The 57,671-nt window shown below is 44.1% G+C and carries 47 protein-coding genes and 1 pseudogene (1 of these 48 only partly in view); 24 read left to right on the top strand and 24 right to left on the bottom strand.

Going from position 1 to position 57,671, the window contains the following annotated elements; translation table 11 throughout:
- The 7 genes and pseudogenes from B7P33_RS19295 to B7P33_RS02320 all read right to left on the bottom strand — a co-directional run.
- A pseudogene (locus tag B7P33_RS19295) lies at positions 1 to 1,623 on the bottom strand (hypothetical protein); the annotation flags it as partial.
- 1,519 nt (positions 1,624 to 3,142) lie between these two features.
- Complete coding sequence (yidC, locus tag B7P33_RS02295) at positions 3,143 to 5,002, bottom strand: membrane protein insertase YidC (protein ID WP_097440334.1); 1,860 nt, start codon at positions 5,000 to 5,002, stop codon at positions 3,143 to 3,145.
- A gap of 86 nt (positions 5,003 to 5,088) precedes the next feature.
- The gene (locus B7P33_RS02300) at positions 5,089 to 6,705 is read right to left on the bottom strand and encodes a CTP synthase (protein ID WP_097440335.1); all 1,617 of its coding nucleotides are present in this window, start codon (positions 6,703 to 6,705) and stop codon (positions 5,089 to 5,091) included.
- A 187-nt stretch (positions 6,706 to 6,892) separates the two neighbouring features.
- On the bottom strand, positions 6,893 to 7,690 hold the full coding sequence (locus B7P33_RS02305; protein ID WP_141402372.1) for a DUF4097 family beta strand repeat-containing protein: 798 nt from the start codon (positions 7,688 to 7,690) through the stop codon (positions 6,893 to 6,895).
- Positions 7,691 to 7,694: 4 nt separating this feature from the next.
- Positions 7,695 to 8,540 carry a DUF4097 family beta strand repeat-containing protein gene (locus B7P33_RS02310; protein WP_097440337.1) on the bottom strand — a complete coding sequence of 282 codons (846 nt, stop codon included), beginning with the start codon at positions 8,538 to 8,540 and terminating at the stop codon, positions 7,695 to 7,697.
- 23 nt (positions 8,541 to 8,563) lie between these two features.
- Positions 8,564 to 9,346 (bottom strand): HEAT repeat domain-containing protein, encoded by a 783-nt coding sequence (locus B7P33_RS02315; RefSeq protein WP_097440338.1) that lies wholly within the window; start codon positions 9,344 to 9,346, stop codon positions 8,564 to 8,566.
- A complete protein-coding gene (locus B7P33_RS02320; RefSeq protein WP_141402373.1) occupies positions 9,343 to 9,900 on the bottom strand; it encodes an RNA polymerase sigma factor in 558 nt (185 codons plus the stop codon). The genes B7P33_RS02315 and B7P33_RS02320 overlap by 4 nt, the downstream gene beginning before the upstream one ends.
- 208 nt (positions 9,901 to 10,108) lie before the next feature.
- On the opposite strand from B7P33_RS02320, the gene B7P33_RS02330 reads away from it, so the two are divergent.
- The 3 genes from B7P33_RS02330 (at position 10,109) to B7P33_RS02340 (ending at position 12,279) form a co-directional block, all read left to right on the top strand.
- Positions 10,109 to 10,873 (top strand): hydroxypyruvate isomerase family protein, encoded by a 765-nt coding sequence (locus B7P33_RS02330; RefSeq protein ID WP_097440341.1) that lies wholly within the window; start codon positions 10,109 to 10,111, stop codon positions 10,871 to 10,873.
- Positions 10,874 to 11,089: 216 nt separating this feature from the next.
- Positions 11,090 to 11,596 carry an ORF6N domain-containing protein gene (locus B7P33_RS02335; protein WP_245871609.1) on the top strand — a complete coding sequence of 169 codons (507 nt, stop codon included), beginning with the start codon at positions 11,090 to 11,092 and terminating at the stop codon, positions 11,594 to 11,596.
- A gap of 17 nt (positions 11,597 to 11,613) precedes the next feature.
- Positions 11,614 to 12,279: a DNA alkylation repair protein gene (locus tag B7P33_RS02340; protein ID WP_097440342.1), complete on the top strand. Its 666-nt coding sequence runs from the start codon at positions 11,614 to 11,616 to the stop codon at positions 12,277 to 12,279.
- A 6-nt stretch (positions 12,280 to 12,285) separates the two neighbouring features.
- Here B7P33_RS02340 and B7P33_RS02345 read toward each other — a convergent pair whose 3' ends face one another.
- The 3 genes from B7P33_RS02345 to guaA all read right to left on the bottom strand — a co-directional run bounded on the left by B7P33_RS02345 (position 12,286) and on the right by guaA (position 16,401).
- Complete coding sequence (locus tag B7P33_RS02345) at positions 12,286 to 12,690, bottom strand: OsmC family protein (RefSeq protein WP_097440343.1); 405 nt, start codon at positions 12,688 to 12,690, stop codon at positions 12,286 to 12,288.
- Positions 12,687 to 14,801, bottom strand: a complete 2,115-nt coding sequence (locus tag B7P33_RS02350; RefSeq protein ID WP_245871611.1) for a PBP1 and LysM peptidoglycan-binding domain-containing protein — start codon at positions 14,799 to 14,801, stop codon at positions 12,687 to 12,689. Before B7P33_RS02350 ends, B7P33_RS02345 begins: the two co-directional genes overlap by 4 nt.
- Positions 14,802 to 14,868: 67 nt before the next feature.
- On the bottom strand, positions 14,869 to 16,401 hold the full coding sequence (guaA, locus tag B7P33_RS02355; protein ID WP_097440345.1) for a glutamine-hydrolyzing GMP synthase: 1,533 nt from the start codon (positions 16,399 to 16,401) through the stop codon (positions 14,869 to 14,871).
- A 210-nt stretch (positions 16,402 to 16,611) separates the two neighbouring features.
- On the opposite strand from guaA, the gene B7P33_RS19300 reads away from it, so the two are divergent.
- Complete coding sequence (locus tag B7P33_RS19300) at positions 16,612 to 16,749, top strand: hypothetical protein (protein WP_172435831.1); 138 nt, start codon at positions 16,612 to 16,614, stop codon at positions 16,747 to 16,749.
- Between the two features lie 28 nt (positions 16,750 to 16,777).
- Here B7P33_RS19300 and B7P33_RS02360 read toward each other — a convergent pair whose 3' ends face one another.
- Positions 16,778 to 18,148 carry a pyridoxal phosphate-dependent decarboxylase family protein gene (locus tag B7P33_RS02360; protein WP_097440346.1) on the bottom strand — a complete coding sequence of 457 codons (1,371 nt, stop codon included), beginning with the start codon at positions 18,146 to 18,148 and terminating at the stop codon, positions 16,778 to 16,780.
- Positions 18,149 to 18,326: 178 nt separating this feature from the next.
- On the opposite strand from B7P33_RS02360, the gene B7P33_RS02365 reads away from it, so the two are divergent.
- Positions 18,327 to 18,869 carry a pyridoxamine 5'-phosphate oxidase family protein gene (locus B7P33_RS02365; protein WP_097440347.1) on the top strand — a complete coding sequence of 181 codons (543 nt, stop codon included), beginning with the start codon at positions 18,327 to 18,329 and terminating at the stop codon, positions 18,867 to 18,869.
- 66 nt (positions 18,870 to 18,935) lie between these two features.
- On the opposite strand, the gene B7P33_RS02370 is transcribed toward B7P33_RS02365, so the two are convergent.
- Both B7P33_RS02370 and bshC read right to left on the bottom strand, forming a co-directional pair.
- Positions 18,936 to 20,309 (bottom strand): glycosyltransferase family 39 protein, encoded by a 1,374-nt coding sequence (locus B7P33_RS02370; protein ID WP_097440348.1) that lies wholly within the window; start codon positions 20,307 to 20,309, stop codon positions 18,936 to 18,938.
- Positions 20,309 to 21,910, bottom strand: a complete 1,602-nt coding sequence (gene bshC / locus B7P33_RS02375; RefSeq protein ID WP_097440349.1) for a bacillithiol biosynthesis cysteine-adding enzyme BshC — start codon at positions 21,908 to 21,910, stop codon at positions 20,309 to 20,311. The genes B7P33_RS02370 and bshC overlap by 1 nt, the downstream gene beginning before the upstream one ends.
- Positions 21,911 to 22,048: 138 nt before the next feature.
- Here bshC and B7P33_RS02380 point away from each other — a divergent pair, with 138 nt between their 5' ends.
- Positions 22,049 to 24,511, top strand: a complete 2,463-nt coding sequence (locus B7P33_RS02380) for a M14 family zinc carboxypeptidase (protein WP_097440350.1) — start codon at positions 22,049 to 22,051, stop codon at positions 24,509 to 24,511.
- Between the two features lie 86 nt (positions 24,512 to 24,597).
- Here B7P33_RS02380 and B7P33_RS02385 read toward each other — a convergent pair whose 3' ends face one another.
- The gene (locus tag B7P33_RS02385; protein WP_216359344.1) at positions 24,598 to 25,092 is read right to left on the bottom strand and encodes an outer membrane beta-barrel protein; all 495 of its coding nucleotides are present in this window, start codon (positions 25,090 to 25,092) and stop codon (positions 24,598 to 24,600) included.
- A 264-nt stretch (positions 25,093 to 25,356) separates the two neighbouring features.
- Between B7P33_RS02385 and B7P33_RS02390 the strand changes: the two genes are divergently transcribed.
- From B7P33_RS02390 to B7P33_RS02405, 4 genes are all read left to right on the top strand, one after another.
- Entirely contained in the window at positions 25,357 to 26,190 is an 834-nt protein-coding gene (locus B7P33_RS02390) for a hypothetical protein (RefSeq protein WP_097440351.1), read from the top strand.
- Positions 26,191 to 26,254: 64 nt separating this feature from the next.
- Positions 26,255 to 27,166 (top strand): LytTR family DNA-binding domain-containing protein, encoded by a 912-nt coding sequence (locus tag B7P33_RS02395; protein ID WP_097440352.1) that lies wholly within the window; start codon positions 26,255 to 26,257, stop codon positions 27,164 to 27,166.
- A gap of 162 nt (positions 27,167 to 27,328) precedes the next feature.
- Positions 27,329 to 29,683, top strand: a complete 2,355-nt coding sequence (locus B7P33_RS02400; protein ID WP_097440353.1) for a TonB-dependent receptor — start codon at positions 27,329 to 27,331, stop codon at positions 29,681 to 29,683.
- Positions 29,684 to 29,686: 3 nt separating this feature from the next.
- Complete coding sequence (locus tag B7P33_RS02405) at positions 29,687 to 30,511, top strand: DUF4249 domain-containing protein (RefSeq protein ID WP_097440354.1); 825 nt, start codon at positions 29,687 to 29,689, stop codon at positions 30,509 to 30,511.
- A 75-nt stretch (positions 30,512 to 30,586) separates the two neighbouring features.
- On the opposite strand, the gene B7P33_RS02410 is transcribed toward B7P33_RS02405, so the two are convergent.
- The gene (locus B7P33_RS02410) at positions 30,587 to 31,630 is read right to left on the bottom strand and encodes a DUF4421 family protein (RefSeq protein WP_216359345.1); all 1,044 of its coding nucleotides are present in this window, start codon (positions 31,628 to 31,630) and stop codon (positions 30,587 to 30,589) included.
- A 137-nt stretch (positions 31,631 to 31,767) separates the two neighbouring features.
- On the opposite strand from B7P33_RS02410, the gene B7P33_RS02415 reads away from it, so the two are divergent.
- The 10 genes from B7P33_RS02415 to B7P33_RS02460 all read left to right on the top strand — a co-directional run bounded on the left by B7P33_RS02415 (position 31,768) and on the right by B7P33_RS02460 (position 43,820).
- Positions 31,768 to 32,262, top strand: a complete 495-nt coding sequence (locus tag B7P33_RS02415) for a DUF2867 domain-containing protein (RefSeq protein WP_097440356.1) — start codon at positions 31,768 to 31,770, stop codon at positions 32,260 to 32,262.
- Positions 32,263 to 32,322: 60 nt separating this feature from the next.
- Entirely contained in the window at positions 32,323 to 32,772 is a 450-nt protein-coding gene (locus tag B7P33_RS02420) for a hypothetical protein (RefSeq protein ID WP_097440357.1), read from the top strand.
- Positions 32,773 to 32,925: 153 nt separating this feature from the next.
- Positions 32,926 to 34,425 carry a sodium/pantothenate symporter gene (locus B7P33_RS02425; RefSeq protein WP_097440358.1) on the top strand — a complete coding sequence of 500 codons (1,500 nt, stop codon included), beginning with the start codon at positions 32,926 to 32,928 and terminating at the stop codon, positions 34,423 to 34,425.
- Positions 34,418 to 35,917 (top strand): class I adenylate-forming enzyme family protein, encoded by a 1,500-nt coding sequence (locus B7P33_RS02430; RefSeq protein ID WP_097440359.1) that lies wholly within the window; start codon positions 34,418 to 34,420, stop codon positions 35,915 to 35,917. The genes B7P33_RS02425 and B7P33_RS02430 overlap by 8 nt, the downstream gene beginning before the upstream one ends.
- A 134-nt stretch (positions 35,918 to 36,051) precedes the next feature.
- The gene (locus B7P33_RS02435) at positions 36,052 to 36,918 is read left to right on the top strand and encodes an alpha/beta fold hydrolase (protein ID WP_097440764.1); all 867 of its coding nucleotides are present in this window, start codon (positions 36,052 to 36,054) and stop codon (positions 36,916 to 36,918) included.
- Positions 36,919 to 37,138: 220 nt separating this feature from the next.
- Positions 37,139 to 38,563, top strand: coding sequence for a hypothetical protein (locus tag B7P33_RS02440; RefSeq protein WP_097440360.1), 1,425 nt, complete (start codon positions 37,139 to 37,141; stop codon positions 38,561 to 38,563).
- A gap of 143 nt (positions 38,564 to 38,706) precedes the next feature.
- Complete coding sequence (locus tag B7P33_RS02445) at positions 38,707 to 41,175, top strand: TonB-dependent receptor (protein ID WP_097440361.1); 2,469 nt, start codon at positions 38,707 to 38,709, stop codon at positions 41,173 to 41,175.
- Positions 41,176 to 41,182: 7 nt separating this feature from the next.
- Positions 41,183 to 41,965, top strand: a complete 783-nt coding sequence (locus B7P33_RS02450) for an alpha/beta fold hydrolase (RefSeq protein WP_097440362.1) — start codon at positions 41,183 to 41,185, stop codon at positions 41,963 to 41,965.
- Positions 41,958 to 42,728, top strand: coding sequence for a 3-hydroxybutyrate dehydrogenase (locus B7P33_RS02455; protein WP_097440363.1), 771 nt, complete (start codon positions 41,958 to 41,960; stop codon positions 42,726 to 42,728). Before B7P33_RS02450 ends, B7P33_RS02455 begins: the two co-directional genes overlap by 8 nt.
- 183 nt (positions 42,729 to 42,911) lie before the next feature.
- Positions 42,912 to 43,820, top strand: coding sequence for a LytTR family DNA-binding domain-containing protein (locus B7P33_RS02460; RefSeq protein ID WP_097440364.1), 909 nt, complete (start codon positions 42,912 to 42,914; stop codon positions 43,818 to 43,820).
- 27 nt (positions 43,821 to 43,847) lie between these two features.
- Here the strand turns inward: B7P33_RS02460 and B7P33_RS02465 are convergent, their stop codons facing one another.
- Together B7P33_RS02465 and B7P33_RS02470 are read right to left on the bottom strand one after the other, a co-directional pair.
- Positions 43,848 to 44,882: a pirin family protein gene (locus B7P33_RS02465; RefSeq protein WP_097440365.1), complete on the bottom strand. Its 1,035-nt coding sequence runs from the start codon at positions 44,880 to 44,882 to the stop codon at positions 43,848 to 43,850.
- A gap of 2 nt (positions 44,883 to 44,884) precedes the next feature.
- Positions 44,885 to 45,316, bottom strand: a complete 432-nt coding sequence (locus B7P33_RS02470) for a MarR family winged helix-turn-helix transcriptional regulator (protein ID WP_097440366.1) — start codon at positions 45,314 to 45,316, stop codon at positions 44,885 to 44,887.
- Between the two features lie 180 nt (positions 45,317 to 45,496).
- On the opposite strand from B7P33_RS02470, the gene B7P33_RS02475 reads away from it, so the two are divergent.
- From B7P33_RS02475 to B7P33_RS02485, 3 genes are all read left to right on the top strand, one after another.
- Positions 45,497 to 46,120 (top strand): class I SAM-dependent methyltransferase, encoded by a 624-nt coding sequence (locus tag B7P33_RS02475; RefSeq protein WP_097440367.1) that lies wholly within the window; start codon positions 45,497 to 45,499, stop codon positions 46,118 to 46,120.
- A 134-nt stretch (positions 46,121 to 46,254) separates the two neighbouring features.
- Positions 46,255 to 46,800: a DUF2975 domain-containing protein gene (locus B7P33_RS02480; protein ID WP_097440368.1), complete on the top strand. Its 546-nt coding sequence runs from the start codon at positions 46,255 to 46,257 to the stop codon at positions 46,798 to 46,800.
- Between the two features lie 2 nt (positions 46,801 to 46,802).
- Positions 46,803 to 47,015 (top strand): helix-turn-helix domain-containing protein, encoded by a 213-nt coding sequence (locus B7P33_RS02485; RefSeq protein ID WP_097440369.1) that lies wholly within the window; start codon positions 46,803 to 46,805, stop codon positions 47,013 to 47,015.
- Between the two features lie 120 nt (positions 47,016 to 47,135).
- Here the strand turns inward: B7P33_RS02485 and B7P33_RS02490 are convergent, their stop codons facing one another.
- The 7 genes from B7P33_RS02490 to B7P33_RS02520 form a co-directional block, all read right to left on the bottom strand.
- Positions 47,136 to 47,627: a GNAT family N-acetyltransferase gene (locus B7P33_RS02490; protein WP_097440370.1), complete on the bottom strand. Its 492-nt coding sequence runs from the start codon at positions 47,625 to 47,627 to the stop codon at positions 47,136 to 47,138.
- A 4-nt stretch (positions 47,628 to 47,631) separates the two neighbouring features.
- Entirely contained in the window at positions 47,632 to 48,114 is a 483-nt protein-coding gene (locus B7P33_RS02495; protein ID WP_097440371.1) for a MarR family winged helix-turn-helix transcriptional regulator, read from the bottom strand.
- A 63-nt stretch (positions 48,115 to 48,177) separates the two neighbouring features.
- On the bottom strand, positions 48,178 to 53,001 hold the full coding sequence (locus B7P33_RS02500; protein WP_097440372.1) for a DNA repair ATPase: 4,824 nt from the start codon (positions 52,999 to 53,001) through the stop codon (positions 48,178 to 48,180).
- Between the two features lie 119 nt (positions 53,002 to 53,120).
- A complete protein-coding gene (locus tag B7P33_RS02505) occupies positions 53,121 to 55,187 on the bottom strand; it encodes a flotillin family protein (RefSeq protein ID WP_097440373.1) in 2,067 nt (688 codons plus the stop codon).
- 5 nt (positions 55,188 to 55,192) lie between these two features.
- Positions 55,193 to 55,936, bottom strand: coding sequence for a hypothetical protein (locus B7P33_RS02510; RefSeq protein ID WP_097440374.1), 744 nt, complete (start codon positions 55,934 to 55,936; stop codon positions 55,193 to 55,195).
- Positions 55,936 to 56,646 (bottom strand): PspA/IM30 family protein, encoded by a 711-nt coding sequence (locus B7P33_RS02515; protein ID WP_097440375.1) that lies wholly within the window; start codon positions 56,644 to 56,646, stop codon positions 55,936 to 55,938. The genes B7P33_RS02510 and B7P33_RS02515 overlap by 1 nt, the downstream gene beginning before the upstream one ends.
- Positions 56,647 to 56,650: 4 nt before the next feature.
- On the bottom strand, positions 56,651 to 57,046 hold the full coding sequence (locus tag B7P33_RS02520; protein ID WP_097440376.1) for a YbjN domain-containing protein: 396 nt from the start codon (positions 57,044 to 57,046) through the stop codon (positions 56,651 to 56,653).
- A gap of 312 nt (positions 57,047 to 57,358) precedes the next feature.
- Between B7P33_RS02520 and B7P33_RS02525 the strand changes: the two genes are divergently transcribed.
- A protein-coding gene (locus tag B7P33_RS02525) for a helix-turn-helix domain-containing protein (protein WP_172435833.1) crosses the window boundary here: on the top strand, positions 57,359 to 57,671 show its start. Its footprint extends 401 nt past the window's final position; only the first 313 of its 714 coding nucleotides appear in the window; it begins with the start codon at positions 57,359 to 57,361; its stop codon lies off the right edge, out of view.

Raw genomic sequence — 57,671 nt, forward strand, 5'->3', positions numbered from 1 at the left:
GTCGAAGGTACCATCGCCTGCCGTGCTCCACATCCCGGGGGATGGGTTGCCCGTTAGGCTAACCATACCTCCCGAACAGATCGTCTGGTCGTCACCGGCCTCGGCAACCAACTCCTCGTTTATCGTTACCGTCATCGTATCGGAGTCCCCAACACAGGGGCCGGAGGGGTTTTCGGTGGTCCAGGTAAGTACCACGGTGCCACCGCTTATATCGTTAGCTCCAGGGGTATAGACCGCTGTAGCGGAACTGGCATTGTCGAAGGTACCATCGCCGGCCGTGCTCCACATCCCGGGGGATGGGTTGCCCGTTAGGCTAACCATACCTCCCGAACAGATCGTCTGGTCCTCACCGGCCTCGGCCACCAATTCCTCGTTTATGATGACGGTCATCGTATCGGAATCACCAACACAGGGGCCGGTAGGATCTTCGGTGGTCCAGGTAAGTACCACGGTGCCACCGCTTATATCGTTCGCACCCGGGGTATAGACCGCTGTAGCGGAACTGGCATTGTCGAAGGTACCATCGCCGGCCGTGCTCCACATCCCGGGGGAAGGATTGCCCGTTAGGCTAACCATACCTCCCGAACAGATCGTCTGGTCATCACCGGCCTCGGCCACCAACTCCTCGTTTATGGTTACGGTCATCGTATCGGAATCCCCAACGCAGGGGCCGGAGGGGTCTTCGGTGGTCCAGGTAAGTACCACGGTGCCACCGCTTATATCGTTAGCTCCAGGGGTATAGACCGCTGTGGCGGAACTGGCATTGTCGAAGGTACCATCGCCGGCCGTGCTCCACATCCCGGGGGATGGGCTGCCCGTTAGGCTAACCGTAGCACCAGAACAGATTGTCTGGTCATCACCGGCCTCGGCCACCAACTCCTCGTTTATGGTTACGGTCATCGTATCGGAGTCCCCAACGCAGGGGCCGGAGGGGTCTTCGGTGGTCCAAGTAAGTACCACGGTGCCACCGCTTATATCGTTAGCTCCCGGGGTATAGACCGCTGTGGCTGAACTGGCATCGTCGAAGGTACCATCGCCGGCCGTGCTCCACATCCCGGGGGATGGGTTGCCCGAAAGGGATACCGTAGCGCCAGAACAGATCGTCTGGTCCTCACCGGCCTCGGCCTCCAGTTCCTGTAAAATAGTATAGGTAACCTCATCACTGCCCACACAGCCATTAGCATCCGTATAGGTATAGGTGAACGGCCCGGTGGTCGGGTCGGCCGCTGTGGCATCGCCAAGATCGCCGTCACCGTTGCTCCACACGCCTCCGGTCTGACCATCGGGTTCCAAAACCGTTAAATTTACGCTTGTTGTGCTATCACATATTTCTTGATTGGGTATATCAATGGATGGTTTTGAATCGATAACAATCAGTATCTCTTCAAACGGTCTACAATTCGAATCGGTTAAATCCGGATCATCTGTATCTAAAATGGCATAAGCATAGTACGTACCGGGAGCCAAACCTGAAATCCCGACGGTTGAAGTAGCGGTTAAAGGTGAACCAGAAGGTGTGACCGCAGACCCTAATGGAGTGCCTCCGGAATAAGGATTTCCAACTTGGGAATTGAACAACCTAAATTCAATATCAATTTCAGAGACATCAGTTTGAACCGACAAAAATTGACCTTGACTATCTTCACAAGTATTAATATTTGGAGAAGCATTGGTTAAAATGGGGCAAACAAAACAAACCGGAGCGGTACCGGAAACATTCAACACACACTCATCCGCACCACCTAAAAGCGTATCTGGATGTTGACAACTTCCACTTGGTGTTACTGGCACTGGTGGTGCCGAATTAGTAGTTTCGAATATGGTTACATTATAATTTACTCCTTGAGGGTATGTCAATTCCAATATTCCTGATGTTACATTGGTTGAACCCGAATTCGTTAAGCAAATAGGAGCTGACAATGAAGGTGTTGCGTTAGGATCATATGCAACGAACTCCCCATTGATTCCATTAACTGGTATTGATAAAGTATATGTACCATCATCTTCATTACATTCTGTTTGAGGTGTTTCTGATTCAATATTACAGACTAAAACACTGGAATCCCCACAACCAAATCTAGCCTTGAAATTATTAACCGATAGATTACCGTCGGCATCTTGGTCCCAAATCGCTAAATAGTAATTTGTAGTTAAGGAAAAATCAGGAACAGGCAAGGTGTTCCAAGTATTCGAGCTTTCCACCCCACAGGCTTGTAATGTCAATTGAGAGCAGTCTCCACTCAATTGTTCACCATTAGAAGCCAAGGAAGTTCCATTTTGATTAGTGCTTGATGCGTATAATGCCCAACCAATAGTATCGCCCGAATTATCATTAATTTGCACTTGAAAAGAGCCTCCATTTGCCCGTACATCAAAATTTAGCCAAATAATAGGTTGACCATTAGTAGGATTGGTCGGAGTAACCGGTAAACCCGAACTGGGGTCAATACAGCTATGACCTGTCACATCCACCAAAAAAGAAGATGAATTATAGATGCTCCCATTAAACGGATCAATGCCAGACTGGGTTTCCGCAGAACTTCCACAACGCACAATTCCATTAGGAGCTGGTGAATTCGGAGCATCGTTAATGGTTTCATTTGCATTCCACGTAGCACCTCCTTCCCATCTTTGTGCACCCTCGCAAGGTGTATCGACCTGGGCTTGAACAACTGGCAAGCCTAGGAAAAAAAACAAAATAAATTTAAAAAATAGTCGAAAAGTAGTTTTCCCCATGGTAGTGTGTTTTAAGGTTAGGTACCATAACACACAAATAGATTTCGAAAAAGGTATAATAAGGGGAAGTGCATAAAAACCTTACTAACGAACAGATTTTACGCACGTTAAAAGTTAATAAATATTTAACAAAGTCACACGCTTTTCGATAAAACGCACATAACCTCCATAAAAAGCAGTACGACACTTTTGTTTTTTATTTGTTTTTATCGTAAAACGTTAACAAATTATATGTTCTTCCAACTTATACCGGGCCCCATAAAAACACAAACTTTTTAAGTGTAGGGATTACTTTTCATTACATCGGCGGTAAAAGCTCTTTGCACGCTACTTAGATTGAGGTAACAAGGGAAAACAAAAAGCCCCACCTAAAAGGCAGGGCTTTAATTTATTTTGAGAAAAAGGATTACTTTTTACCTTGGTTCTTTTGAGCCTCGGCCTGTTCCATCATTTCGCGCATTTTCTTCTGGAACTTGTTTTCCTTTTTCGGTTTCTTTTTGTTCTCTTGGATCTGGGCATGAATCTTATCCTCGTCCAAAATCCAGTTTTTGATGGCCAACATAATAAAGATGGTAATCAGGTTGGAAATGAAGTAGTACAAACTCAATCCACTGGCGTAATTGTTAAAGAACACCAACATAATAAATGGAGATAGGTACATAATGAACTTCATGTTCGGCATACCGGGTTGCTGCTGTGGCATGTTCTGCCCTGTGGTCATCTGCATATAAAAGAAGATGGCCACCGAAGCTAAAATCGGGAACAGACTTACGTGATCGCCATAAAACGGAATATTGAACGGCAATTCAAAAATGGTATCGTAAGACGAAAGATCCTCGGCCCATAAAAAAGATTTCTGTCGCAAGGCCAAGGCCGTTGGAAAGAACATGAATAAGGAATAGAAAATAGGCATTTGGATCAAAGCCGGAATACAACCACTCATCGGACTCACCCCAGCCTTACCATACAACTTCATGGTAGCCTGTTGTTTCTTCATGGCATCGTCCTTATGCTTTTCATTGATCTCATTGATCTCGGGCCTTAGCACCTTCATCTTTACCTGCTGTACATAAGACTTATAGGTAACGGGCGCCATGGCCAAACGCACTAGAATGGTCATGAGTATTATGGCTATTCCCGCAGGTAACATACCTCCCAAAAAGCTAAACAGGGGTGTAAAAACATAGCGGTTTATCCAGCCGATGATACCCCAGCCGAAAGGAATGGAGTCCTCGAGGTTCAATTCTTTATAACGGGCCATGGTCTTGGCATCGGTTGGCCCGTAATACCAATACATATTCTGGGCCAATTCGCCACCTTGTAGGGCTATTGGCATGGTTGCACTATAGGCTTTGGTGAACTCTGCCGTGCGGCTTTCTTCCTCTACCAAATTCTTGGAAACCAAATCGGCCGACGTAAATGGTGTTTTGCTGCCTAAAATAGAGCTAAAGAAGTGTTGTCGGTACGAAATCCACTCTACGTTAACCTCCCCGGTCTCATCGTCGTCACTGGCCTCGGACAGTTTACTATCCTTACCCCCATCATGTTTATAGGTTAGCCGGGTATACCTGTTTTCATAGGTGATACTTTTAGAATGACGGATACCGGTCTGATCCCATTGCAACGCGATCGGTTTCCCGCTGTTGATTACTTGTCCCAATCCTTGGGAACGAATGGTGAAATCGACTAGATATTCTGCCGGTTTCATTTCATAACGATACTCTAAAAACTGATTGGCCGATACCTTGGCCTTCATCGAAAGCACCTGGTTCTCACCGTTTTTGGTCAATTCGGGCTCGAAATACAATTCGCGGGTATCGAGCACCCTATTGTCCTGGGTACTAAAAGTGAGGCCGAATGAGGCATTACCGTCTTTGACCAAATTCACCGGAATCGAATCGTAGGTAATATAGTCTTGCATTCGCGCCACTACGATCTGTCCGCCCTTATTGGCCACTTCCAATCGAAGTACTTCGTTCTCCAATACCGTGGTTCCGTCAGAAAATGTGGTATTGGCAAAGGCACCAATGGTTTTCTGGTATTGGGCTACGGTGGTAGAATCGGATAAGTTCAAGCTAGCCGGTTGGGCGGTCGTAGTGGCTTGCTCCTCAGCCTGTTCGGCTGCTGCCTCCACTTTTGCCTGTTCGGCCTTTTGAGCCTCCAACTCTTCGGCAGTGGGTTGGTTTTGATAGAACATGAGTATCATTAATCCGAAGATCAAGACCATGCCTATAATATAATTCTTGTCGAATTTCTTTTCTTCCATCTATTTTCTAGTGCTAGTTTCCGTCAAACGGGCAAATATAAGTCCAAATTACCAGAGTATGCCATTTTGGCAATTTCCCAAGTTTTTTACTTCTTTTTATGGGTGAGGGCCGCCTTTACCAAACCGACGAACAAAGGGTGCGGATTGGCAACGGTACTTTTATACTCCGGATGGTATTGTACCCCGATAAACCAGGGGTGGGCCGGTAACTCGACTACCTCAACCAAGCCAGTGTCGGCGTTAATCCCTGAGGCCACCATGCCATTTTCTTCCAATTGGGTACGGTACTCACTATTGAACTCGTAGCGATGGCGGTGCCTTTCGGAAATATCGTCGGCCCCATCATATACGGCTTTCACCAAGGTGTCGTCGGATAGTTTACAACCCCAACTACCCAGACGCATGGTACCGCCCATATCGGTAATGTTCTTTTGTTCTTCCATTAAACTAATTACCGGATGCGGTGTATTCTCATCCATTTCCTTGGAGTTGGCCCCATCAAGTTTCAAGACATTTCTGGCATATTCGATAACGGCCATTTGCATGCCCAAGCATATACCCAAAAACGGAATGCAGTTCTCCCGTGCGAATTGTACGGCCGCGATCTTTCCTTCTATACCACGCTCCCCAAATCCGGGAGCTACCAATATACCGTCCAAGCCTTTAAGTTGGTTGGCTACATCGGCTGCTTCCAACGATTCGGAATGTATCGACTTCACTTTAACCTTAACCTCGTTTACGGCCCCGGCATGGATGAAGGCTTCCAAAATGGATTTATAGGAGTCTTGTAGTTCTACGTATTTCCCGATAAGGCCTATGGTGACTTCTTCTTTAGGATTTTTATGTCTGGTAAGGAATTCTTTCCAAAGCGTAAGGTCGGGCGCCGGCATCATGGGCAAATCCAATTTCTTTAAGGCCACCACATCCAAACCTTCTTCCTGCATCAACATGGGTACATCGTAAATGGTCGATGCATCTATGGATTGTATTACCGCATCTCGTTGTACATTGCAGAACAAGGCCAGTTTACGTTTGATATCGTCGGAAATCTGGTGTTCCGTCCTACAAACCAAAATATCGGCTTTAATACCACTTTCCATCAAGGTTTTTACCGAGTGTTGGGTGGGTTTGGTTTTTAGTTCGCCCGCCGCTGATAAATACGGGATCAGGGTTAAATGGATCACAATGGAATTATGTTCCCCAAGCTCCCAGGTCAATTGACGCACGGCCTCTATATAAGGTAAGGACTCAATATCACCCACGGTACCCCCTAATTCGGTAATAACGATATCGTACTCACCAGAATTACCCAATAATTGGATACGCTCTTTGATCTCGTTGGTAATATGGGGTACTACCTGTACGGTCTTCCCTAAAAACTCGCCTCGACGCTCTTTTTCGATTACACTTTGGTAAATGCGTCCGGTAGTGACATTATTGGCTTGGGAAGTAGGCACATTCAAGAAACGCTCGTAATGCCCCAAATCCAAATCGGTTTCGGCCCCATCGTCGGTTACATAACATTCGCCATGTTCGTACGGATTCAATGTACCCGGATCAACGTTAATATAAGGGTCGAATTTTTGAATGGTGGTCCGGAATCCCCTAGCCTGAAGTAATTTGGCCAATGAGGCGGCAATTATCCCTTTTCCCAAGGAAGAAGTTACCCCTCCGGTAACAAAAACATATTTTGTCTGTGACATGTAGCGTTAACTTGAATTTATAACGCATGCAAAGGTACAAATTGCGCCGATACCTCTTGGGTCTTTGAAGTATTATTTTCCACCCTACCCCAAACTTGATGGCAATCCATAAATAGTCAAAAGGCCAAAGTAGAATGAACCTTGGCCTTTTGATCATGATTTAAGTGGAATCAATACGTATTCCTTACTATTTCTTACGGATTAGAATATCGCCATTCAAGGTTTTAAAGCGGATCTCTGGGCCACCGCCATTGATATCGGCATAGATCCAACCTTCGCGCTTTACTTTATAGACCCCATTGGCACTACTGCGTTTTACAGGTTGCTCGGCCACTTTTAACTTCATATCGAAATCGGAAAACACTTCGCCAAACTCGGAATTCGCCTTAATGGTACCCTTAAAATTGGCCGGAAATGTCAGGTCAATATCGCCATTAAGTCCACTAAAGGCCATGGGTTTTCCGTTTACCCCCGTAAAACTTACCGTAATATCTTGGTTAAGCGCATCGGCCACTACGGAACCTGAAATATCAGTCATAATAATTGCACCATTGGTATTACTGGCTTCAATATCGCCTGCAACATTATGCACCTTGATCTTGCCGGAATTTACAGTGCCTAATTTCAAAGAGAATTTTCGGGGCACCTTGATCTTAAAATCGGTGGAACCGGAAGGAAAGGTGGATATGCGTACCGTATTATTGCGCTCTTCTACCGAAATATCGAGATTACCGGAAGACAATCGTTTCAATCCGTTCTTAGTTTTGGGCCTACTTCTTTGCCCGCCTCTTTTATCGGCCTCAATGATTACGGTTTTCCCCGAATACCCCTCTACTTCTATAGAACCACTGATGATACTTATCTTTAATTGACCCGGCTCATCCGGGTTGGACAAGGGTACCTCCAAGGCCTCCATAGATTGGGCATTACCCCAAAAACCGATCAGGGCAAAGACTCCTAATATCCAAAGTTTCTTAACTAACATCTTTTTACTTTTTAAGGGTCACATCGCCATTTAACACATCGAAGGACAATACCGGACCTCCGTTACCTATCCTATAGCGTTCGTTACTACCTACCTTTACCCGGAAACCTTTACCCTTACTACTGGTTTTTTCCAGCTCTGGGGCCATATTACTGGCATCAAAATTGGTATATAGATCCCCATTCAGGCTTTTAAAACGGACCTCGGCATCCAAAGCTCCGTTGCACTCCACATTTATATCGCCATTAAGGGATTTAAAACTACTGTCTTGGGTAGGATTTTGGGCAAAAGACACATTGATATCTTTATTGAGGGCATTTACGGACACCTTTCCGGAAACATTGACCAAATCTATGCCCCCGTTGATATTATTGGCCGAGATCTCATCGGCTTTCAGGTTTCTTAATACCACATTTCCGTTGTTAATGGTGCTCACATCTACACTAACGCCTTGGGGCACTTTTATCTTCATATCGAGAACAAAGCGATATTTATAATTGGAACTATTGTGGTTAAAATGTCCTTTCTCGAAATCGAATCGGCTATACGGGGTATCGCAATAGGCATAAATGGTATTGCCTTCCTTTTCGATCTCAAACCCTATCTCGGATTTCCCTTGCTCTAACTTCGACTGGCTTTTGGCATTAATGTTTTTTTCCACTTCGAAAACTAGCTCCTTACCATTATAAGCTTCCAAGGTCACATTACCATTGATGTTCTTCACCACCAATTCGCTTTGCGATGCTTTGGCCGGAAGTGCCACATTTTTTTTGATGGTTTCTGAATGACTTTGAGCCCGGACGCCCATGGCCAATACCGCTGTTACTACTACTAAAATTCCTTTTTTCATGTTTTCTATTGATTTGATTGATATTACATGACCAACTGGGCCACGGTTTCTTCCATTTTTTCTTTGGCCACCGCATTAATATGATCCGAACGGATAATATCTTGAAGCACGGGCACGGCCTCTTTCGCCTGGATTTGCAACAGGGTCTCGGCCAAGCTAATCTGCACCATGGCATCTTCTTGGCTGGCCATGGCATAGACCAGGCCTTCGCGTACTTCGGGTTTATGTGCAAAGGGCATCAAGGCTTCGAGGGCAGCCAAACGAACATTTGTGTTACTATCGTTGTTTAGGGTAGTGAATAGGGCCTTTACCACTATGGCATCGGCTTTTTGCAAACGCCCGATGGCTTCCAAGGCCGCCAAACGGTTACTGGCCATATCATCTTCCAACAAGGCCAACATTTGGGAATGATCTGCATTTGACTCGGTTTGTTGTTGCACCAAATCAGCTGACGGCATGGTTTCGTATTGTTTCCCCAGCAGAAAGCCTGCTACAAGCACTACCAGACCAAAGGCCAATTGTTTTACCCATGATTGATATACGAATGTTTCCAATCGTTGCCAAATGGACGGTTTAACCTCACTTTGCTCCTTTCTCAAGGCGGCATAGAAACGCTCATCCATTTGCGATGATGGTTCCGGAATTTCCATTTCATTTAAACGATCAAGTAACCTGGCATAACGGTCTACCTCTTCTTGATGCTGCGGATGCCTTTCCAAAAAACTGTTACACGCTTGGTTCTCGGATGCCGACAACTCGCCCAACACATAGGCCTCGCGTACTTCTAAAAATTCTTTTTCAGTCATCTCTCAGATTTTTCCAATTCAAAAAAAATAGTCTTCAATTTCTGTAAGGCCCTATGGGTGCGTGTACGGGCCGCACCTTCGGTACACCCCACTACTTCGGCAATTTCTTTATAGCGCATTTCCTTGAATTTATTCAAAACGATCAATTCTTTGTTCTCTAATGTCAAGCTATTCAAAGCCTTTTCTAGCTGCCTGGTATTGTGTGATCTGTCGAAGGCCAACTCTACCTCAGCCGCCCCGAACTCCATTCGGTTATCGGCCAATTCTACTTGAGGGCCTTGCCTATTCTGTTTGCTATAATGCGTATTGAACACATTACGTCCAATATGGAACAACCAGGCCATAAAATTCTTGTCATTCGTATAGGTTTTCCGATACCGCAACACCCGCATAAAGGTTTCCTGTACCAGGTCTTCACTTTGTTGCCTATCACACCCCAACTGATAGAAAAACCCAAACAAACGACGTTTGTACCTTTCATATAAAAGGCCTAAGGTTTCGGTCTTACCTTCACTTACCTGAAGCATTAATGCGTGGTCGGACAGTGGATCCAAATCTATCTTTTAGGGTGGTTTTCGAAAGGGTAAACCGCAACTTTACGGTTTCGTTACAAATTATTTCAAATTATTTTCTTTTCCCACCCAACCTTCTGAATTTTGGTAGAATACAGATGATTCTACCTTGTATTATACCCCAACAATACCCTACCACTACCCACCAGTTTATTCCGAAACCTTAATTTGGCCCAATTAATTCCAAACTATGGGCAACGTCATCAAACATTCGGTCTGTCATTGGCCCTTTGAACCGTATTCGTTCGAAGATTTTTTATTAGCGGTAAAGGCCATGGGGGTTCAAACCATAGACCTTGCGGGCCCGGACCAATGGCCTTTACTAAAAAAGCATGGCTTTCATTGCGCTATGTGCAATGGGGCCGAAATAAGTTTGGAAGAAGGCTGGAACGACCCCAAACACCATCCGGAACTGATCGCCCGTTATAGTGACATGATACCAAAAGTGGCCGAGGCCGGGTTTAAAAACCTAATCTGTTTCAGTGGTAACCGAAATGGTATGGATGACGAAACCGGAATACAAAACTGTATCGACGGGCTTTCCCAAATACGCTCATTGGCCGAAGAGCATGGGGTAATCATCCAAATGGAGCTTTTTAACCAACAAGACCATCCCGATTATATGTGCGATTCAACGGCATGGGGCGTTCGTCTTTGCCAAGCCTTGGGGCCAAACTTTAAACTGCTATACGACATCTACCATATGCAGATCCAAGAAGGCGATATCATTAAGACTATACGGGATAATATCGCATATATTGGTCATTTTCATACGGCCGGTGTACCGGGCAGATGTGAAATAGATGACCAGCAAGAATTGAATTACCCGGCCATTATGCGGGCCATTGCCAGTACCGGATACCAGGGTTATGTCGCCCAAGAATTCTTGCCCACCGAAAAAGGTTCGTTGGACACTTTGGCCGAGGCTTTTGCCATTTGTAGCGTGACCGTTTAACCCTTCCCTTTCTTACTGGGTACAGTATTGAAACCATCTTTTGGTTTCGGTCTAAAAATCGTATTTTGTAGGAATAACCAACACCTTTTACTTTGATATCATCCAGTTATTTTTAATGATACGAAAGCGCTTTAAATTCCATTTGCATTACGTAAACGGAACTTAACGCCTCTAATTGGATTGACAATAATGGTCTAGGGATAATACATTTTAATCGTGAAAACAACCCACTTACCCAAAGAAAGGATATTACAGAAAATATTGAACCTTCGTAATGAAAAAGTAATGCTCGACTTTCATTTGGCGGAACTATACGAAGTCGAAACCCGAGTACTTAAGCAAGCTGTTAAAAGGAATATGGATCGTTTTCCTGATGATTTTATGTTTGAACTATCCCATCAAGAGATTGATTATTTGGTATCACAAAATGTGATACCTTCCAAAAAACGCTTGGGCGGGGCCCAACCCTACGCCTTTACCGAGGCTGGTGTAGCCATGTTGTCTAGTGTTTTACGAAGCAAAAGGGCAATTGATATGAACGTAGCCATTGTGAGAACATTCATCCAACTTCGTAAAATAGCCAATAACTATGACGAAATACTTAAAAAGGTAGAACAAATGGAAACACGTTATGATCTGCAATTCGCAGAAATATACCAAGCTTTGCTCCATTTAACCGATAAACCTAAACCATCAAGACCAAAAATAGGCTATAAAAAGTAATCCCCAATTTAATCGCTATGGACCATTACCGATTACAACAGCTGTTTCAGGAAGCTGCCAACCCGCTTAGGGCACAAGCCATGTCGGCCTATATGCGGAACCAATTCCCCTATCTGGGGATAAAAAGTCCGGAGCGGAAGACCTTACAAAAACCTTTTCTGATCAAAACCGCCAGGCCAGATATCGCCGAAATAGATACTATACTTCGGGAGTTATGGCTGTGGCCCGAACGGGAATACAAGTATTTCGCCCTAGATCTATTAACCAAATACACCAAACAGTGGCAACCCTCCCATTTGCGCCTTTTCGAATTCATGGTCTTGCAAGAATCGTGGTGGGATACGGTGGACCTTATCGCCTCGAAACTAATGGGCTCGTTTTTTAAACTTTACCCGCAACAAATAGAAGCTAGTACCCAGCAATGGTTGACCTCTGGAAATATGTGGTTACAGCGCTCTTGTCTTTTGTATCAGCTGACCTATAAATCAGAAACTGATACCAAACGTTTGGCCTATTTTATTGCACAACTTCAACCTTCAGACGAATTCTTTCTGAACAAGGCTTCCGGCTGGGCACTTAGGCAATACAGCAAAACCGACCCTGAATGGGTGCGACACTTTGTATCAAACACCACTTTAAGTCCAATGGCCGTAAAAGAAGGTACCCGATTGCTTGGTAAGTAATCTAGCCTATAATTCCCAACGGAATTCGATATGCTTTTCAATATCGGGATGCAGGCTATGGTGCACCGGACAGGTATGGGCCGTATGCTCCAACACCTTTCTTTCCTTTTCCGTAGCTATGGCAGGCAATCGCAGTAACAATTCTATTTTTGAAATACGTCGTGGATTCGAGGCCATATGTTTGGTCACCTCTACCTCCGACCCGGTAAGATCCAGCTCCATATCACGGGCCTTGACACCCATAATGGTCAAAATACAGCTGGCCAGGCCCGTAGCAATGGTATCGGTAGGGGAAAAAGCAGCGCCCAGACCGTTGTTATCGGTTGGGGCATCGGTAATAAAGCTATCACCCGATTTCAGGTGCACACAATGCGTACGCAGGTTACCCGTATAAGTTACTTTGGCCGTCATTCCGCTTCAATCTCTTTTACACGCATTTCGGAAAACTCTAAAATATAGGAGGCCTTGTTGCTATAGCCTTCAAAGCCTTCGCGCCAATAATCGAATTTGTTTCCGTTATAGACTGTTTCGCCCACCATATCGGTTACTTGTCCAAGGGCCGGCTTATAAGCCAATTTCAACAACAGATCATAGGTTAGGTCGAAACCACGAATAGCATAACGATCCGGCTCGGTACCAAAACGTTTCAAATACCTTTGGGTAAAGGCATTGGTACCCACCTGTTTATAGGCCGAAGGATAGGTAAACTGTAATTGGGAGAGGTGCGAGCTATTGATCATAGGATTTTCAAAGCCTTTGCCCCTATGGGTAGTGAACAATTTAACGGCAACCTCTTCGGTACGTACCGAATTTAAAATGGAGACCACACTGGAGACTACCCTAAAATTGTCGGACTCTAAAAACACCCAATTCGGCTTTTTATCGGAAACGGCTGCGGTTAGATCGTCGATATTCAGGGACAGGTTTTCTTTTAATTGCAGCGATTTGGCATTCGGAAACCTTTGATGAATCAAGGAATCGGTCTTTTTGTTAGCGGCATCGGCAATCACGATGACATGGGCATCGGTATAGGCCGCACTCACGTGTTCCAACAAACGCTCGCGCATCATTTCAGGTTTAGGTACCGAATAGAACACATTGGCATGACTGATATCACTACTCGATTGGGCCGGGGCGATTACCGGCACATTGAAGACAGAAGCCCTGGCCGCTACCTCATCCAAAGCTTTTGGGGTCAACGGCCCTACGATAGCATCGTAATTACTTAAAAGCTCAGTAGACAGTTGTTCTTTTACATACCCCTGACTCAAACGGGTATCCAAGGTTTTGACATCTACCGAAATACCCAATCGGTTTACGGAGTCCAAAGCGATCATGGCCCCTGAATACAGTCCGAGACTGGCATGGGCATCGCGCCTACCCTGTAAAGATTTTTTCGCTTTTTCGGTATTGCCCACATCTATCTTATCTAATCGAAAAGGCAACAAGAATAACACCTTCGGTTTACGCATGGGGTTAATACTATCGAGTAAGTTCACCTTGTCCAAGATCAAAGCGTTCTTTACCTCAAAATCCCCCTCAAGATCCTTGGGTAGCTTTAGGATCATTCCGGCTTTTAAACCTTCACTTAAATCTGGGTTCAAGGCCAATAGATCGGTATAGGAAATACCCAATTGACGGGTTAGCGAAAACTCGGTCTGTTTGGGTTTAACCTCATAAAAATTATAGTTTTCGGTATTTACCACCTCGGTTTCAGGCTCTGGTTTAGGCAAACGTATAATCATACCTTCTTGTAAACCACGTTCTACCACTTCCGGATTCAACTCCTTAATCTGCTCTTCAGTAACCCCAAACTCCTGACCCAGACTAAAAAAGGTCATTTTAGCCGGAACGGTATAGGATTGATAAAGGGCAACGGATTGATCTTCGATGGTACTACCCAGCTTCTTTGGCACCTTAAGGGCCTCTCCCATAGGCAGTATATCTTCTAACTGCGGATTAAGTACACGTAGACTATCTACCGTGATTCCGTGAGTATAGGCTATACTCCAAAAGGTTTCCTTAGGCTTTACGATATAGGTATCCCATTCGGTTTCTTCAACCACCAAATCTTCAGGGGCCACACGAAGGTATTTCGGGATTTTTAGTTGCATCCCCTTTTTTAAGGAGTTTGCATACAATTGCGGATTATAGCGCTTTAACTCTACCTCTGTAATCTGATAACGTTTAGTAATGCCGAACAAGGTTTCCCTACGACGCACCCTATGTTTGGTATAACCAATAGGTTCGCGTGCCGCGGTTTTGGTAGAATCTTGGGCTTGGCCAGCCTCCTCTTGAACCCCACCCATCGGTATTACCAATAAGGTATTGGGCTGTAAGGCATCGCCTTCCTTTAATTCTTTATTTTGCTTGAGGATGTTGTATGGGGTAACCCTGTACTTTTTGGCAATCGAATATAATGTTTCGCCTTCCTTTACCGCATGGGTTATAAACTGTTGGGCCGACACGGCCATACCCATAAACAACCCTAAAACAAAAAGTATACGTCTTGTTCCTTTCATATGCATCGTGACCCGTTTTAGTCTTCAACGTTATTATTGGCAATAACGTATCCTTATAGTATACGTATTATTCCCACTCTATGGTTGCCGGCGGCTTGGAACTAATGTCATACACCACACGATTTACCCCCCTAACCTTGTTTATGATATCGTTAGATACCTTTTGAAGGAACTCATAGGGTAAATTGACCCAGTCGGCGGTCATACCATCGGTACTTTCAACTGCGCGTAGGGCCACACATTTTTCATAGGTACGTTCGTCTCCCATAACCCCTACACTATTTACCGGAAGCAACATGGCACCGGCCTGCCATACCTTGTCGTAGAGTCCGTTTTCTTTTAATCCGTTGATAAAAATGGCATCTACCTCTTGGAGCATGGCCACTTTTTCGGCACTGATATCACCCAATATACGAATGGCAAGACCTGGCCCTGGAAAGGGATGACGGCCCAACAAAGCCTTATCCAAGCCCATACTGGCCCCAACACGCCTTACCTCATCTTTAAACAACATTTTTAAAGGTTCTACTACCTTTAACTTCATATAATCGGGCAAGCCGCCTACGTTATGGTGACTTTTTATGGTTGCCGATGGTCCGCCCGTAGCCGAAACCGACTCGATCACATCGGGATAAATGGTACCTTGTGCCAACCATTGGGCACCTTCTACCAAATGCGATTCGTCGTCGAAAACCTCAACGAACACCCGTCCGATAATCTTTCTTTTGGTCTCTGGATCGGCCTCTCCGGCCAATTCATCCAAAAAGCGTGCCGAAGCATCTACCCCTTTAACATTCAAGCCCATACCTTGGTACTGTTCCAACACATCGCTAAACTCGTTTTTGCGTAAGAGTCCGTTGTTCACGAAAATACAATGTAGTTGTTGGCCAATGGCTTTATGTAACAACATGGCGGCCACCGAAGAATCTACCCCTCCAGACAAACCTAAAATCACCTTTTCATCGCCGATTTTGGCTTTGAGTTCGGCCACTGTACTTTCTACAAAAGAATCGGGGGTCCAATCTTGGGCCACTTGGGCTATCTTTACCAAAAAATTCTCCAACAATTGCTTGCCGTGTTCAGAGTGGTATACTTCCGGGTGGAATTGTATCGCATAGGTATCTTCGCCTTCAATGGTATAGGCTGCATTTTCTACATCGTGTGTACTGGCCAATAGCTTTGCCCCTGTAGGCAATTCCTTTATGGTGTCGCTATGGCTCATCCAAACCTGGCTATTCACCGGAATGTCTTGAAAAAACAGATTATCATTTTCAATATGCGACAAACGTGCCCTACCATACTCCCTGGTATTGGAGGGTGCTACATTGCCCCCATGGAAATGGGCCAAGTATTGGGCGCCATAACAAACGGCCAACAATGGTTTTTTACCCTTAATACCACTTAGATCCGGATGCGGGGCTTCGTCGCTACGTACCGAAGATGGCGAACCAGATAAGATTACCGCTTTATAGGGCGACAAGTCTTCCGGAACTTTGTTATAGGGCTTAATTTCACTGAAAATGTTGAGTTCCCGAACGCGTCTAGCGATCAATTGGGTATACTGGGAACCGAAATCTAAAATAAGGACGTGATTCTGCATGCGCAAAATTAGTTTTTTAGGCCGAACCAGAAAGTAACACACCCATATTTTAAACAGAAATAATCAACAGGCCATAAACATTCTTCTACAAGGCAAACGCAAACTATTGAGGGCCAAACCATTTATTCGACGAACGGTAACACATATTTTTCCTACAACATCATAAATTGGATATCTTAGCGTTATCCTTCTAACCAACACACAACCAATATGGAAGACCATAAAAAATTAAGCAAAATCGTTTTTATTATCGCGATGGGCTTATTACTGGTCGGTATACTTTACTTGGGATATACCGATGGCCAAAACAAAAAAGAGACCGCCCAAGAAGAGACGGTCTCCAATTAAAATTTTCTGTTTATACGAACCACTACACTTAACCCATCGAATTTAGAATTACTTCGATATCGGCTTGGGTAGTATCCGGATTAATGAAGCAAAACCTGGACACGGTTTCAAACCCGTCTTGTGTTTTCCACTTGGTCGGGGTAACCAGGGCCAAACCTTCGCCATGGTTTTTGTAGGTCCAATTCCGGTAATCATCGGCGCCCCAACCTTTTCTTCTAAACAACACACAAGACAAACTAGGCTCGCGTACCAATTCTACATCGGGGTGTTCCGTAATCAGTTTCCCGGCCAACTGGGCCAAGGCTATGCCCTGTTCCACAGCCCATTTATAACGATCCGTACCGTGCATGGCCAACGAAAACCATAACGGTAAGCCCCTTACCCTTCGGGTTAATTGAATTTGATAATCCGAGGGATTGAACCCATGGGCACCTTCATCTTTAAAAATCTCTAAATATGAACCTTCTTGCGCATGGGCCTTTTTTGCCAACTCGGGTTCTTTATAGATAACCGCACCACAATCATAGGGCGAGAACAACCATTTATGCGGGTCTATGGTTATACTATCGCAACGTTCTACGCCTTTGAATAAATGCCTTACGGAATCGGCAGCCAAGGCCCCACCCCCATAAGCTCCATCGATATGGAACCATAAATTTTCGGTTTCACATACTTGGGCGATTCCGTCTAAATCGTCTACTATACCTGCATTGGTAGTACCACCGGTAGCCACTACAGCAAAAAGACGTTGTCTTTTATCGGCATCCATGGTCGAAATGGCCATTTTTAGATCGGTCCCACTCATGCGGTCTTCGGTTTCTACCAATACCACTTCGGCATCGATTACCTTGGCCATGGCCTTAATGGACGAGTGTGCCCCAATTGAGGTAACCAAAACCCCCTTTTTATTTTGATTCTTTGGATTTGCCCGCCAGGTCTCCCGTGCCGTAACCATGGCCGATAGATTGGCCGCAGTACCTCCCGAGGTAAACACCCCAAAAGCACCTTCAGGTAAACCCGTTAATGAAACCAACCATTTCATAGCCTCGTTTTCACAATAGATACCGCCAGCCCCTTCCATCCAATAGGCACCGTGTATACTGGAAGCTGAAGTAACCAAATCGAACATAATGGCAGCCCTGGTCGGCGCCGCCGGCACAAAGGCCAAGTGTCTCGGGTGATCGATAGGCACCGTTGCCTTTACCAATACATCTTTAAAGAGGTTAAAGGCCTTTTCGCCCCCTATTCCTTCCGGGGTTACGGTCTCTCCAACCAAAGCCTTAAGTTCTTCGGCCTTTTTAGGCTTTCCCAGTTCGGGACTGGTGGTCGTAATCCTATTAATGGCATATTTCATGACATCCATGGTCATGTCTACCATATCTATATCTATGTCGTGCATGTTTTGGTCTTAAAAACAGGGCAAAGATACGCCTTGTGCACAGTTCTACCATTTTAAAATTAATCATAGACTCCTAACACATTCCGTATCTTTACCGAACAACAGCTACCCGGCCAAGACCCCAATCCGGTGTTGAAATAATTTTACTCGAAATTAACCTGTTCAAATAAAAACCACTATGCTTTTTGAATCCATTTCCCAAATTACCGACCTAATTAAAAGTGCCTTAGACGATAAGCGTCATTCGTTTCGATATGGAAATTTGGCCACAGTAGGTAGCGACCTTGCCCCACGTGTCAGAACGGTTATGGTGCGTAGCATAGACCCCAAGGCCACACTTAGCTTTTATGGTGATGGCCGTGCCCTAAAAATGCAGCATATCTCCCAAAACCCTAAAGTAAGCCTTTCGTTATACGACCCGGCGGAAATGATCCAGTTCCGTTTCGACGGTACCGCGAAAATTTGTACCGACCCTAAACGCACCCAAGAAACTTGGGCCCATGTGCCCCCGATCCTTCAAAGGGATTATACTACCCATAAGGCGCCCGGAGCCATTTTAGATAGTGACGGCTTGGATTATTTGGTAAATGAAAACTTCTTTACCATTGTAGATATCATACCCCATCAAATCGAATGTATGGTATTGGGTAAAAACGGACACCAAAAGACCCTGTTCGTTACCGACGGATTTGAATGGAGCAAGAAAGCCTTGGTGCCTTAGTGGATTAGTGGATTAGTGGATTAGTGGATTAGTGGATTAGTAAAAATACATCTAGGTTTCAGAAAACTATTTTACCTCTGTAGTTTCATCAATCAGATATACCGTTTCCTTAAAACGACCGAATTCCGTGATGGAATCGGTAGGAGCGCCCCACTCAGGCGTATGGGCGTATTTTGTAATCACTTTTACCCTTGGCCACTTCAAATGTTTCTCCGATAGAAGAAAATCGTCATATGTGCCAACCACTTTTTGTTTATCAAGCAATCGAATGTTTCCGGCATAGGTAATATCAAAAAACAACCATGACCTTTCTGGATAGTGTTGCTGAAGATGTTGGTGTAAGGGTTTGAAACTGTAATGTACGGCTGAAGGTATCCCAAAAACCTTTTCTACAGGAGTTCTTAAAAACTGTAACGCTATCACCAATAAAAAAATGAGATAAAACTTTGGAATATACTTTTCGACGGGAATCTTCATTGCTGTTATCAACACAGGCACAAAAGGCAAGAAAAGTGGTAATAACCAACGGGTCTCTACTTTTTGTATGCCCATAAACAGGAAAACTACAAGAACGACAACAGCCTGGACAACAAACAAAATAAACAATGGGTAAGCTATTATAAGGGCCGCCCTTTTCACTGGTCTTTGTCTTTGTTTCCAAAAATACCAGACCAAAAACAATAGCAAGGGCCAAACCATTTTCAAAAAGGCCGAAAGATAAGACAACAGGGTTGAGACCACCGGCCAACCCGAACCCGCCGTTTTTTCCGCAACCCGTTCCCCTATAAGATGCCGATATTCTAAAACCCAATTAAAATGGGGCCAGCACAAGAGTAGAGCTACCGATACACTTAGTAGCATTTTGGGATGGAATATTACTTTGGCTATCCGTTTATCCACTAAAGTACCTATGCCAAAACTGGCTAAGACCAACACATAATTGTATTTGCTCAACATGCCCAAAGCAAGTACCAATCCGAACAGCAAGTAATTTTTCAGGTTTCTTTTCTTCATCAAAAGAAATAGCACCCAATACGTGGCCAGAACACTAAGGTTCATTAAAGAAGTATGGGAAAGGCGTCTAAATGTCCAATCGATGAGGGTGGGCACCAAAACCCATAACAACAGGGCGAAAAGGGCTTTATCAGGATTTGCATCTGCCACCTTTCTATAGAAACCGAAGCCTACCCAAAGGCTTGCACCAAATACTAAAGCACGTAAAAACGCAAAGGAAAAAGCGTTTAGCCCAAAAATTTGGTTAAACCCATATTGCAACCAAGTATACAATGGCGGTTGATCGTTATACCCCCATTGCAACCATTGCGTTAAATAAGCTTGTTCCGAATCTTCAAGTTCTGGTGTAACCTTCATAAAGGCAATGCCCACTATGGCCAAAACCGATATAAGTATTAAAACATTTCGTTTGGCTAAGGCTTGCATTAACGGACCATTACGATAAAGTCACTTTCAAAAGGTTTTTGAACCGATTTTAAAGCAGGTATCAGGTCAGGGCCATATCGCAGGTATTGCTCCGAGAAATTCTGGTTACGTTCTTGTAACGAACCCTCTGGGAACAACACGTTTTGGGCCTCGGCGAGTCTTTGTACCTGATCGGCCAATTTTCTTTTTTGGGCCTTTAACAGCCGTTTCTCCAAATGTTCAAGGCCTTTGATCTGTTTGCGTTCTTGCGCCTGTACCGCCCCTAGAAAGGAGGCATCGGTCTGCTGGGCCAATTCGTGCAAGGCCGCGAACTGTGATTCAATCAATTTCTTTTGCGGACCTAAATCGATCTCTATGTTCGAGATCTCGCGGATCTTCCGGTTTATCAAATGGTTCTTTTTCAAGAACATTTCAGACACCCCTACACCCAATTTCTTCAATTTATCATAGGCTTTGGTATCTGAAACCAAAACCGAATTCCGCAGCATTAACATAGGAAAAGGCACCTGCATGGCCTCGAAAAAGGCCTTCAGCTCGAACCAATAGGCTAATTCGCCACCACCGCCTATATAACAAAGGTTAGGCAAGATCACTTCTTGATACAGCGGCCTACAGATTACATTGGGCGAAAACCGTTCGGGATGGGTATCTATCGCTTCCCAAAGTTCATCCTTGGTCCAAGTGACATCGGTATTATTCACCTTAAAACTATGGCCATCATACAAAATACGTTCCCGCAGCCCATCTTCTATATAAAAGTAATTGATTTCCCTAGGATTTACCTGCACCACATAGTCTGAATCGACCTGCTTTAGTCGAGCGGCGGTTTCACTGACTTGGGTAAACGATATGCGTTTTTCCAGATCTTGTTTTATATAGGGTGCCAATTCGCCTTTTAAAGCTGCATCATCGCCATCAACGATAACCAGACCATAATCGCCAAAAAGTTGGTTGACCAAATAGCGGGTGGCCGAAGTTAAATTATCATGCACTAAATAGGCTTTTCTAAAAAGCTCCTTCAAGGCCTGCGCATGTTTTCCGGGGCCCAATTCCGCTTCCAACACCCCTAATACGGCCTCTAATCCTTCAGTATCGAATCGGCCTACGGGACCACCATCGGCACGGTTCCATTGTATTTTCTTTCCGTTGAGCTTAAAGAAATTGATTTCGTCAAAATCGTGATCTTCGGTCGCCATCCAATACACAGGAACGAAATTGGCCTTGGGATACGCCTTCTTCAAAGCTTCACAACTGTTTAAGGTGTGTATGATCTTGTACAAAAAATACAAAGGTCCGGTAAACAGGTTCAACTGATGTCCGGTTACCACGGTAAAAGTATTGGAGTTCCCCAAAGCCGAAATATTGGCTTTTACCGCATCTGAATGGACGATTTTAGCATATTGTCCTTGTAAAGCCGATACCAAAACCTGACGTTTCTCTTCCGTAAAAAACTCCTGTTTTTCCTGAATCTGCGCTTTAAACCCTTCTATTTCCGGGTAACGGTTATAAAAAGGATCCAATTGGGGCGAACGGTCTATATAGTCGCAAATCAACTTGGAAAAATATCCGGTTTCCGCAATGGGAAGGGTGTACAACTGCATAAAAGGGTATCAAAAAATAGATGGCTAAAGATAGGGGCTTCACCCCGTACCATTTCCTAAAAATACGTTAACATAATGATATATGCCTTGGTATTGCTTAGATTTGGGTTTGACCAATTTCACCGAACTTGTCGCATTATGATCAAGAAAATTACACTTCACCTAAGCCTATTGCTCACCTTAATAGGTACCGCTCAACAAATTAAATCGCCGGCCGAATTCCTAGGTTACGAATTGGGCTCCCAATTTACCCGAAGTTGGGAAGTACGGGAATATTACGAATACTTGGCCGAGACCGTACCCAATAGGGTCAGCCTTCAAGAGTATGGTACTACCAATGAAAGACGCCCGCTTTTATTGGCCTACGTAAGCTCGGCCTCCAATATGGCCCAACTTGATGACATTCGAAAAAAGCATTTGGAGAGTACCCAAGGAAAAGGCCAGGCCGACAAAGCCATTGTTTGGCTGAGCTATAATGTGCACGGGAACGAAAGTGTAAGTACCGAGGCCTCTATGCAGACCATTTACGAATTGCTTACCGTTAAAAAAGACTATTTGGAAAACACAGTGGTTTTGATTGACCCTTGTATCAATCCGGATGGGCGGGATCGGTATGTAAACTGGTACAACCAATATAAAAATGCACCAAACAATGTAGACCCGAATTCCAAAGAACACCACGAAGGTTGGTGGAGTGGCCGTTCTAACCATTATATGTTCGACCTCAATCGCGATTGGGCCTGGCTAACACAAGTAGAGAGCCAACAGCGTATTAAGGTATATAATACCTGGATGCCCCATGTACATGTCGACTTTCACGAGCAAGGGGTAGATTCGCCTTATTATTTTGCACCGGCCGCGGAACCTTATCATGAGGTTATCACCGATTTCCAGCGTAATTTCCAAACCGCAATCGGAAAGAACCATGCCAAGTATTTCGATGAAAAAGGTTGGTTCTATTTTACCAAAGAGTTTTTCGACCTCTTCTATCCTAGTTATGGTGATACGTATCCTACCTATAATGGCGGTATTGGCATGACCTATGAGCAAGGTGGAAGCGGACGTGCCGGATTGGGTATCATTACCTCTATTAAAGATACCCTAACTTTAGGGGATCGTATCGCACACCACCATACTACCGGACTTTCTACGGTAGAAATGGCCTCGAAAAACGCCCAACAGTTAAATGACGAATTCCGTAAATTTTTTAAAGGGCCTAAGAATTACAAATACAAGAATTATGTACTTCAGGGCAACCCAGACCATCTGGAGGCTTTGACCCAACTTTTGGCGAAACATGAGATTTCGTATTTCTCAGGAAGTAATGGGGGCACCGCCAAAGGTTTTGACTATGCCAATGGCAAAGCCGGAAGCATGCGAATAGGTGAAAATAGTTTGGTAGTACCAACCGATCAAACTAAAGGCACCATGGTAAAGGTACTTTTTGAACCCAACGCCAAACTGAGCGACTCACTGACCTATGATATTACGGCCTGGTCTTTACCCTATGCCTACGGACTTAACGCCTTGGCCACTTCGGCCAGTGTTTCCCAAAATGAATATGTAGCTACACCAAAGGCCCAAAATGCTTTAGATGCCAGTGCCTATGGGTATGTCACGGACTGGAACAGCATGAAAGACGCCCGCTTTTTGGCCGATGCCCTAAAAGCCGGTATTCGAGTCCGCTTTTCCGATAGGGCCTTTTATGTGGCCGGCACCTCTTTTGAACGGGGTAGTTTGATTATTACCCGTGGTGACAATAAAAACCTGGACGGTTTCTTGGCCACCTTGGCCGATATCGCGGAAAAACATGGTAAATCGCTGACCAATTCGGCTACCGGATTCGTTGATAAAGGCAAAGACTTTGGCTCGCCCCATGTTTCTATGATTAACGACACCAAAATCGCGGTACTTTCGGGGGAACCAACCAGTACCCTTCGCTTTGGGGAGGTATGGCATTTCTTTGAACAACAATTGCACTACCCTATTACCGTACTCGACGGTTCCTATTTCAAAAAAGTAGATTTAAAAGGTTATGATGTTTTGATCTTACCCAGTGGTTATTATGGCGGCTATTTCTCTGAAAACGACCTAAAGAAATTGAAAGATTGGGTGCGCGGGGGCGGCAAGCTGATTGCCATGGGTGGCGCCCTGAACGCCTTGGCCGGAAAAGATGGTTTCGGATTAAAACGTAAAGACACCAAAGACGAAGACCCTACAGCCAACAAAACACCCCAACCCAATGATACGGCCGAAAGGGAATACATAAAACAATTGATTACAGGGGCCATTTTTAAAACCAAGGTAGACCATACCGATGCCTTGGCTTTTGGCTACCCAAGTAGTTATCATACCCTAAAATTAGGTTCAGATGCCTATGGTTATCTTGAGCGTGGCAACGCGGTTTATTTAGAAGGCAATGAACCGGTATCTGGTTTTGCCGGAAGTGAAGCCAAGAAGAAGATTGGCAAAACCTTGGTATTTGGTTCTGAAAGTATGGGTAGGGGTTCTGTGGTCTATATGGTAGACAACCCCTTATTCCGAGGTTTCTGGGAAAACGGAAAACTGTTTTTCGCCAATGCCCTGTTTATGGTGCAGTAAGCCTACCCCATTGAAATTGACATTATAGAAAACGAAAACGCCCTCCGATTTGGAGGGCGTTTCTTGTAGGTGTTGGTCTTGAATTCTTAGAAGCGATATCCGATTCCTAAGGTAAGGGTCTCGAAACTACCCCCATCCCGACTTATACCAGTGTATGAGAAAGAGGCATCTACTTGATCCGTTAGCCTAAAGCCCAAAACCGGACGATAGTAAAAACCACCTTCATTACCGTCGTTCACACCAATGGCATAACCGATATCGGCCCCGGCAAAAAACTTTTCGGTAGCATTTACCCTACCCGAAGCTGCCACGGGAATAAATTGGATATCATCAATCTCAATTGAAATAATATCACCACCAATCTCATCACCAAAGGCATTGGTAAACCCGGTAGCGAAACCTACTTCTACCATATCGTTTAAGGCATGCATATAAGACGCATCCAAACCTAGGCTAAAAGTGGTAACATCGGCGGCATTACCCACGGGTAAACCGAAATTGATTCCTGCCCTAAAACCACTTTGGGCAAAAAGGGATCCACTGATCAAGGCAAAAGCCAAAACTGCAACTAATTTTCTCATAATTTTTGAATGTTAGGTTTATTTTGATTTGCAATAACGAAATCGACTACAAGATATTGTAAATAACCGTACCTCTGAAAACCAATTCCATCAACTTTCGCTATCATTTTAACCAAAAACCTTGAAGCAACACACTAAGCCCGTCCCAGATACAGAGCTGAATTTAAACACCTTAGAGCCACCACGTCCAAATACCGTCATATTTTGGTTCTAAAACGATTTATTTGGCACAATTTTGGAGAATTCTGGGCAAAACCAAAATACATGACCTCATTGATTATAACTGCCCTAGGTTTATGGGTAAGTTTTAGCCAGCCAAAGTATCTAGAACACTCGGCTAGTCCCAAAACCGAATATCAACAACCGAACTATAAAAAGTATCCATTTAAATCGGCACGGGTTTCTTATACTTTTTCTGGTGACGCCAGCGGTGCTTCTACTTTATTTATTGATGACTTTGGTTATAAAGAAAGCCATGTAGAAAACAGCACCACCACTTTTATGGGAGTGGCTACCCCAAAAAACGAAAGCAGAATTATGGTCGGTAGCGAACAGACCGAAATTGACCATAACAGCGGCACTGCAACCCAAAGCATCAACCCCTTGCATGCCTACTATGCCGTCCGCCCTAACAACGATTACATCGCCCTTGGCGAACAAGCCTTAACCCAAATGGGCTTTACCAAAGTGGGACAAGAAATGGTGTTGGGCAAAAACTGTGACGTTTGGCAAGGCCCTGTACATTTATGGACATGGAAGGGCTTAACCTTAAAGACGGTTACTAAAATGATGGGCATGACACTCATTGAAGAAGCTACCCAATTGGAGTTGGATGTACCAATTGACCCTAAGCATTTTCAAGTTCCAAATGATATTCAGATAACTGGAGGAAACCTCATGCTAGAGGAATTGGGAAAAACCATGGATATCGTTCTCGATCCCGAAACCCGAAACAGCTTATTCAAGATAAAAGACCTCAATTTTGAACAATGGAAGAAACAAGCCCTAAAGGACGATCCTTTTCTAAAGGAATATAACGAGGAAGAACTAAGGGAAGAGTTCCGATTACTTAAAGAAATGGCGCAAGGCATTAAATAGCTATTTAACGTATCAGTACCTTTGTATTCAGGTTACATCTTTTTCAACCCTTCCAAAGCCATACATGACACTCAAGGAATTCGGAAACCTAAAGGCCAACTTTTTACAAACACCAAAACAGAAATGGTATTATGTTTTAAGTGTAGGAGTTTTTTCCGTTTTCTTCATTTTTGTGTATGAACCTTTTGGGGTGTCTTTAGATTATCTAGAATTCAATGCCGGCCCTTGGCAAATTTTCCTATTCTTAGCAAGTCAGGCCCTGAATTTGTCCGTAGCTATAGCTTTTACCCGATTTATCATAGAACCTTTCCTACCCTGGAATATCGATACCATAAAAAAACAAGTCCACTTTTTCCTTTTCGAAATCTTGGTTATAATACTCACCTCTCCCATATTCATTATTCTTTTTTATTGGATTAACGGTCTGTCCCAAGAAAACGTAGTGTTGGATCAACCGCTTTGGCTCGAAATAGTCATGCGTTATTTCTTGTATTTTTTTGTGCTGATGTATCCTTTTTTGGCCAATGCACTTTTGGGCCACATCAAAGGATTACATTCTGAGATAGAAGTTCTTGAAAAACATATTTTCACGGTAGCGGCCCAATATGCAGCAAACCCCATGCAACCCATTCAAATAAGAAATGAAAAGCATACCGAAACCTTGCAAATACTTCCTAAAAACCTACTTTATATAAAAAGTGACAACCAATATATAGAAATCTATTATCTGGAAGAAGGCCAACTACGTACCGCATTGATCAGAAACCGCTTAAAAATAGTACTGGAAGCCCTTCGAGACTACCCTATTAAACAATGCCACAGATCTTATGCGGTAAACCTATTGAACGTGCACCAACTTAAAAAATCAGAAGGCAAAACCTATATCTATATAAATACCCAACCGGTACAACAAATTCCGGTTTCCAAATCTTTTACAGACCAAATCCAAGGCACCTTTTCGGAGTACCGAAAATAATGTATGTCGCTTTGCTTTTGTTAAGGCAATATTAAAATGATTAAGCGAGACTACAATTCACTCCATCAATACTACATTTCGCTCCAAAACCCCGATTTCCATGTAACAATATTGGGCTTGCCCCGTTAGTTTTGTCAGCAATTAAACCTAAAGCGAACACCTATGAAAAAACAACTGCTGCTGCTTTTTCTGTTGCCTATTTTACTTCAGGCACAGGATAAATTCAGTTTAAGCGGGTCCTTAAAAGACCAAAGCAACGGAGAAACCATTTTTGGGGCCAACGTATTCTTTGAAGGCACCAATATCGGGGCCGTAACCAACGAATACGGCTTCTTTTCCCTAACCGCCCCACAGGGGGAATATACCCTTGTGGTAAGTTATATGGGATATACCGACATTAAACAGACCGTTTCTTTGAACGCCAACCAAAAATTAAATTTGGAAATGGCGCCCGAAGCATCGCAATTGGAAGAAGTGGTCGTGGTAGCCGACGAGACCACCAAGACCAACATTAAAACGCCTCAAATGAGTACGGTGCAGTTAAAGGCAGAAACCATAAAGCAAATGCCCGTGGTTTTAGGTGAGGTAGACATTCTTAAATCGATACAAATGCTACCGGGGGTTACCAATAATGGCGAAGGCTCTTCGGGTTTCCATGTACGAGGGGGTGCCTCGGATCAAAACTTGGTGCTATTGGATGAAGCTATCATTTATAATACCTCTCACCTTTTTGGCTTCTTTTCAGTTTTCAATGCCGATGCCATCAAGGATATGAAACTGTATAAAGGGGGAATCCCTTCACAATTTGGCGGGCGTGTTTCTTCCGTACTCGATGTTCGTCAAAAAGACGGGAACAGTAAGGAGTTCAAACTAACCGGAGGCGTTGGTCTAGTAGCCAGCAGATTGGCCGCCGAAGCCCCACTGTTTAATGGTAAAGGTTCCTTTCTGTTGGCTGGCCGTGGATCTTATGCCCATCTTTTCCTAAATGAAAACAAGGCCAATTTTTACGATGTCAACCTGAAGACGAATTACGAAATCAACGAGAACAACCGCCTCTATCTTTCCGGGTATTACGGTCGCGATGGGATGGAATTCGGAAGTTCTTTTGAAAATGACTACGGTAACTTGTCGGGGAATTTAAGATGGAACCATATTTTCTCGGAACGCTTATTCTCCAACCTATCCCTAATCTATAGCAAATACGACTACCATTTCGTTTTTGACGATATAGGCCTTGACTGGGTCTCCGATATAGACAACTACAACCTAAAATATGACCTCAAATGGTATATGAACGACAAGATCAAGTTCGATTTTGGGGCCAGTACCATCAAATATGATTTTAACCCGGGAGAGGTTACCCCAACTGGGGAAGACTCTAGTGTTAACTACCGTAAACTGGACGATAAAGAAGCTTTGGAGTCGGCCATTTATTTGGGCATGGAACATAAAATCTCGCCCAAGTTTACCGCCCAATACGGTATGCGCTACAGCCATTTTATACGCCAAGGCCCACAAAGCCCGAATACCTACGAAAACGACCAGCCGGTGGTATACAATGCCGAACAAGGCGTATACGAGAGAGGTACTCCAAATGGCACCAAGGAATACGGAAGTGGGGATAACATAAAAACCTTCGGAAATTTTGAACCCCGATTGGCCCTTTCGTATCAATTGGACGAAAAATCGTCGGTTAAGGCGAGCTATAACCGCATTGCCCAGTACCTACATTTAATCTCAAATACTACTTCGGCCACCCCTTTGGATGTTTGGGCCCCCAGTGGCGAATTTATAGACCCCCAATTGGGCGACCAATACGCTATTGGGTACTTTAGAAATTTTGCCAACAATGCCTTTTCCATGGAAATCGAGGCCTATTATAAAACCATTGACAACCGCTTGGACTATATAGATGGTGCCGATCTTATTGCCAACAACACCATAGAAACCGAGGTTTTGGCGGGTGAGACCCGTTCTTATGGTTTAGAACTACTGTTAAAGAAAAATACAGGTAGGCTCACCGGATGGCTGGCCTACACCTTATCTAAAGCAGAACAACGTACCCCCGGTGGTTCGGCCGGTGGCCCTGGGATAAACAACGGTGATTGGTACCGTACCTCTTACGACCGCACCCACGACCTTTCGCTTACGGCAAGTTACCAGTGGAATAAAAAATGGAGCTTTGGTGCCAATTTCGCTTTTCAGACCGGAAGGCCCATCACCTATCCTAACGGACAATTCGTTTATGAAGGCACTTCGGTGGCGACATTCTCAGATCGTAATGCCGATCGTTTGCCCGCCTACCACCGTCTAGACCTGTCGGCTACCTATAGGCCTAACCGTAAACCCAACAATCGTTGGAAAGGCGAATGGGTATTCGGGATCTATAATGTGTACAACCGCCATAATGCCGCCTCAATCAGTTTCGGACAAAATGAGGATACCGGCCTAAACGAAGCCTCTAAGACCTATATTTTTGGGATTTTGCCCGCCATTTCGTATAACTTTAAATTCTAAGCCATGAAAAAGTATCTTTTATCGGCTTGCGCCATAGCATTATTATTTGTTTCCTGTACCGAGACCGTCGATGTCGATTTGAACGATGCCCCTGCCCGGTTGGTCATTGAAGCCTCTTTAGATTGGGAAAAAGGCACTACTGGAGCCAACCAAACTATTTTGTTGAGCACCTCTACCGAATATTTTAATGAAACGCGTTTTAACCCTGCTTTAGGGGCCACCGTGCAGGTTACCAAACAAAATAGTGGTACCGTGTTTTCCTTTGCCGATCAAGGCAATGGCAGTTACACCATTAACGATTTTGAACCCGAGATCGGAGCTACCTATGTTTTGGAGGTTCTATTTGACGGTAAGACCTATAGGGCCGAGGAAACCCTGTTGGCGGTTCCGGAGATCGACCGTGTAGAGCAGTCTACCGAAGGGGGTTTTGACTCAGACGCCATCGATGTCCGCTTCTATTTTACCGACCCAGAGGGAGAAAACTATTATTTGGCCAAATATGTGGCCACAGACAATCCTGTACCCACGCTTGAGACCCGAGATGTAGAATTCTCAGAGGGCAACGAACTCTATTTTCAGTTCGAGCCAGACGATGACAATGAACTGCAGCCCGGCGATGTCATCGACTTTAACCTTCATGGTATTTCTGAACGGTACTACAACTATATGAGTCTTTTGACCGAACAGGCCGAAGGCGGTGTTGGCCCATTCCAGACCACCCCTGTACCTTTAAAAGGGAACTGTATCAACATTAACGACAATTCGGACAATGCCCTGGGATACTTTAGGGTGACCGAGTTGAGCACGACCTCATATACCGTGGAATAGTTTCAGGTTAGGTTATTCAATTATTCCATCAAAGGCCTGCTTATGCGGGCCTTTTTTATATGGATTCCGTATGGGTTAAAATCCCGTCTTACGTTCTACCCAACTAAAAGGCTCTTCAATAAATCGGGGCGCATCCAATCGTATGCCCACGTACAGGATTGAGGCCGTATTACTTTTTTGGTACGGAAAAACACTATAGGCGAACTCTTCTGCGGAGCCTTCCACCTCAAAGCCCGCAAAAAAACGTTTTGAGCTATAGCCCATAGACATGCTGCCTCCTAAACCCATGATATAATCTAAAGGGGCATGGGTATTATTGATATAATCTTTTTCCAAAGATACCCCTGCCCCCAAAACCCCACTGAGGTTAAAAAAGAAATCGTCCCAAAAAACCCAGGTATAGGAATAGCCCCCACTGACCACAAAATTCATTTTATGCTCACGAATGGGAAAGGGCAGGCCTATAAGTCCGGCCTCTTCTTCATTTAGATCATACTCTTGAAACTGGAACTCAAAGGAAGGGATAAAGGCGCCCGCACTCTGAAGTTGCTTTTCCGTTTGTGCCTTAATGGCTCGTAACGAAAAACGATCCCCAAATATATAAGAGGTCTTGTAACGATAGGTTTGGGTTCGGAGCTCTGGTAATAACTCATAAGGCTCATCTCCAACCAAATAATAGCCTTGTACATTTTCATACTCTAAGATATTATAGGTGCGGCCCAAATTAAAACGGAAACCCAAACGTCTGAACTTGGTCTCCCCTTTTAAATCGTCGTCTTTATTGTCTGGCAAAAAACCCGGAGCAAAGTCAATGGCTACCCCTAAAAACTTATAATCCAACGAAAGACGCATGAGCACCTTTTCGTTAGGGGCCATTTCCAAGAGGGTATCGTCTTCCCCTGTATCGGTAATCAGTGAGTTTATGTCGGTATTTAAATCCAACTTGAACTGAAGGTAATCGAACAAAGGCCTTCTATAAGTGGTATCCCGGGGTGAAGAAAAATTAAACAAAGGTTTATCATCTTCCTGCCCGTAAGCGGATGGCAGGCCGAACCAAAAAAGACCCATCCAAAGCCCAAAAACAAAAATTGGCCTTTGGCAAATCTTCAATAGTAGCATAGGGACATTTAAAATACGTTTCAATTTCAAAAGTACCGAATTCAAGTTTATCCTACACATTAATCGACCTACCGGAAGGCCAATCAAGTTGATATATTTTAATTTTGTCCTTAGCATCATATCAAGCGGACCCCATCATGAAAAAAACAAAAAAAGAGAGGACTTATCTATTGGAATCGGACCAGGGTTGGTTGCCTCAAATCGATTTTTCCGATACCATCTCAACCACCAATCACCTAGACAACTTAGAAGTAATAGCCAACAAAATCCTTGGGCAGTTCCCAAGGGGCATTCGCTGGCTTTTCGACCTTAGAAATCGATTGGTATCGGTATTCGGACTCAAAACCGATATCCCTAAAGATTACCATGTTCGGTATGAAAAAGGTGGTTATATCGGCTTTTTTCAAATCTACGACATACAACCCGACCAATTAGTTATGGGTGCCGACGACAAACACTTGAATTTTAGGGCCCTGCTCTATAGAACCCAAGATTCGGAATTCAATATAAAAATGACCACTTTAGTGCAGTATAACAACCGTTTCGGAAAAATTTACATGAGCCTCATTGCTCCTTTTCATGTGTTGGTGGTCAAAAAAATGGTGGCCCAGGCCTTTGTGGCGAAAGAATAAAGGACATTATTTTTTGTCCCAATGTATAATCCTGTTGCGTTATAGGGAAAACTTTACTTTATGAACTTCAATTCAACACTACTGTTCACCCTAACTATTACGCTGTTAACCTCTTGTAAAACACCAAAAGAAAACACACCTTTCGAGAGATTGACAGGTTCTTGGGAAAGACAGAATGACCAAAACCGCCAAAAAACTTTTGAGTATTGGGAAACCTCAGCATCTGATTATATCGGACATGGGTATACCCTTCAACTGGGAGACACCCTAAAACAAGAACGGATGCTTATCCGAAAACAAGGAAGTAATTGGGTACTCGGTGTTAAAGTCCCTGAGGAAAAAGACACGGTTTTCTTTGCACTCAAGGCCATGGACGCCCATTCTTTTTCCTTTGTAAACGATTCCATCGATTTTCCGAACCTGATTCAATATGAATTTATGGGAGATAGTCTCGTAGCCCAGGTTTCCAATGACGAATTCCATATCGATTTTCTTTTTACTAAGAAATAACCCAAAGGTCACATAACTATACACATCTGTTTTTATGCTCTTTACGACACATTAACCCATAAATACACAAAAGTCACACCATAAATAAAATGGAGATGCTTGGCCAAATGACCAATTAGTTTTTACTTGCTGGGATACTGTACGCTATACACTATGCAACAACCCGATTCTTGGTCCCAATACATTTGGATACTACTTGGCCTATATGCCCTTGTCATTTTGTTTTTTGTTATCCGGGGAGCCAAAAAAGCCAAAAATATTTCGGATTATGCGGTAGGTAACATCGGGTTTCCGTCTTGGGTGGTTGGCCTTTCTTTGGCCGCCTCTATGACCAGTGCCGCGACCTTTATCATCAACCCTGGTTTTATAGCCCTATATGGGGTTTCGGGCTTTATTTCGTTTGGTGTCGTTTTTCCGTTGGCCGCCATTGTTTCCTTGGTCATATTCACCAAGGGTTTTGCCAAATATGGTAGTGCGGTTAAGGCCACCACCATGGCCCAATGGATCGGAACCCGATACAAAAGTAGGTCGTATGCCTTTTTCTTTGGGGTAATCGCATTGCTTTTGATCACCTTTATCGTGTTGATCAATGTCGGGCTCACCCAAGTTATTGCCAAGGCTGCCGGGGCCGATCCTTTTTATATTTTATTAGGGATAACGGTTTTCGTTTTTGGTTATATGATGTTCGGGGGGGCTAACTCTATGGTCTATACCAATACAATACAGGCGATTATTATGTTCGTGGTAGCCCTAATCCTTATTTTTTCCGGAGGTGAATTTTGGGAAGGCGGATTAACGGGACTACTTGAGGAATTACAGTCAATAGACCCCAGCCTAACCCAAAGCACGAACCCTTCAAGTTTTCTATTTCGGGATTATTGGGAAATCGTGGCCGCCCAAATCGTAATAGGGGTAGCTGTGGTTTGCCAACCCCATATTATAACCAAATCCTTACTTTTAAAGGACACCAAAAAGGTGAACAACTACCTTTTTAGCGGAATAGCCTTCGTGGTCGTTTTCTTTTTAGTGGTCTTGGCCGGACTGTATGCCCGGCTTACTTTTCCGGATCTTCAAGTACAAGGGACCAGTTTGAAAATGGATGAGATCATTCCGACCTATGTGGTCGAACGTTTTTCATTAGGAATTGGCTTGATTATCGTGGTAGGTCTCATTTCAGCGGGATTATCCACTTTGGAAAGCCTTATCCAATCCCTGGGGACCACTATCACTTCCGATATATTGAAACCACTATTCCCAAAAACCTTGGAGAAAAGGGCTTTTGGTATAAACAAACTGGTTATAGTGCTCTTAGGGGCTGTTAGTTTTTGGTTTAGCTGGCAACAACTTACCAATCCCAATGTTAGTGTGGCCATTTTTGCCCAAAATGGTGTCTACGCCTATTTCGCTGCGGCCTTTGTACCCGTACTTTTTGGCACTTTCTTAAAAAAGGTACCATTGTACGTGGTGTTTACCGCCAGTTTGGTAGCCATTGTAGTGCACTTTGGGGTATATTACGGTAGAATAGGACCCTATATGCAAGAACCAGTAAACAATCCGGGTATTTCCGCTGCCTTGGGCATCATCATTTCCTTATTGGTCGGTCTAGGTTTATTCTGGGTCTCAAGAACAAAAAACACACGGGCCGATGTTTGACTGGATTGGAAAATGGGCAGATTACACGCCACACAAAGTAGCGGTTTCGGCATTAGGTTCCGATAACCATTATACCTACGCCCAATTAGATCTTTATGCGAATACATTACGTGGGTACCTAACTATGTTGGGGCTTTCGAAAGGTGACCGTATCGCTGTATTGGCCGAACATGGCTTGCCCTATATGGTGCTTTTTGCGGCCTGCCAAAGGGCCGGAATTATTCTGGTACCACTCAATTATAGATATGCCACTACAGAACTAGACCGTATCTTAAAAGACTGCAACCCTTCTTTACTGGTTTATGATTATGCCCAACTGGAAAAATTCGTCTCTTTAGGTGAGCTTCCGGCCGAGCACCTTTCTATGGATACCCTTATGGAAATATATTCGGCCCCGGGTATTCAGGAAACATCAACTTATCAAATCGCTGAAGACGACACCCTTTTTATCTTTTATACCTCGGGTACTACTGGGCGCCCCAAAGGGGTCATCTATACCAACCGCATGCTGTTCTGGAACAGCCTTAACACCTCCATGCAACTGGGCATTACCTTTCGAGACGCTACCCTAAATGTGGCACCGCCATACCATACCTCGGGTTGGAATGTATTCGTTACCCCCCTACTCCATAAAGGGGGCCATGTTACCCTTATGGATCGTTTTGACCCTGACCAAGCCCTATTCTATCTCGAACAACAAGAGACGACACTATTTATGGCACTACCCACCATGTTGGGCATGATGCAGGAATCACCTGTTTTCAATCAAGTTCAACTCAAAAAACTCCGCTACATAATAACGGGTGGCGAGGCGGTACCCCATGATATGGTCATGCATTGGAAAAAGAGCAAAGATTTAAAGATTCGTCCAGGTTACGGTCTCACTGAGGCCGGCCCCAGTATTACTTCTTTACATCATAATATGGTTACCCAAAAACCCGGATCTATAGGTAAACCCAACTTTTATCTAGATGCCCGGATCGTTGATGATAATGGCGCATCGGTTGCCCCCAATGAAGTAGGTGAACTCTGTATTCGAGGCGATGTGGTAACCCCTGGATATTGGAACAACTCGGTAGAGACCAACAACAAGATAAAAGAAGGCTGGTTGTACACAGGTGATTATGCCCAAAGCGATGCCGACGGCTATATTTATTTAAAAGGTCGTAAAAACGATATGTATATTTCTGGGGGAGAAAACATCTATCCGCAGGAAATTGAAATTGTACTTACTGGTTTATCCGGCATTGATTCTGCTGTGGTTTTCCCAATAAAAGATGTGAAATGGGGTGAATGTGGGGTTGCCTTTGTTACCCTAAATGACCCCGATTGGGACCAACAGCAAATACGCGCACGGCTTCAAAACCTTCTCGCACCTTATAAACACCCAAAATACATATTCATTCTCGATCAAATTCCCCGAACCAGCCTTGGTAAAGTCTCAAGGAAAAAGCTACGGGCCTATATACAATCCGTAATGGATAGACCATAAAAAAGTATTAAAACACCCATGAAAATCACTTTTGACCCCAATCGGTAATGAAGTTCCCACAGATGAAAAAAATAACCACACTCCTTCTCGTTTTTATCACTTACGCTTCCATGGCACAGCAATCCGACACACCCATGAAATCGATACTCGCCCCCTATTCCTTTCCTACGGAACATTTTATGACAAAGGGAATGGAAATCAACTATATCAATGTGGGTAAAGGCCCAAAAACCTTAGTATTCGTTCATGGTTTGAGTAGCAATCTGGAAGCTTGGTCCAAAAACATTTCGGAATTGCAAAACCAATTCCAATGTGTTGCCTTAGACCTTCCGGGCTTTGGCCGTTCTTCAAAAAATGCCCCGGCCTATACCCCATCGTTCTATGCCCAGACCCTTTTGGCGCTATTAGACCATTTAAACCTTGAGCAAGTTGTGTTGGTCGGGCACTCGATGGGCGGTCAAGCCAGCATAGCTTTTGCACAACACTATCCGGACCGATTGGAAAAACTGGTTTTGGTTGCACCTGCCGGTATCGAGACCTTTACCGAAAAAGAAGCGGCAACATTGAACCAATTCATGAACCCTGAATTGGTTAAAAATACTTCGGAGGCCCAAATAGAACAGAACTACAAATTAAATTTTTACGCTATGCCGGCCGATACCGAAACCATGATTCAAGACCGAAAAAATATTCGAACCGCTGCAGATTTTGACCAGCATTGTATCGCCATAACAGAAAGTGTGTCGGGTATGCTGGCCGAGCCCGTATATCAAAATCTCGGGGATATACAAAAGCCGGTCTTGGTGCTTTTTGGTGCGCAAGACTTGTTGATCCCCAACCGATTCCTTCACCCCACCCTAACCACTTCGGGCATTGCCCAGACTGCTGTGGAACAACTCCCTAACGCAACCATGGCATTGATACCGGAAAGTGGGCATTTCGTGCAATTCGAAAAGCCCAACGAAGTGAATAGGGCTATACTCAAATTCCTTACCCCCTAAGGAAATACGCATTTTGAGAAAACTTTAAAAAATCATCGGTAAATTAGAGACTGTTTTGAAATGTGTGATTGGAATTTTTACAGGTTATTTTTGATGCCTTATAAGGCAAAATTTTTAAGCATAGCAGGGTTACGGTTTAAAATTTTTACGAAATAGGGCGCAAAAAGAAGCATAAAAAAACAATTGACATATTTCAAAACAGTCTCTAGGGTAAATCCATATGAAAACACCCTTAAAAAAATTCACCGCCTTTAGCCAAGGCCTTTTGCCCCACGAAGCGGTTTATATCGGAAACCATCAAAAGTTCGTGGATACCGAAAAGCGCAACATTACCCTGCGTTTAGTTTCCAATGCCACCAACCCCGATAAAATCCAAGCTTTTGACGAGCGAATCAACAAAAGAAAATATTCTTATATAAAGCAATGGATAAACGATAAACTCGAAAAACTGGATGTAGATCGGCGTACCCTTTGGCTGTTGGATCTCAAGCAAAAAATTCAATTAGATGCCATTTCGGCCGAAGAGGAAAAGGAACTAATACAGCATATCGTTGGATATAAGTCGTTGGATTACAATTTTATGAACCTGTACGATTTGGCCCAAGAATATCGGGCTTATCTATTGATACGGATGCGGTACCAAGACCATAGCATACTTTTCGACTTTTTAAATACGTGGCAACCACATTTCCAACGGGCCAAAGACATACAAGCCAAACTATATGAGGCCACAGCTGAGATTACGGACCAATATACCTTGAACAACCAAGAAACGCGCTATTGGGAAAAGTGGTTGTTAAAAGTATTCCATACCGAAACCATAGACGGTAAAAACCGCTATCAAGCCTTCATCTTATTGGCCTTTATGTACACAAACTACCAAGATCATGGTAAATTGGCCGATTTATTTGAAAAAATAGACCAGCTTTTCAATCAGGGTCAAATGTACTCTAGACGTATCTTGTGCAATTACTATGCTAGCCGGGTCTTGATGCACTCCAAGGCCAATGATACGACCCAGGCCGAGTATTATGCATGGCTTTCGATAAAGCATTATAACAACGATACGATAATGTATGTGAACAACTTGGTTGCCATACTTCTTAAAAACGGCAAGGCCAAGGCCGCATTTTCACTTATGGAAGCCTATAATGACCTCTATAAGGCCATTCACAACCACCATCAAAGAATAGGGTTTTGTTCGTATAAAATACGTGTACTTTCGGAACTCGGAAAAAATAGCCTGGCCGAATCTTTGGCGAAAAACTTTTTGCGCACGTATAAAGCTCAAATCCTGCAACACCGTTGGCATCATTTTTTTACCTCGTACTTGAATAGCCTTATCGCCCAGGAAAAGTATGCCGATGTCCTAAAAACGGCACGCAAATACCATTTGGACAGTTTGGAAAAGGAAAGACGCAAAAAGAAGAACTACGTTCCTAATATTTCTTGGAGCATCTCCCTTTCTAGGTATATGGAAGGGTTGACACCAGCCGATAGGTTATTGGAAGAAATCAAGGAACCTATGCAGGATCTTTCCCCATCACCAAGTCAAAAATCTTTACTGATCCAGGTCATGGATAAACTCTCACGTAATCTTCCAGAGGCTTTTTCAGAGCTAAAGTCACAGCTGCTAAATGAATAACCTATACCTTGTAAATCAAAAACATACATCCTTATTGTTTTCACCATTACCTAAAAGGTCACAGCAACAGAAAACACTAGCCCACTTACTCTTGCCCTAAAAACAACATAGTTTGCATGCCTAAGAACTCAAACTACTTGATCATGAAAAAAATACTGTTCTTCCTCTGTATACTAATCGGAGGGCAACTCATTGCCCAAGACAAAGGTAGTCTCAGCGGAACCATCAATGACGAAAATGGCGTTCCCCAGTTCGGGGTCAATATCTTGGTTGTGGAAGCCAATAAAGGTGCCGTAACCGATTTTGATGGGAAGTATGAAATTGCCGGCCTTGACGCCGGAACTTATACGGTTCGGGTTTCTTCCGTGGGGTATGGCACCCAAGAACTAAGCACAACGATTTCTGCTGGCACTTCGGCCACTTTAAATGCGACCATGGCCGCAGCAGCCAGTATTCTTGACGAGGTGGTTATGACCGCCAACAAAAAAATACAGAAAGTCACCGATGTGCCCGCGACAGTAAATGTAATCCGGGCCAAGGACATCAAGCAATTCCCTAGTTTTAACGTGGGCGAATTAGCCGCCCGACAAAAAGGGGTCGATTTCGTGCGTACCGGGGTCTTGGGTACCGGATTGAATATTCGCGGTTTCAATTCGGCCTTTAATGCCAAAAACCTACAGGTTACCGATGACCGTCTTTCTACCTTAATCGCCACCGGGCTACCTTTTGGCACTTTTAGCACCGTTACCAAAGACGATATTGAACGGGTAGAAATCCTTTTAGGCCCAAATGGTACTTTGTACGGACCCAACGCCCACAATGGCTTGGTAAGTACCCTTACCCAAAACCCACATAACACACAAGGTACCACTTTCGCCCTCGGGGCCGGTAACCAAAGTGTGCTCACTGCCAGGGTAAGACATGCGCAGGCCATCAACGAAAAATGGGCCTATAAATTACATTTTGAAAAATCGCAAGGTACCGAGTTCCAATATGTAGACACCGTTTACGTTGGTGACCGCGGTTATGAGGAATTAGGGCTAGACCGTGATTTTGACAACCTAAAATATGGTGGTTCAGTTTATTTTAGACCTTCGGACGATTCAGAAATCGTTGCTTATTACGGGCATAGTAATAACAACAATATAGGCGTAACCAATGCCGGCCGGAACCTCATCAAAGATTGGAGTATAGATATCGCTCAGCTAAAATTCACCTCAAAACATTTTTTCGCCAACGTTTATCATACTTGGAGTAAGACCGAAGACACCTACGCCATGAACCAGCGTACCCAGAACTATGTGTCGTTCATAGAAAACGGGTTTTCGGAAGAAGAAGCCTTGGAACGCTCTTATACCGAGCAATGGATACCTGCCTTTGGTGTCGCTGTACCCCGGGGTGCCATTTTTAAAGATGCCTCAAAACGTTTTAACAGTGAATTGCAGTACAATAACAATTGGGATCAATTTTATTTAACCGTTGGCGGACAATACCAATTGGATATGGCCGATTCTAAAGGCACCTATTTATTAGATCAGGACGGCTCCATAGACATAGGTCAAATCGGAGGTTATGCCCAAATGGAATACAAACTCAGCGAAACCGGCTGGAACTTTTTGGCCGGAGCCCGGGTAGACAACCATGAACTATACGGCACCAACTTTATTCCGAAACTGGCCGTAACCAAATCAGTCGGTAATGGCACCTTTCGAATTACCTATGGCAAAGGTATTGCCGTACCATCCATACTAAATTTAAAAGGAAATCTTTTTGGTGGATTGGTAATTGGAAATGGCGAAGGATTCACCCTCTCTAACGGGGAAACCATTGAAAAACTAGATGTTGAGACCATTAATTCTTTCGAAATCGGATATAAAGGCAAGGTGGCCGATAAACTATTTATCGATGCCAACGCCTATTACAACCAATCCGAGAATTTCTTGTCGCCATTGCGCAATATCGCCAATGCCGCCGAAGGTGTATTCGTTACCCATGTGGGCGACCAACCTATTAGTGAGATTATCCCAGGGGTAGATGCTTCCCCTTTCTTACTTACCTATCAAAACTTTGGAAAAGTAGATACATACGGTTTCGATATAGGATTGAATTATTATTTTACCGATGCCTTTAGGGCCTCACTTAACTACTCTTACTTCGGCAGGGATTTAGACAAAGACGACCCGAACAACGACGGTAATGGAGATGGCCAAGTCTTGGAGACGGAATTACCGATCAATACCCCGAACAATAAATTAAGCGTTGGCCTACACTATACCAAAGGCAAATTTTATGGGGCCTTATTCGGGCGTTGGGTAGAAGATTACGATTTCTTTTCCGGTATAAACATCGCGGCCAAAACACAGGACCTTAATGGCGATGGCACCAACGACATCATAGAAAATGCCCGTAACGGACGTACCTGGAACTACGGCCCCTTAGGCGGATTTACCGTAGATGCCAATGCCGGTTACTACATATCGCCAAGCCTGAGCATTGGTGCCAGCGTTACCAATTTATTCAATGCGGAAGTACGGGAATTCGTTGCCTCTCCGGTAATCGAGACCCTTTTCTCGGTTGAGCTGAAGTATACCGTAGATTTTTTCAAGAAATAAGCCGCCCATGCCCAAAATAGGTGTGAACCATATTGAATTAGATTATACCGACCTAGGCCAAGGTAGCCCTTTGGTGTTGCTACATGGCCTAGGTTCTACAAAGGCAGATTGGGAAGCCCAATTAGCTGCCTTTGCCGACGCATACCGCTTAATCGTTCCCGATTTACGCGGGCATGGCGCCTCTACCAAAACCGATTGTGAATTTGGGGTTAGCCAAATGGCCCAAGACATCGTTGAACTTCTGGACAAACTAAATATACCCCAAGCCAGTTTTGTCGGTTTTTCCATGGGTGGGGCGGTCGCCTTTGAATTGGCCCATACACATCCAGACCTTGTAGACAAACTGATTATTGTGAACAGCGGACCCGATTTTAATGCCATGGGGCAATTCGGGGAAGATCTTCTAAAAACCCGTACCCAAAGGTTGCAAGAATTAGGTATGGCCCAATTGGCGGCAGAAATTAGCCAGAATATGTTTCCCGAACCGGAACAAGCTATATTACGCCAAAGTTTTACCGAACGCTGTGCGGCCAACCTACCAGAGGCCTATCTAAAGAGTTTTACCACCCTAATGGCATGGGGTATGGGAGAACGACTACAAGACATACCGCATAAAACCTTGGTAGTAGCCTCAGATATGGACTATACCCCCGTCTCTTTTAAGGAAGCCTATGTGGCACGCATGCAGCAAGCGGAACTAGTTGTTATTACCAATTCAAGACATGGGGTAGTTTTAGATCAACCCGAAGAATTCAATACAACCGTTTTAAAATTTTTACAAAATGCCTAAAGTAGCTTTGATTACAGGAAGTACAAGCGGCATTGGCCTAGGCGTAGCCGAGCACTTTGCGCAAAACGGCTATGCCATTATGTTCCATGGGCTTGAAGTCAATGGGGCGCAAATTGCCGCGGAGCTAGGAGCCAAGTATCAGGTTGCCACTTCTTTTTCCAATGCCAACCTCTTAAAACCTGAAGCCATTGCTGAATTAGTGAACGAAACGGTGAGCCAATTGGGTCGTTTGGATGTTTTGATCAATAACGCCGGAATACAATACGTGGCCCCCTTAACCGATTTTCCAGGTTCTAAATACGAAAACATTATCGCCATTAATATGAACGCCAGCTTTTATGCCTCTAAAGCAGCCTGGCCCCATATGGAAAAACAAGGTTTTGGCCGAATTATTAATATCGCCTCGGTACATGGTTTGCGCGCTTCGGCCTTTAAAACCGCTTATGTTGCCGCTAAACATGGTGTGTTAGGTATGACCAAGGTAATGGCCTTGGAAGGAGCCAATAAGAACATCAACTGTAATGCCATTTGCCCTGGATATGTAAAAACCCCATTGGTTGAAGGCCAAATCGCCGATCAAGCAAAATCGCATGGCCTTTCTGAAGACGAAGTAGTAACCGAAGTGATGCTTAAAAAACAAGCCGTAAAGCAGTTTGTACCCATTACTGCCATTGCCGATATGGCTCTGCTTCTGGCCAAGGACGGCAGTGAAACCATTACAGGCACTACCTTTACCTTAGATGGCGGCTGGACAGCCCAATAAAGAAGTAATTAGCACAACAATAGAGTTGGTTTAAGTGTTTGAAGGGGGATTTATACTATAAGTCCCCCTTTTTTATGTTTGGGTGTTTTTTAACGCAGCGGCAACTTCCGCGTCTTTCTTTTAACCATTTGTTATGAAGGGTGCACAAACGCAGAGGCTATTTTAGCGCTTCAAATCTACTGCATGAAGTTTTGGAATTTCCTAAACAGTCCTAATATCTATTTTAAAACCGGACCGGACCGTTGGCGATATATGTTATCAAGTATACTATTCGCCTCCATCTTCATTATCGTATTCCTACCTCAATTTGCCGATGACGAGGAAAAAGTGATGGCCAAGATCCATATCATACTTCCTAAAGGAATTATGGCCATCAGTTTGTCAATTTTGTTAGGGCAACTTTTTTCCCAATTCCTTTTACCAAAACTCTTCAAATTCAGGCCAAAACAATTAAAGGGTTTATTATGGGTATTCTTGATCGAGGTTATTCTAATCACTACCCTTTTTGATTATTCCGAGAATATCTTTTTCTATCATGTTGATCATGACGACTGCTATATCTACAATAGTGTAATCATTGACACACTATTTTTATATACTTCGTTCGTGATACTGATTTCTTACCCTTTTATCGGTAACCTTTTATATCAACACATCCATAATTTACGCACTACCATTGACGGCTTGGAAGGTGAGCTTCAACACATAAAATCGCATTATGCCAAGTTAGCCAACCAAAATCCGGGGCGTATCGAATTCAAAGATGAAAACGGACAATTGCAGTTTAGCTGTGAATGGGCCAAACTGTTATACCTTAAATCGGATAACCAATATGTAGAAGTATTTTCTGAATGTGACGGTAAACTGGTTAAACAAGTGGTGAGGAACCGGTTGAAGAATATTTTGGATCTCGCCCCAGAGGGACCTTTGGTTCGTAGCCACCGATCATATGCCGTAAATATGATGCGGATCAACCAACTCAAAAATCAAAACCAAAAACAATTTTTACAACTCGATTCGAATACAGAGGTTTTGGTTCCCATATCAAAAACCTACTTGAACGAATTACGCCAAGTAGGTTTATCTAAATAGTCTCGAAGACTTCTGAATCTAGGGTAACTAAAGGGTATTTGCCTGAGGTTTCTCCACTCGCCCATCGGCATGTTTGGCAAAACGACCGGCATCTTGGGCATGAACATACTCTTGTTCCGGCCAGGGCCATCCGCCAAATTGTGTTCGCCCGTAATCGCGCATGGTCTGCCGAATCTCTTCCTCGGTGTTCATAACATAGGGCCCATATTTTACCACAGGTTCGTTTATCGGCCTGCCTTGAAGTACCAGCACAAAGCCTGTACTATGACCGTTCCGAATTTCTAAATCCTGACCGGCATCGACCACCACATGGGAGCCTACGGGGATTTGCCCTTTATCGATTTCCAAATTACTTCCCTTATAGAAATATAGCGCCCTGTTTACCGCAGGATCGGTAGCAGGTAACCGCCAACTGGCTTCAGGATCTAATTTTACGGTTAATACAGTTACCAAATTCAATGGATCGGCCGCCCATGAATCGGGGGTTGGCGGCAAAGCTTGTATCCCATCATAGTTTCCAGCGATGACATCGGTTTCGGTGCCCCTACCGGCATCATTTTTTTGTACCACTTTGGGAATGGCTTCTTTCCACAACATTTTAAAATGTGGGGCGACCATTTTCTTTTTGGCCGGCAGATTTAGCCATACCTGAAAAATCTCCAAGGTATTTGGGGCATGCTCATTGACCATAGGAAACATTTCGGAATGTTGCACCCCTTTACCGGCCGTCATCCATTGTACATCACCGGCACCAAAACGACCTGAGGCACCCAAGGAATCGGTATGATCCACTACCCCTTCCTTATTAATGGTTATGGTTTCGAAACCACGATGCGGATGATACGGAAAACCAGGTATACGCTGGCCATGGTACATACGATAGCCATCTTTCAAATGGAAATCCTGCCCTATATTCCTGCCTTGCATTTTATCTATGGAAAGACCCATGCTACCATTGCCTTCAGGATATTCATCCCTATGGTAGGCACAAAACAAAAAGGGATCTAAGGTCTCCCATGGAAACCCTAACGGTCTAACTTCTTTAATCAATTTCCTATCCATAACTACAACTTTAATTTATCTAAAATACGTGTGAGCTGAACAGCCTCCTCCTTCGAAAGGAAATCACTGAAAAAGTGACCCACACTGTTTTTTGCTTCTTTATAGGCCGCTTCAAAGGTGTTAACACCCTTGGCGGTAAGGCCTATGGAGAGCATACGCCTATTCTCGGCATTTTCGGCCCTATCTACCAACCCTTTGTCTACCAACCGATCCATCATTCGGGTAAGGTCGGGTTGCTGCACCACCATTTTCGACTTTAACTCTCGTGCGCACAGGGTTTGGGGTGCAGCTTCATACAACAAATGCAATACATTGAGTTGGGCATGGGTTATCCCAAAAGGCTTTAAGGCCATCTTGATATTACGGCTCAAACGTTCCGATACCCCTAAAAAGGAAAAATATGCCAGTGGATATGCGCCTCGCTCCAATTCCATGTTTATTTGTTTTAAACGTTATTTGTTTACAACAGCAAATATACGTTATATTTTTCGATTTTGGGATTTCATACCCTTCCGTATCTAATCGCTACCTTTTTGGCAAGCTGAACAACCTTACCCTTTTACGATTCAAAAAAACTTCAAAACTTCCTATTTTTGCCTTCCTAAATTTCACTTATGGAGACTTTTGACCGTACTGCCCATTGGCAACATATCTATGACACCAAAGCGTTGGATTCGGTAAGCTGGTACCAAGCCATACCCGAGACTTCCTTGGCCGCTATCGGCAAGGCCCAATTACCAAAAACCGCCCAAATAATCGATATAGGAGGTGGCGATAGTTTTTTGGCCGATCATTTGTTGGCAGATGGTTATGAGGGTTTAAGCGTATTGGACATTTCGGAGAAAGCTTTGGCAAGGGCGCAAGAACGATTAAACGAAAAGGCCACCAAAATTACATGGATCCAAGCCGATGCCGCTCATTTCTCCCCTACCCAGCAATATGACCTATGGCACGATCGTGCCGCTTTTCATTTTCTGACCGAAAAAACGGAAATACAAAACTACCTGAACACATTAACGAAAAGTATAAACCCGAACGGTTGGGTAATACTGGGCACCTTTTCAAAAAACGGCCCCACCAAATGCAGCGGTATCCCCATTACGCAATACAGAACCGAAGATTTGGAACAACTTTTGCCCGCCCCTTTCAAAGTAGTTACCGCCTTCAACATACAGCATCCCACCCCTTTTAACACCCTACAAGAATTCAGCTTTTGTGTTTACCAACGTACGGAATAATGCCCCTGGCATTACAACCAAAAAATTAAACCGCTGATTATCAATTATCAATAAAATCAATTTATCTTTTTCAAATATTTAATTATTGTTTTTCGATAATTTGTTATAGTATTGCAATAACAAAATCATCGATCATGAAAAGCAATACCCAAAAAACGACAACAGGTTTCAAGGCCTTTAACACTATTTATTTTATCGGAAGTGCATTTGCCGCATTAAAACTATTGGACTACCTACAATGGACCGTTCAATTGGTACGTAAATGGCAATTGCCCGAGGCCCCATTCTTCTCCAAGGTGAACCTATCAGGCTTGGACAACGAGATGTCCCTTACCGCCTATCTTGTATTTGCCCTAGCCTATATATTGGCCTTTAGCTGCATCATTCTTGGTCTATACCAATTAAAAAATCTGAGTAAATTTTTTGAGAACAATGCCATATTCCAAAACGAGATCAGCAATGCCTTTTTAAAAGCTGGAAAGTGTTTTCTGGTTTTTGCCTTCGGCACCTTCGCCATTGATGTAGCCTTATTGCTTTGGAACCTGACCAACAGCAGGGTAATAGACCTCTTGTCTACCGAACTGATCGTATTTACCATACTAGGGTATATCATGTTCTTTTTGGCCGATGTATTCAAAAAAGGCATCCACCTACAAGAAGAAAACGAATTAACGATTTAGTCATGGCCATAGTAGTGAATCTAGATGTGATGCTGGCCAAACGGAAAATGCAATCCAAAGAGCTGGTAAAGATACTTGGGATTACCCCGGCTAACCTATCCATACTAAAAACCGGGAAGGCCAAAGCCATACGCTTTACCACCCTTGAAGCCATTTGTGAAGCCCTGGAGTGCCAACCTGGCGATATACTGGAATATAGGAAGGAACAGGAATAATCAAGCAAGACGTAAACACACCCCAAGTAAAAAGCCCCCATCGAAGAAGATGAGGGCTACCAAACCAAACTAACCATCTGGCGCTAAACGCCAAACGGCTACAAAGATAAGATAATTCGGTCACATATCATTACTAGTGGGTAGCTCCAGCCAAAGTTCCATGCGAATATCGGCCCGTTCATAGGGAACATCTGCCGGTAACGGAATTTCCCGAAAGCCTACTTTTTCATACAACTTTAAGGCCGGCACCAACTTTCGGTTCGAATCTAAATACAATCGTTTTATTTGTTCACCCCCAGCAAAGGCAATGGCATGATACATCAATTTTTGTCCAATTTTAAGGCCTTGGGCCTTAGGGGTAACGGCCATTTTAGACAATTCAAACCCTTGGTCTTCCCGATTGATCAAAGCCACTGTACCCACAGGCTCACCTTGGTATAAAGCCATAAAAATATAGCCCCCGGCATCCAATATATACTGTTGCGGATCGGCCAATACTTTTCTGTCGTAGGGTTCCACTTCAAAAAAAGCCTCGAGCCACTCCAGGTTCAGGGCTTCAAAGTCAGCAGCATGGTTTTCTTGGAACGATACCATAGTAATCTGGTTCTGCATGGCCTTAGGTTTTTAAGTTAGCTAAGGTGCGCTGCCTAAAGTCTTGTTCCTTTAAGCAAGCCTCCATATGGGCCAGTTCCTCCAACATACGACTTTGAGGTGGTAACAATTCAGAAATTCCGGCTTCCCCGGCCTGCCATACCTCCTTAAAATAGGGTAACTGTTTTTTGGCTTTGGGCGTCAAATGCAAAGGTTTTTTACGGGTGTCGGATTCAGAAACTCCCCGTACCACATAATCCCGTTCACTCATTTTTTGGATCATGTTCACCACCGTAGGATGGGAAAACCCCAAGCGTTCGGCAATTTCAACCGTGGTCAGGCTTTGGTTTTCTTCCAACAATTTAAACACCAAGTACCAATTGGGTTCTATATCGAGCCCGATTTCTTTGTACAAGGCCCGGCACGAATGAATCATTTGATCGGAGATACGCTTAAAGCGGGCCGCCAAGGCATGGACTCCTATTTCTTTGATATAATCTTCCTTCATATATGTAGTTGACTACACAAATATACCAAATATCTGATTTTTCCCGCTTTGCCTTGTATCTAGCTACTCCTTATCGTTGAGCAAGGCCTTTCGAATCCCTTCCAAATGTTGTCCGAAACGGGTGAGCTCACCAACTACACGTTCAATTTGTCCGTGACTGCTTTGGGCCGCTTGGGAAAGAAATGTAGTTTTAATGGCATTCCAACGCTCTAGTTCTTCTACGGAAATCACCCCAGCCAACTCTTTATACTTTAACAAATTGGCTTCGGCAGCAGCAGTTAAGGTCTGGGATTCGTTTTCGTAATGTCCGTCGATAAGTCCTTGCAGTTCTTCCGGATTCATTATCGGGATTACCTTGGAAGCCATCTTATTCATATCGCGATAGGAACCTTGTAGCTTAAAGGCCGGTTCTTCGCGATATACATCTTCCATAGAGGCCGATTTAATATAGGTGGCATTCACCTTTAATACAATATCCCGTACTTGAAGCATTTTGCGCAACACCCCCATATACGCATCGATCTCTTGCGGACTATGGTTGCCTTGCATTTGAAGCCCCTCTTGACTTTCTTTTTCAATGGCCTCCAATAGCGTATATACATCTTCGTAATGGCTATTGGCCAAATCCCGTAAATACGGATTGGAGGTCAGGGCGTTTTCAATTAAACTTAGTTTGAACAAGCGATCGGACCCCCCGATAATATCGCCCAAATTATAGATATCGGCCCGGTTGGCCAACATATCTGGAATCTGGAATTTTTCACCGGATTCGGTATAGGGATTCCCCGCCATGATCACACAGAACTTTTTCCCGCGAAGATCATAGGTCTTGGATTGGCCGTTATACACTCCTTCAATTTTCCGTTGCCCATCAGCCAAGGAAATGAATTTCTGTAAAAACTCCGGATTACAATGTTGGATGTCGTCTAAATACAACATTACATTGTTCTCCATTTCAAAGGCCAGGTTTAACTTTTTCAGTTCCTCTTTGGCCGTTACCGAAGTCGCGGGGCCCGGATCAACGGATACCACATTATGGCCTATGGCGGGACCATTCACCTTTACAAAGGTCAGCCCCAGTCTGTTGGCCACATATTCCATTAGGGTGGTTTTACCATAACCCGGAGGCGATATCAACAACAACATACCCATACGATCGGTACGCTGGTTACCCCCAACCGTACCCAATTGTTTGGCCAGGTTATCGCCAATTAAGGGCAAATACACTTTATCTATCAATTGGTTGCGTACAAATGAAGACAACACTTTGGGTTTAAACTCACCCAAGCGCATGGCCGCCCTTTTCTTCCCCACCCATTCCTTGATCTTTAGACGTAAGTTTTCGAACCCAGGACGGGTATGGGTATCGAAATGCCCTAGGCGCTCCATAAAAGCATGATAGTCGAAGGCGTACCGCCCTTCTGAAATCGACTGATGGTCGCCCATTAAATTTCCCAAGGAAACTAGGGGGTCGGTGGGGTTACTATGTTTTCCTAATAGGCTTGGGAATAAAAGCAGTCCACACGCCTCCTTTTCGTAAAAGCTATTTTCCCCTGTCGCTTGTACAAAAGCGCCCAACCATTGCTGTGCCAGCTCCATTTTATCTAGCAAAGAAGCACTTTGGGCTACCCCTTTTTGAAACAGGGCCTCCTTATCTTTTTCCTTTAAAAATTCAAGAAAACGCTCCTTTAGACCAAGTGCCTGTTGTGATACGGTATAGCCATTTTCCCGCTGCAGTTCTTTGACCAAATACCCTGCCATTTGCCTGTTATTCTCGGAATCTACCAAGCCAGTGGTTTCCATTAACCCCATAATATCAGCTATGCTTTGATCTAAGGTATTGGCATGGGGAAAAAGTTGGGCTATCTGACTTACGCGCATCACCTTTTCCCTGATACTTTTACGTTCAGGCTCTTCCAAGCCGAACCAAAATAGCAGGGCATTGCTACGAATATCAGGGGTAAAAGTGAGCACTCCTAAGGCCTGATGGGTTCGGTGCAACACCTTTAGGATCTGTAAGGCATCTTGATCATGCACCCCTTTTATATATCCTTCATTATAATGTTCGATAATATAGTCGGCTATATGCTCCCCTAATGCCTCATCGGACTCCAAACCACTTCCATTCAGGCGTAGAAACACCTTATAGGCCAAATATTCGGCCCGGTACACCTTATGGTTCTCACTCGGAATGGATTGCTCCCAAAGTTCTGAGGATGTCGGGTTTTCTTCTAGGATCCGTTCGTAAAAATTGGTGCCCGATAGATGAAAGTGGGGCGCTCCGTTCCGATACAGCACCGAAAGTTCCAAAGGTTGTCTATTGACACCGAATTTGTGGTTCCCTAAACGGATACTGTCTTCCCCATCTTCAAACAACTCTTGGCGGTCTTTTAATCGCCTGAGCACTTCCTCCTTCAGGGTTTTTAAACGGGTATCTAATTCTTCGGCCTTTCCGCTTTCTTCCATCTCCTGAAGTCGCTCGATCAAATCGTAGGTTTTGCCTACCATGATATCGGAGGCAAAATAGCCATGTATGGCCTCGGCCTCAGTAAAGGTTTTGGCCTTGGTACCCACCCCTTTTAAAATACGTTCGGCCGATTTTACGATCTGTTGTACTTTTTTGTTGCGTTCCTGCAGTAAAAAAGCCTTCCGTTCTTCAAAAACATTATACAGATCTTCGCGTTTGGCCCCAATTTCATCTACGAATTCGTCATATTCCGAAAAACGGGCCTCCATTTCTTCTAGCTGAACCGAAATCTTGGTCAGAAAACCATCGCACTTATCGGCCGTATCGGCGATATCGAGATAATTGATCACACTTTGTTCCAGCAACTTTAATTGGGCCCCAAAATCACTTTGCGCCTCCAAAGCCCCCAAACTCTTACGTTTCCCTACCAGTTTGGCCTTGGTTTGGTTGAGTGCGGTAAATATGACCGAAATAGCATCGATGATCCGGGCCGTTTGGGTGGCATCTTCTATGTTAAGATTGTTCACCACCTCGATCAACAACTCCAATTCCTCACCAATCTCGGTCAGTTTCACTTCAAGGTCTTTGGCCTCAACCACCTTTTTCACCTTGTCGATAGCGGCATGGCATTGCTCCACCTTTTGGGTATACGGATCCAAAGCGGATTCCTTTAACAGAAACCCAATGCATTGCTGAGAGACCTTTTCATTCTGTTCCACGGCCATTTGATCGATCGCCTCCAATACCCCCATATCTATATAGCGTACCTCTCGGGTGGCAATGATCTGGCCCCGAAGCTTTCTGAGTTCGGAAAGGGTCTGAACGAATTCTTCAATAGACTTGAACTTGGCGTATTTTATGGTATCGAAAAGCTGATCGGAACTCGCTTTCAACGCCTTACCCGTGCTGACCGCATTTTTACGAAGGGCCACCACTTTTTCGAACTCGTCTATGGCGGCATCGGCCGTATCTTTAATGGCTTGTAACGGTTGGTCCAAGCCCCCCGTATCGGCTTCTTTGATCCAATAGTAGGAGTCCAAAATATCCATGGCCTGTTTGGCCAAATCGTCGTAAAGCCCGTCGTAACTATCTTCTTTTTCGAGCAAATAGATCAGTTCGTGACACTCGGCCATGGCCTTGACGATATCTTTGTTCCCGATTTTAAACACCAAGGTATCGGCATTGGGGTTTTGGCCCACATCTTGTTTCCCGAAAGGGGTTTGCCAAATTTGCACTACATGGTGTTTGGTGGCATCGGCCTCTGCCTTAAAGTAACAGAGCTGCCCCTGGGGTAAAATGGTAAAACCATTACAGATTATAGGTGTTTTTACCTGTTGTTCAATGATATTGTAGGGCAATATCAGGTAGACCCCTTCCTGCTTTTGATAGAAAACGAACAAATGATCTTCGCCATTTGTTGCTTGTATCTGCCCCTGGAACAATACCTGGGGTACGCTTTTTTCAAAACGCTTAAAAGTACCCGTCTGTAAATAATATCCATTCGGAAACAATAGACCTTGATCGTCGGGTAGGCGTATGGCCGCATCGGCCAGACTATCTACCTTCATCACCTCTTTTACCTTGTGGTTATAGATAAAATAGCGCGGATCTTCTTGATATGGGGTGATCTTTAAAGGAATAAGATTCCCCAGATCGGCATAGGCATAATCGGCATCGTCCAAGGTTTGGTCGGCATAGGCTACCGGCTCTTCCAAAATGCCCTGTCCTTCATCGGTATTATCCTCGATTTTTATGGTGAGGTCGCCGCCTACCGTTTCTACGAAAACCTTGTCTTCGATAGACACATGGGGGTGTTTACCGTACCTATGCATTTCACGGGGCGGGGTTTGCCAGCGGAACTGATATTGATCGGGGTACACATATTCGTGATCCGAACGGTTGTCTATGTACTGCAACCCATTATCGCGCACCAACCATTTAAAGGTCTTGATGTCGGTAGGATCTTCGCTCACTTGAAAAACCATATGCAAGTAATTACCGATCCTGGCGAACTTGGCGAATATGGTATTTCGGTAATACTTGTACAGATTCTCGAAATCGGTCTGGAACTCCGTAGAATCGAAAAGGCCCAAATCGATAGGATGAAAATGTCCCTCCCGAAATTCATAGGCACTGAACACATCGGAAATCTCGATCTTGTTCCTTAGCCCAAAGTGCACATTATAACCGAAAATACATCGATTATCCAAGGCAACAATATCGCGAGCAATGCAATTATTATCCGTATTAATACGGTCATTTGCTATAAGTTTGAATTCAACGTTACCAAATACATCCTTCCGTTTCTGGTTGAGTTCCTGCAAACGGGTTATCAAATCGGCCTTTTGATCATCTAAACGACTTCGGATAATCTCATAGGTGCCTTTCTCAAGCTGATTTTGCGCATGCTCTTGAGCCATATACTTGTATATAGAATTGGAAAAAAGAATGGAGGTCTGCCTACGGTAAAATTATCCCTAGGATCCTATTACGGGCCAATCAAAGTGATGTCCCTGAGTCGGCAGGCCTCCGTTCCCAATTATCCTAGCCTTTTATCGCCCAATCCTAAAGAACGGACGATATTGGCCAGGTTTAAAAACTGCTGTTTTTGAGTGTCGTCTGTAGCCTTATCTTGCAGTTGAAGCAACAGATTGGCTATGGTCAGGTTTTTGATATCGGTGGAGGTTATACCGTATTCCGAAGCAAAATCACGGATGCGATCCAACAATTGACCTTGGTATTCGCCATCGCCCAATAAGGCCTGTTTTAGATCTTGGATGTTTTCAGAATGGTTCACCAATCGGTCGAAACCTTTGGCCTTGGTTATCTGACCAACGATCTGCTCAAAGAACATGCTTTCACCACCCACAATATCGATATTGGAGGCTTTTAAGGCTTCTGCGATAACATGGGCCTGGGCGTCGGCAATATCTTTTTGTATACCGATCTCGGCCAATTCTACCTCTTTCTCTTTATCGAGACGTAGTTTGAACTCTTCGTGCTCTTTACCAACACCATCCAACTTCTTCATGGCTTCGGCTTTTTCTTCTATACCTGAAGCTTCGGCCACGGCCTTCTCTTTGATTACTTCGGCTTCGGCCATACCATCTAACTTCTTGGCATCGGCCTTGGCCTTGATACCCGTAGCTTCGGCTAAAGCTGTTTTCTCGATAATGGTAGCATCTACGATACCCTGTCGCTCGCTGGCATCGGCCTTGGCATGCATAACTTGTGCTTCCGAAATACCAATGGCAGCCTCTTCTTTGGCGCGGGCCTCGGCAATGGTCTTACGGGCATCGGCCTCTTTTACGGCAGCCTCTTTTTGGGCTTGTGCCTCGATCAATAACTCTTCGGCCTTTTGACGTGCGGCTTCTTTTTGGGCCTCTGCCTTTTTCACCTCCATAATCAGGTTTTCTTGGGCGGCTGCCTCGGCATTGGTTACCGTTACCTGCTTTTGACGGTCGGCGCCCTTAAAGGCCTCTAGATCTTTGATGTTCTCCTGTTCCTCGACCACGTTTTTCTCTAAGGCCACCCGGTCGCGGATCACATCTTGAATGTTTTTCTTCTCTACCTCAACTACCTTTTCCTTCTCGATTTGGGCCAAGGTTACGATACGCTCGCGCTCGGTAGCTTCCAACATACGGTCCTTCTCTACCCGCTCTGTTTCTACCGCATCGGTACGTTGCTTGTTCTTGGCCGCCACTATGATCTGGCGATCTTTGTTCTCTTCGGCTACGGCCAATTTCTCATCGGTGGCGATGCGGGCCGTCTCGCCTTTTAGGCGTTCTTCTTCGGCCACTTTTTGGATCGCCGCATCTTCGCGGGCCTTTATATTGGCTATTTCCCGTTTTTGCTGCTCTTCTTTCTCGGCCAATTGTTTGTCGAGTTCCAAAATGGCTTCCTGGGCCTCTACATCTTGCTTGCGGATTACTTTCTCCTCTTCCCGTTTGATCAAATTCGATTTCATGTTCTGGGTAGCGGTAAGCTCCGTGATTTTTTTGATACCCTCGGCATCGAGAATATTGTTCGGACTCAAATGCTGAATGTCGGTCTGTTCCAAATAATCAATAGCACAATCGTCCAATACGTATCCGTTCAGATCGGTACCGATAATATCCAATATCTCGTCGCGGAATTCCCTTCGGGCTTCGTATAGCTCTATAAACTGGAACTTTTTACCCACGGTTTTTAAGGCTTCCGAGAATTTGGCCTCGAACAGTTCTTCCAAAGTTTTCGATTCGCTGGCCCGGGCACAACCTATGGTTTGGGCCACATTGATAATATCTTCCTTGGATTTGTTTACCCGAACAAAGAAAGCTACCTTGATGTCGGCACGCATATTGTCCTTACAGATCAAACCGTCCTTACCCAAACGATCGATCTGAATTTTTTTGACCGAGATATCCATCACCTCCACCTTGTGGAAAACCGGAATAACATAAAGCCCCTTGTCAAAGGCTACGGCCGTTCCCTTGAACCCGGTACGTACCAAGGCCTCCCCTTGTGGGATTTTTTTGTAGAACATGGCTATTAGGGCAAAATAGCCGATGAGCAATACTAGAATGGCACCTACCGCCATTCCTACAATCGATAAAATCGTATCCATTCTCTTTATTGGTTTTTATAAGGTTGTACAAAAAATGTATTGGGTTTTTCCCCTTTTTCAATCAGTAATACCGTGTCTCCGCGGTTTATGGCCTCCCCATTGATAGCATAACCATACACTTTAATCGGGTCGTCTTCGATGACCACTTCTACAAAGCCCATTTTTTCACCTTGTATGGTCGACAGCATAATACCCCGTCGCCCGATAAGATCCAATGGCGCATCGCCTTGTTCGTTAAAATTCCGGAAGAAGGACTTAAAAGGAGCGGTAACCCATTTGTTTATGAACAGGGCCGGAAGCAACATGCCCAACATGATGGCAAAACCCAAAATATTGTTATAGGTAAAGGTCATATAGGTACCAAGCACACTAAAAAGCCACCAGAACAAGATCAAAAACGACAGGGTGAACAAAAAAGGCAGACCGACGAAGTTGAAATAGATCAAAAATACCTGTAGGTAATTCAGTTTGCCCCTACGGCGTACATGTTTCTTATCTACTTCTACATTAGAAGCGTCTTCGAACTCAAAGCTATCACCTACTTGGTGGGCCGTATCCAACTCTATATCCGCATCTACATCGGCATCAAAATCGAGCTCTACATCGAAATCGGTGTCTATATTGACCAAATCGGTATCCAAGCCCGCGATAATGGTTATAATCCAGTACAGCAGACAGAGTCCCAACAAAAGGGTGGGCACCAAATTGACCTGCGAAAAAATGACCTGTGCTACTTCCGATTCGAACATTAATCTTCTTTGTTAAGTCCGAGTTGCTCTTTTAACTTATCCAGATCGCTTTGGGCATTGGCCTCAGAAACATCGACGGCCTTGTCGATCTCTTCATCTATGGATTTGTTGGCATTGGCCATTTCGCCATAGGCTTCGGCCAGGGCTTCTTCCTCAGCCACACGATCTTTCATCTTTTCGAGCAGGCTTACCGTGCCCGAACTATCGATCTCGGCCATTTGCTTGTTCAGGTTTTTAGTAGCCTTGCCCACTTTTACACGGGCTTTAAGCGTTTTAAGCTCGTTTTCCCATTTGGTGATATTGGTTCGGATCTGTTTTACGGCCGATTCGAGTTTTAGCACGGAAGCTTCCATTTTTTCAGATTCTTGCTCGCTTTGTTTTTGGCTTTCCAAAGCCTGCTCTTTTAACAATAAGGCTTCTTTGGCCAAACGCTCGGCCTCGGTGAGCTCCATATCCCCTTTTTGGGCTTTCTGCAATAAGAGGGTGGCTTTGGAATGGTAGGCCGCAGCCTTGTCTTTATGCGAGGTAATATCGTTCTTAGATCGTATGGCCAATGCTTTTACCTTGGCCAAGGATTCCAAACCTTTTTCCAGGTCTTCCTTTAGGTCACGAATGCCTTGCTCGGTCATTTTAATGGGATCTTCCAGTTTATCTATACTGGCATGGGCCTCTGCCTGCCCTATTTTGAATAATCGTTTAAAAAAGTTCATCGTTTTATTTTTTTGAAAATGCAATAATTTCTGTTGAATATTCACTCAGCAACAAACTGAGGGAGTTTAAGGAAGCTTCGATCTCATTTTTGTCCAAACTACCTAGTTGTAGGGTATCCCGAAAGATTACCCCACTACCCTTTTCATCGAGTACAAAGGCCCCGTGTATGATATCACGGTTCTTTTGCAATAACTTTTTGTACACATCGCCATGGGTATGGCCCAATTCGCAAATAAATTGTTCCATGATCACAATGGGATAGGCACAACCAATGATCATATTGGTAATCCCTTCATGCTCCTTGTCTATACGCAAGATGCCTTCTTCGGGATTCTCGTATGAAATGGTATAATCGAGTTCTAACAGAAACCCTTTTAATACTTGAAAGTGGTTCTTCATTGTTGGTTATCTTTTGATGCCCTATCAAAATTTAAGACCATTATCGGTATACTTGATCCAGCATCGAATTGACTATAAATATATTGGTTCACATTCAGAAGAAAAACTAAATTAGACAAACTGTCTTATGCTCGATTTTTCTAGGGCCCAGTGAAGCCTGATTAGGTCAAATACAAAATGTTCGCGAATTATTTTGTATTATTGCTAATAACGTTAACAATATTAGAGCAAAATATTCAGTTTTGCAAATTTTATTAGCATTTTATGTCCTGCTTCGGTAAAAACATCAAAAAAATAAGGAAACTCCAAGGGATGAGCCAATTGGAATTCGGGCAGCTGTTCGATTTAAAACGGGCTACTTTGGGGGCCTATGAGGAAGGACGCAGTGAACCCAAGATCGAAACACTTATCAAAGTTGCTAACCATTTTAGCATATCGATTGACAAATTGTTGACCCAGGACCTATCTATAAACGAGCTTCTCAATTTTAGAACTGACCTGACCGGTGAAGCCCACAGCATTGAAACCAAGATGCTCAGTAAAATACCCTTGATAAGTCATGCCAATTTAGGCAAACTCAAACCCGATTCTTTTAAAAAGGACGATTTTAACCTTCAGATTGCCT

It is taken from the genome of Sediminicola luteus (assembly GCF_002514735.1).
In the GTDB taxonomy this organism is placed as follows: Bacteria; Bacteroidota; Bacteroidia; order Flavobacteriales; family Flavobacteriaceae; genus HQA918.

What these genes read in the sequence shown, in the direction of transcription:
- B7P33_RS02485 (WP_097440369.1), top strand. Translation starts at nt 46,803, where the DNA reads ATGGCCATAGTAGTGAATCTAGATGTGATGCTGGCCAAACGGAAAATG.
- B7P33_RS02370 (WP_097440348.1), bottom strand. Translation starts at nt 20,309, where the DNA reads ATGCAAGCCTTAGCCAAACGAAATGTTTTAATACTTATATCGGTTTTG.
- B7P33_RS02415 (WP_097440356.1), top strand. Translation starts at nt 31,768, where the DNA reads ATGAAAAAAACAAAAAAAGAGAGGACTTATCTATTGGAATCGGACCAG.
- B7P33_RS02330 (WP_097440341.1), top strand. Translation starts at nt 10,109, where the DNA reads ATGGGCAACGTCATCAAACATTCGGTCTGTCATTGGCCCTTTGAACCG.
- B7P33_RS02300 (WP_097440335.1), bottom strand. Translation starts at nt 6,705, where the DNA reads ATGTCACAGACAAAATATGTTTTTGTTACCGGAGGGGTAACTTCTTCC.
- B7P33_RS02390 (WP_097440351.1), top strand. Translation starts at nt 25,357, where the DNA reads ATGACCTCATTGATTATAACTGCCCTAGGTTTATGGGTAAGTTTTAGC.
- B7P33_RS02410 (WP_216359345.1), bottom strand. Translation starts at nt 31,630, where the DNA reads ATGCTACTATTGAAGATTTGCCAAAGGCCAATTTTTGTTTTTGGGCTT.
- B7P33_RS02465 (WP_097440365.1), bottom strand. Translation starts at nt 44,882, where the DNA reads ATGGATAGGAAATTGATTAAAGAAGTTAGACCGTTAGGGTTTCCATGG.
- B7P33_RS02480 (WP_097440368.1), top strand. Translation starts at nt 46,255, where the DNA reads ATGAAAAGCAATACCCAAAAAACGACAACAGGTTTCAAGGCCTTTAAC.
- B7P33_RS02495 (WP_097440371.1), bottom strand. Translation starts at nt 48,114, where the DNA reads ATGAAGGAAGATTATATCAAAGAAATAGGAGTCCATGCCTTGGCGGCC.
- B7P33_RS02450 (WP_097440362.1), top strand. Translation starts at nt 41,183, where the DNA reads ATGCCCAAAATAGGTGTGAACCATATTGAATTAGATTATACCGACCTA.
- B7P33_RS02430 (WP_097440359.1), top strand. Translation starts at nt 34,418, where the DNA reads ATGTTTGACTGGATTGGAAAATGGGCAGATTACACGCCACACAAAGTA.
- B7P33_RS02310 (WP_097440337.1), bottom strand. Translation starts at nt 8,540, where the DNA reads ATGAAAAAAGGAATTTTAGTAGTAGTAACAGCGGTATTGGCCATGGGC.
- B7P33_RS02500 (WP_097440372.1), bottom strand. Translation starts at nt 53,001, where the DNA reads ATGGCTCAAGAGCATGCGCAAAATCAGCTTGAGAAAGGCACCTATGAG.
- B7P33_RS02520 (WP_097440376.1), bottom strand. Translation starts at nt 57,046, where the DNA reads ATGAAGAACCACTTTCAAGTATTAAAAGGGTTTCTGTTAGAACTCGAT.
- B7P33_RS02425 (WP_097440358.1), top strand. Translation starts at nt 32,926, where the DNA reads ATGCAACAACCCGATTCTTGGTCCCAATACATTTGGATACTACTTGGC.
- B7P33_RS02340 (WP_097440342.1), top strand. Translation starts at nt 11,614, where the DNA reads ATGGACCATTACCGATTACAACAGCTGTTTCAGGAAGCTGCCAACCCG.
- B7P33_RS02470 (WP_097440366.1), bottom strand. Translation starts at nt 45,316, where the DNA reads ATGGAATTGGAGCGAGGCGCATATCCACTGGCATATTTTTCCTTTTTA.
- B7P33_RS02315 (WP_097440338.1), bottom strand. Translation starts at nt 9,346, where the DNA reads ATGACTGAAAAAGAATTTTTAGAAGTACGCGAGGCCTATGTGTTGGGC.
- B7P33_RS02385 (WP_216359344.1), bottom strand. Translation starts at nt 25,092, where the DNA reads ATGAGAAAATTAGTTGCAGTTTTGGCTTTTGCCTTGATCAGTGGATCC.
- yidC (WP_097440334.1), bottom strand. Translation starts at nt 5,002, where the DNA reads ATGGAAGAAAAGAAATTCGACAAGAATTATATTATAGGCATGGTCTTG.
- B7P33_RS02360 (WP_097440346.1), bottom strand. Translation starts at nt 18,148, where the DNA reads ATGCACGACATAGATATAGATATGGTAGACATGACCATGGATGTCATG.
- B7P33_RS19300 (WP_172435831.1), top strand. Translation starts at nt 16,612, where the DNA reads ATGGAAGACCATAAAAAATTAAGCAAAATCGTTTTTATTATCGCGATG.
- B7P33_RS02505 (WP_097440373.1), bottom strand. Translation starts at nt 55,187, where the DNA reads ATGGATACGATTTTATCGATTGTAGGAATGGCGGTAGGTGCCATTCTA.
- B7P33_RS02475 (WP_097440367.1), top strand. Translation starts at nt 45,497, where the DNA reads ATGGAGACTTTTGACCGTACTGCCCATTGGCAACATATCTATGACACC.
- guaA (WP_097440345.1), bottom strand. Translation starts at nt 16,401, where the DNA reads ATGCAGAATCACGTCCTTATTTTAGATTTCGGTTCCCAGTATACCCAA.
- B7P33_RS02305 (WP_141402372.1), bottom strand. Translation starts at nt 7,690, where the DNA reads ATGTTAGTTAAGAAACTTTGGATATTAGGAGTCTTTGCCCTGATCGGT.
- bshC (WP_097440349.1), bottom strand. Translation starts at nt 21,910, where the DNA reads ATGCAGTTGTACACCCTTCCCATTGCGGAAACCGGATATTTTTCCAAG.
- B7P33_RS02435 (WP_097440764.1), top strand. Translation starts at nt 36,052, where the DNA reads ATGAAATCGATACTCGCCCCCTATTCCTTTCCTACGGAACATTTTATG.
- B7P33_RS02395 (WP_097440352.1), top strand. Translation starts at nt 26,255, where the DNA reads ATGACACTCAAGGAATTCGGAAACCTAAAGGCCAACTTTTTACAAACA.
- B7P33_RS02440 (WP_097440360.1), top strand. Translation starts at nt 37,139, where the DNA reads ATGAAAACACCCTTAAAAAAATTCACCGCCTTTAGCCAAGGCCTTTTG.
- B7P33_RS02400 (WP_097440353.1), top strand. Translation starts at nt 27,329, where the DNA reads ATGAAAAAACAACTGCTGCTGCTTTTTCTGTTGCCTATTTTACTTCAG.
- B7P33_RS02490 (WP_097440370.1), bottom strand. Translation starts at nt 47,627, where the DNA reads ATGCAGAACCAGATTACTATGGTATCGTTCCAAGAAAACCATGCTGCT.
- B7P33_RS02365 (WP_097440347.1), top strand. Translation starts at nt 18,327, where the DNA reads ATGCTTTTTGAATCCATTTCCCAAATTACCGACCTAATTAAAAGTGCC.
- B7P33_RS02510 (WP_097440374.1), bottom strand. Translation starts at nt 55,936, where the DNA reads ATGTTCGAATCGGAAGTAGCACAGGTCATTTTTTCGCAGGTCAATTTG.
- B7P33_RS02350 (WP_245871611.1), bottom strand. Translation starts at nt 14,801, where the DNA reads ATGAAAGGAACAAGACGTATACTTTTTGTTTTAGGGTTGTTTATGGGT.
- B7P33_RS02515 (WP_097440375.1), bottom strand. Translation starts at nt 56,646, where the DNA reads ATGAACTTTTTTAAACGATTATTCAAAATAGGGCAGGCAGAGGCCCAT.
- B7P33_RS02460 (WP_097440364.1), top strand. Translation starts at nt 42,912, where the DNA reads ATGAAGTTTTGGAATTTCCTAAACAGTCCTAATATCTATTTTAAAACC.
- B7P33_RS02405 (WP_097440354.1), top strand. Translation starts at nt 29,687, where the DNA reads ATGAAAAAGTATCTTTTATCGGCTTGCGCCATAGCATTATTATTTGTT.
- B7P33_RS02455 (WP_097440363.1), top strand. Translation starts at nt 41,958, where the DNA reads ATGCCTAAAGTAGCTTTGATTACAGGAAGTACAAGCGGCATTGGCCTA.
- B7P33_RS02420 (WP_097440357.1), top strand. Translation starts at nt 32,323, where the DNA reads ATGAACTTCAATTCAACACTACTGTTCACCCTAACTATTACGCTGTTA.
- B7P33_RS02345 (WP_097440343.1), bottom strand. Translation starts at nt 12,690, where the DNA reads ATGACGGCCAAAGTAACTTATACGGGTAACCTGCGTACGCATTGTGTG.
- B7P33_RS02445 (WP_097440361.1), top strand. Translation starts at nt 38,707, where the DNA reads ATGAAAAAAATACTGTTCTTCCTCTGTATACTAATCGGAGGGCAACTC.
- B7P33_RS02380 (WP_097440350.1), top strand. Translation starts at nt 22,049, where the DNA reads ATGATCAAGAAAATTACACTTCACCTAAGCCTATTGCTCACCTTAATA.